This window comes from Pelistega europaea, from assembly GCF_013133775.1.
In the GTDB taxonomy this organism is placed as follows: Bacteria; Pseudomonadota; Gammaproteobacteria; order Burkholderiales; family Burkholderiaceae_B; genus Taylorella; species Taylorella europaea.
Map to the genome: position 1 here is coordinate 57,672 of NZ_JABGBO010000010.1, position 43,869 is coordinate 101,540.

A 43,869-nucleotide genomic window follows, 5' to 3' on the forward strand; every position below is an offset into this window, starting at 1 on the left:
AAGCAGCCGAGGGTCAAGACGTAGTTATTGTGCTAGACCAGACACCTTTCTATGCAGAGTCCGGTGGTCAAGTTGGTGATGCAGGCGCTTTGACTGGTTTTGGTAATGCTGTTCAAGTCTATGACACTCAAAAAATCACAGCGAATGTCTTTGGTCACTACGGCACAGTGAGTTTGGGGCATATCAAAGTAGGTGATGTTGTTCAAGCCCATGTCAATGTGGCTCGTCGCACTAGCATTACTCGTAACCACTCTGCTACTCACTTAATGCATAAAGCATTGCGTCAAGTCTTGGGTAGTCATGTTCAACAAAAAGGTTCGCTTGTTGATGCAGAGAAGACTCGCTTTGACTTCTCTCATGATGCACCAGTCACTCCAGCACAAATAGCTGAGGTAGAGGCGATTGTGAATGCTGAAATCTTAGCTAACACTGAGGTGCAAGCACAAATGATGGCGTTTGATGATGCTGTGGCTGGTGGTGCGATGGCCTTGTTTGGTGAGAAATACGGTGATGTCGTTCGCGTGCTTGATATTGGTTTCTCTCGTGAGCTTTGCGGTGGTGTTCATGTTAAACGCACCGGTGATATTGGTTTATTCAAAATCGTCTCAGAGGGGGGTATTGCATCAGGTATTCGTCGTGTAGAGGCAGTGACAGGTACGAATGCACTTAACTGGTTACGTAATCTTAACGAGAGTGTTGTACAAACAGCGGCTTTATTTAAAGCAGCACCTGCTGATTTATTTGAGCGTGCGAAGTTGGCACAAGAACAAACTCGTCAACTTGAAAAAGAGCTAGCACAAACTAAAGATAAGTTAGCAAGTGCTATGGCAGCTGAACTTGTTGCACAGGCACAAGTTGTGAAAGGAACGAAGTTATTGGTGACTAAGTTAGATGGTGTTGATACTAAGTTCTTGCGTGAAATTGTGCCACAACTGAAAGATAAATTACTATCTGGTGTTGTCGTAGTTGCTACTGTAGTGGATGGTAAGGTCAGTGTAGCAGTTGGCGTAAGTGCAGATAAAACCACTGCTGTAAAAGCGGGCGAGTTGGTTGGCTTTATCTCTGAAAAAGTAGGAGGTAAAGGCGGTGGTCGTCCAGATATGGCAATGGGTGGGGGCACTCAACCAGAAGCTTTGGATGCCGCTTTGGCTGCAGTTCCTGCTTGGGTGGAAGGAAAACTCTAAATGGGTAATCCTGATTTTGCTGTAGAAGTGGATGCTTGTGGCTTGGTTTGTCCTTTGCCTTTGCTTAGGACAAAGAAAGCCTTGCAAGCATTAGAGAGTGGGCAAGTGGTTAAGGTCATCACAACGGATAAAAATGCTGTTGGTGACTTTCAGGCATTTGCCAAGCAAACAGGGCATCTTATTCTGAGCCAAGATTCCGTTGATAATGAACATATTGTGCATTTTATCCAAAAACGTTAAGTATGGATTTGTGTACTAATATGAGTGGATGCACTTCCTACTCATTAAGGCCAGGTGCTTTTAAATTAAATTACTGTATATGTGAGTAGTAGTGCTATTGCCAGAGGGGCTTGTTGCTGGTGTATATACCAGTGATGGTTGGTAGTAGTGCTATTGCCAGAGGGGCTTGTTGCTGGTGTATATACCAGTGATGGTTGGTCGTAGTGCTATTGCCAGAGAGGCTTGTTGCAGGTGTATATACCAGTGATGGTTGGTCGTAGTGCTATTGCCAGAGAGGCTTGGTGAGGGTAGTGTTGTAAATAAGCGTGATTTTGTAAAAATCTCCTTCTCATGTATTGATTTATTCAGAAAAAACTTCTAAAATTACTCGTTTATTATTTTATTTGACTAACCTATTAACTAAAGAGGAATAACCCCCATGGTGGTGATTCGTTTAGCCCGTGGTGGCTCTAAAAAACGTCCATTTTACAATATCGTAGCAGCTGACTCACGTAATCGTCGTGACGGTCGCTTTATTGAGCGTGTTGGTTTTTATAACCCAGTAGGTAACCCTTCTGTTGAGAACTTGCGCATCGCTTTAGATCGCGTAAACTACTGGACATCTAACGGTGCACAGGTTTCTGATGCTGTTGCTCGTTTGTTAAAATCTTACCAACCAGCTTAATTTGAGTGGGCTGTTGTCTGATGAAGTGAAGCAATAGCTTGGTGAGTTTAGTGATTGTTGATGAGCTAATCTCAAGGGCTGTTTTTTGAAATACTAGTCAGACTAGGTAGATTGAGTAGAATATGACGACCGTTGGCGTAGGCTAACGGTCGTTTTCGTTTAGGTGTTTTGCTAAAGCTCGTGCGTGTTTTGCATATACCTAAAACATAGTCTGTATATTAAAGGGCATGAAACTGGTATGCCAAAGTTGGGTGTAATCTATACGGCTATGCTGTTGAATATAAGATGAGAATAGGGGTAGATTCGTGATAAATGCCATTCCAGAAGATTTAGTGGAGGTTGGGCGTATCGGTGATGCTTACGGTGTTCAGGGTATGATACGTGTTGTTCCATTTTCCGAACAAGAGACGATTCTATTGGATGTCAAACAATGGTGGTTGATGCGTACAGATTTACGTGGCAAGACGTTGGATGCTATGCGTGATGCACAATTAGTGCGTAGCCGTATGCAGGGTAGTGCCATTGTAGCTAAACTGAAAGGTATTGATGATCGCGATCAAGCACAAGCCCTTAAAGGGACAACTGTTTATGTATCACGGGCTGATTTTCCTCAGACAGAGGATGATGAGTTTTATTGGGTGGATTTAATTGGTTGTGCAGTTTATAGCAATCATACTTCTCCAGAATCGTTGATTGGTGTGGTGGCGGAGGTGTCTGATAATGGGGCACATGGTGTGCTGCACGTGCAACGTCAATGTTTAAATGCTGCTGGTGAACCAGAAAATATGCTGACTGCCAAGGGGCGTGCCTTGATGACCCTTATTCCTTTTGTGAGGCAAACTGTGCCGGTAGTGGATTTAGATAAACGTTATATCCAAGCGGATTGGCCTGTGGATTTTTGATTGTAAAAATTAGTCTGTGGATTTTTGATTGTAAAAATTAGTCTGTGGATTTTAATCGTAAAAATATGCGTGTCGATGTTATTACCTTATTTCCTGAGATGTTTTCTGTGGTATCTGAATTAGGTGTCACAGGTAGGGCACATCAGAAAGGGATTTGGTCTTTAAAGACGTGGAATCCGCGAGTGTTTACTGAAGACGTACATCATACGGTTGATGATAGGCCCTATGGTGGAGGTCCTGGTATGGTGATGTTAGCAGAGCCTTTAGTGAAAACTCTTAACGCAATTCGTGCCGAACATACCAGCTTGGGCTTACACCATCCGCTTTATCTTTTAAGCCCCGTCGGTCAGGTATTTAAGCAGGAGCAGGCACAGGCTTTAAGTCAAACCACAGGTTTTATCCTTTTATGCGGGCGTTATGAGGGTATTGATCAGCGCTTTATTAATCATTATGTGGATGGTCAGATTTCTTTGGGGGATTTTGTGCTGTCAGGTGGTGAGATTGCGGCACTGGCGGTGTTGGACAGCATGGTAAGGTTATTGCCGGGAGTGTTGAATACTTTAGATTCAGCACTGCAAGACTCCTTTCATGAGGCGCAGTCTGGCTTATTGGATAGCCCTCACTATACGCGTCCTGAGGTATTTGAAGGGGAGCCAGTGCCAGGGGTGTTGCTATCAGGTCATCATAAAAATATAGCCCAATGGCGGCGAGAGCAATCTTTACGATTGACTGCACAACATCGTCCTGATTTGATTAAATCAGCAAGAAATCAGGGATGGTTAAGTAAAAAAGATGAGCAGTTTCTAAGAGAGCTGTGTGTTGGCAATGAATAAGGCCTAAATATTATTTGGGTTGAGTAAAAAAGATGAGCAGTTTCTAAGAGAACTGTGTATTGGCAATGAATAAGGCCTAAATATTATTTGGGTTGAGTAAAAAAGATGAGCAGTTTTTGAAGAGGTCTTGGATAAGTCAAGGTGACGGGTGGTTTTAGGTGGTGCTGTCTTGTGCTATCTTGGACAAGGTGGTTTATTAAGATAAAAGTGTATAGGATTCGGCATTTATGCTTTTTGAAGAGGTTGTGCCATGTTTTTACAGGGAAGATATGCCATTAGTGTTTGGTACTATGCGTTTTAGAAGGATTAAATCATATCTTGGGTAGAGAAAACTTGAAAATAGCGAATTAATCACTATATAAGGTCTTGAAATTTTGTTAAAAATAAGTCAAACTATCGGGCACTATGGATACAAAAGTACTTTTCGTTTGCATGGGTAATATTTGCCGCTCCCCAAGTGCGGTAGGTGTGTTGCGTCACCTAGTCCGTGAAGCTGGGTTGCAAAATCATATCAAAATTGATTCTGCAGGCACACATGATTACCATATTGGTGAGGCACCTGACGGACGCGCTCAGTTTGTTTGCCGCAAGCACGGTTATGACATTAGTGATATTCGTGCACGCCAAATTACGCTCGAAGATATCAAAGAATATGATTTGATTCTTGCGATGGATTGGGAGTGTCTTTCTTATTTACAGCAGATAGCCCCCCGTTATGAACATCATAAATTGATGCTGTTGATGCGTTATGCTAATGATTACGAGGAAGCTACCGTAGCAGACCCCTACTATGGTGGTGTCGATAGTTTTTTCCGCATGTTAGATTGTCTTGAGGATGCTTGTCAGGGCGTTTTTGAAGTGCTTAGTAAGCGAGTGACTCAATATCAAGTTGCCTAAGGTGCTATTAAGTAGCACCATGAGACACGAGAGAATCTGCCCAATCCTCTTGCTTAAGCTTATAGCGGGGTCAATGTCCTGTTGGTGATTTCATTTGAATATTACCAAAAGCCCCTCCCACTGTACCGACAACACCATCAACAGAGGCATTGGGGTCAAGGTAATGCTGGCATGCCTGTAAGCATAAACAACAACAAGTTAAGAATAACAGTTTTTTCATAAAGTAACCTTTTATGGTGATAGAAACACTATTTTGATAATAGACTAAGCTACTATTGCATGCTTTATCATTAATTGAGTATATACATTACCATTCCAGTAGTTGGGTACAAACTCATAGACTAATTCTACTGTATCAGGCAATTCTTCTGGATGATTAAACCAAATTGCATCAAATACCATCCCTTCACGCATAACCTGTAGTTTTAAGTGCTTCTCTTTTAATAACCGTTGACTGCGAACTTGAAATATATCGCGAAATATAGGGCTAGGAAAACCTGCTCCCCACACGTATTGACTGAGAGTAATAGCTGTTTCTGCTGTGGCATACTCTATATTTAAAGAACCATCAGTCTCAATAACTGGGGCAAAAACTGTTTTTCCACTAATATCGACTACAGCTTGATCAAAGGCTTTAGAAAAACGCTCAAAATCTTTTGCTGATATAGTTAATCCAGCTGCCATAGCATGTCCGCCGAATTTATGAATTAAATCAGGGTGTTGTTTAGAAACTAAATCTAAGGCATCTCGTAGATGAACATCAGGTACGGAGCGACCAGAGCCACGGATTTCACCATCATCACCAGGGGCAAAAGCAAGCGTGGGTTTCCAGAATTTCTCTTTAAGACGTGAGGCTACAATTCCTACGACTCCTTGGTGCCACTCAGGATGAAATACACAAATGGAGTGCTTTAATGAGAAATTTTCACTTTCAATCTCAATCAGTGCCTGATTACTCATTTCTTGTTCAATACTGCGACGAGTATGATTCCACTCATCGAGTTGTTGGGCTAAGGACAATGCCTCATCATAATCATCACTGATTAAGCAGCGAATACCGATACTCATATCAGCTAAACGACCGGCAGCATTAATGCGTGGCCCGATTTTAAAACCTAAATCCATGCTGTTGGCTTGTCTAGGGTCGGTGCCTGCCACATCAAATAATGCTTGAATCCCGGAGTGCATCTGACCTGAACGAATACGTGCAAGACCTTGAGTAACAAGGATACGGTTATTGCTATCTAGTTTAACAACATCGGCAACAGTGCCAAGAGCAACCAAATCAGCTAGCTTATCTAATCGGGGTTCAGGGTGTTGTTGATAATGACCTCGAGCACGCAATTCTGCTCGTAATGCCATCAGTGTATAGAAAATGACTCCCACCCCAGCGAGATTTTTAGATGGAAAGTTGCAGTCTTTTTGATTGGGATTAATGATAGCAATAGCATCGGGTAGTTGATCGCCAGGTAAATGGTGATCAGTGACCAATACCTCAATACCCTGTTTTTTGGCTGCAGCGACGCCATCTACACTAGCAATGCCATTGTCCACAGTGATAATCATATCGGGTTTTACGGCATTGCGTGCCAACACGACATCAATCACAGCAGGAGATAATCCATAACCTGTCTCAAAACGATTTGGTACCATAAAGTCTACTTTGGCACCAAGCATACGCAGACCACGCATTCCTACAGCACAAGCTGTGGCTCCATCACAGTCGTAATCAGCGACAATCAACAGCTGTTTACCTTGCTCAATAGCATCGGCCAAAATACGTGCACCTTTTTCAACTTGTGTCAGTAAAGAAGGGGCAAGAAGATGCTTCCATGATACTTCTGTTTGGGTAATGTCAGTCACTCCACGAGATGCCCAAAGGCGAGCCATAAAAGGGTTGATGCCTTGGGAAACGAGTTGTTGTTCAATCTCGGGGTGGACAGGACGATTAGTAACTTGAATGGATGGCGTCATGGTGGGTTTTATATGGATGGAAAGTAGTATTATAGACTATCGTCTGCTACCCACCACTGTTTCCATGCGTTTTTAGAGGTCAAAAGATGTGATAAGAATGATTTTGGGGTTAGGGTGACAAGACGGTCAAAACCACATAATATAAAACGGTACCCTTGGTCTAAAAGGGGTATCAGCTGTTTATCTAGTTCAGGTAATTGTAATAACCATTTTTCCCAGTCTTGATGTAGGTGAGGGAAAAAAAGTGTGTCAATAAGTTGATAGCGGTCTGGTTGAGTAGAGGTATTATATCTACCAATTTGTGTAGTGGTATTCTGAGTCGCTTGTGTCAAGGTGTGATTGACAACTTTGGGGAGGGTAGAAGAAATATCGGTTAATGCTGCTCCACCATAAATCCACGCACTATTAATCGTTTTAAGACCTCGAGCTTCTCGTTCGATATTGACAGGATGGTGATGCCACACCATTTGTAGCTCACTGAGTACATTACGTAATGCGCGAGGCAGGTCACTCGGTGTTTGCCAATCATTAAGATGCCCAGTAGTAAGCAAAGCGGGACTCATAAGTGGCACGGATGTAAGGTCCTCACTCATAGTGACAAGGGCGGTAGTCCCTTGGTGTGCTGATAGTGACAAAGGTCCCCCTGCCAGTAGTGCATGGGCGCTTTCAAATAAAGCATCACTTTCTGCTTCACGAATATTTAATTCTTCTGCTAAATATAGCGAGGCTGCATTTAACCCCATTTCAACATGTGTCAACTCCATCAAATAAATGGGTTGAGAGGGGTGAGAAATGCTAAAATCATGAGGACAACGCAAAGGGGCTAGTCCTGATGCATAAAAGCCATTACTCGCTTGATAACCTGCTTGGGAAAGTTGGTAATATTCAAAAGGAGTACAGCCTAGTTTAGCGATGTCTAGCCATTGTGGGTTTGCTTGATGTGTTTGCAGAAGGCGAGCAAATACTGGGGCTTGTTTTTCAATATAAGCCTCACTTGCTTTTGCGGTGATACTATGGGGGATAGCCCCTAAAATGACAATATCCATAGATGGCATTGTACCTTTATTTACAGAGAATAGAAAAGCATTATCGTGAAATTACCTTATGAGTTTTGGATAGGAGCCCGTTATGCGGGACTCACACGCTCCAAAGGGCGTGCAAAGAAGAAAGATAGATTTGTCTCATTTGTGGCGGCTAGCTCCATGGCTGGGATTGCATTGGGGGTGGCAGCATTGATTGTGGTGCTATCTGTGATGACTGGGTTTCAGGTGCAAGTGCGTGATCGTATGTTGTCCGTTCTGCCTCATATTCAGGTCTACAATATGAATGAACCCGTGACTAGTATTGTGAATCAATGGCAAAAGCTCAAAGATGATGTCGTTCGCAATCCAAATGTCGAGGGGGTTTCTGCTTTTGTGGCAGCAAGTGCTATGTTGGCACGCCAAGATGTACTCAGAGGGGCAGAGATTCGTGGCATCTTGCCTGAGACGGAAGGGGCTGTCTCCGATTTACCCAAACAGATGATTCTTGGGGATTTATCTTCGCTAAAGCCAGGTAGCTTCAATATTGTCCTAGGTAATCGACTAGCTTCCATGCTAGGTGTGGGGGTTGGTGATACTGTGATTATTATGACACCACAGGGCTCATTGAATCCTTCAGGTTTTTCACCTCGCATGCGTCAGTTCACAGTGACAGGGATTTTCTCTGCTGGGCATTCTGAATATGATTCAGGTTTTGCCTTTGTTTCTCTTAAAGATGCCGCTGTTTTATTTAGAGATTCAGGAGTTGCGGGAGTACGTCTTAAAATTAAAGATATGCTCAAAGCACCAGAAGTGGCACAAGAGTTGGTTAATAGCTTACCTCCAGGGTATATAGCACGTGACTGGACATTTGATAATCGCACCTGGTTTGCTGCAGTCAAGACAGAAAAACGCATGATGTTTATGATTTTGACTCTTATTGTAGCGGTAGCTGCCTTTAATTTGTTGTCATCTTTGGTGATGTCAGTCAAGGATAAGCAATCCGATATTGCTATTCTACGTACCTTAGGAGCAACACCACGGTCTATTGCTGGTATTTTCTTGGTTCAAGGGGCATTGATAGGGGTGCTAGGTACGGTTCTTGGGGTTGGTCTAGGATGTTTGATTGCTTACAACATTGATGTCATTGTGCCCTTTATTGAAGGTATTTTTGGTGTGCATTTTATTGACCCTGGTGTATACATTATTAATCAATTACCTTCGCAAGTGGAATTAGACGAAGTGGCTACAATTGGAGTGACTTCATTAATTCTCTCCCTACTTGCGACACTTTATCCTAGCTGGCGTGCGTCACGTTTACAACCAGCGGAGGTGTTGCGTCATGATTAATACTTTGTTTATAACAATAGTAAATTTTGCTCAATTAGCAATGATGAACAATACAAGATTAGGCAAAGGTCTTATGATAATTAACGCAAGATTAGGCAAAGGTCTTACGATAATGTTGTCAAAAGGGGAAATGGCATGGTAAATCTCGCATTAGAAGTGCAGGGTGTGACAAAAACCTACTATGATGGTAATGAACCATTATCTATTCTTCGAGGAGTTGATTTAGTCGTGCCAAAGGGGGAAATGCTTGCTGTCATTGGGGCATCAGGTTCAGGTAAAAGTACGTTATTGCATATCCTTGGCTTGTTGGATGAGCCGACCTCTGGAACTATTCGAGTTGATGGGATGAATACTGATGGCCTCAACGAACGCCAACGAAGTCAGTTGCGTAATGAGAAACTTGGGTTTGTTTATCAATTTCACCATTTGCTTCCTGAGTTTACTGCCTTAGATAATGTGGCCATGCCGTTGATTATGCGCCGAGTTTCGTATGAAGAAGCTCGTGCTAGGGCTGAAGTTGTCCTAGGGCAAGTGGGCTTGGCAGAGCGTATTTTTCACCGTCCTGGTGAATTATCAGGAGGGGAGCGTCAGCGTGTGGCACTAGCTCGTGCTTTGGTGGCTAATCCTGTGCTGGTATTGGCTGATGAGCCGACAGGAAACTTAGATAGTGAGACTGCAGAAAGTATGTTTGCTTTATTACGTGAAGTAAATCAGACTTTTCATACGGCTTTTGTGATTGTGACCCATGACCCGAAATTAGCAGCTATGGCTGATAGAAGGTTGGTGATGGAAAAGGGGATACTCAGGTAGAGATATTTCCCCTTTCCTTACCAAACAATATTTAGTAAGGAGTAGAGTGAATTCTCTTTCCTTACTAAACAATAATTAATAAGGAGTGAAGCGGATTCTCTTTCCTTACTAAACAATAATTAATAAGAGGTAGAGCGAATTCTCCCTATGATAACTTTGTCAGTTGACGGGTGATAAGATACTTAATAGGGGGGAAGTTATTACTAAATCGCATCACTACTGATCGCAACAACTTTGCTGGAGCATGTTCAGTTGTAAATAACGTGACCACAAAGTTGGTGCCATGGTAAATAGGACGTGTATTGAGCATATGCTTGCGTTCATACTTGGACAACAAAGCTGGCGAAGCAATATCTTGACCCTGCGATGCTGCCTCAGCAATAAGCCCACCAAGAATAACTGCACTTTGTAAACCTAAATTGTAGCCTTGGGCTGTCACAGGATGCATACCAACGGCAGCATCACCAATCACAGCACAAGATAAACCATAAAAACGTTTAGCATGAACCCCTACAAGAGGATAGCTCACTATCTTGCCGTCTAATTTCATGTCGCCCAAGCGATCTTCTAGCTGATTCATGATACTTTGTTCAAGCTGCTCAGGCGATAAGTCCGTAATCTCATGGGAACGGTGGGTATCAATGGTCACTACGCAGCTACTGAGATTTTCCTCAAGAGGAAGAATGGCAAGGGTGCGTCCATAGTGGAAACACTCCAGCGCTGTATGTTCATTAGATGTTGTGTGACGCATACGGAAAACATGTACCGTACGACCAAAGTCATTCATCTCGGCGCCGATACCCATCTGGCGGCGTGTATTAGAAAAACGACTATCAGCCGCAATAACCATACGAGCGGTGATTTTTTCACCATTATCCAGTATTACCGTAGCTCCTTGAGCGGTTACATTTACATCCTTAACTCCCACTCCATAGCGAATGCGGAGATTGGATTGGTCTTTTACAGCATTGTAAGAGGCTTGACGAATAAGATAATTAGGAATCAAGAAACCTAAACCCTCACCAGGAATACGTGGATTTTTATCAAAAAAGTGAAGCGAGTAATCCGACTTGCCGTTGAGGACCTTGGCTTCTTTAAGTAGATAAATCTGATCTTCTGGGAGATGATTCCAAATGCCTAATTGCTGCATCGATTGGCGAGACGCATGTGTAATAGCAATCTCTCGCCCATCAAAAGCGGGGGTGGACACAAATTCTTCGGGTTGTTTTTCTAAGATGAGCACAGACACAGGGCTGTGCGCTAGCGTACGAGAGAAAGCTAAACCAGCAGGACCAGCACCGACCACAATAATATCTGCGTCAAAAGACATAACAACTCCCTAACGATATACAATAAGAGAGTATTTTAGCAAAATATACTGCTGGGCTTCTTAACAAAAAGCAATATTGACACAATGATTTTGTGTTTTTCCTGCTCTTTTGTATAAGATTGGACGTGTGTCGATATTGACCAGGATAGATTCCGTATATGATGTGGACACTTATCCCATGTGGGTGCCGAATCAATAGCGTAGTACTTGATTGGAAATGTAGCATGATGCGTGATGTGGACACTTATCCCATGTGGGGGCTTGGTGGCAGAGAGTTGAGAGCTAATGTTAACGTTAAAAGAGAGAAGTGAATAATGAATTATCCCATAACTATGATTGATACCCACTGCCATCTCGATGCTCCAGAATTTAACCTCGACAGAGAGCAGGTGATTGCCAAGAGTGTAGAAACAGGAGTAAATGAGATTGTTATTCCAGCAGTAGCGAAGTTTAATTTTCAGACAGTACAGCGACTTGCATGGCAGTTTGATGGAGGGTATTACGCCTTGGGTATTCATCCTATGTATGTGCATCAGTCGCAAGAAGAAGATTTGTCGCTATTGGAAGCCATGATAAAACAAGCATTAGCTTCAGAGGATCCTCGCCTAGTGGCGATAGGGGAGATAGGACTGGATTTCTTTGTGCCTGAGATAAAAGAAGGGGTGCCACGTCAGCGGCAGGAGTTTTTTTACCGAGAACAGCTTAAGTTGGCACAACGTTATGATTTACCCGTGTTGTTACATGTGCGACGTTCACAAGATATGGTGCTGAAATATTTACGCCAAGTGAATGTAGTGGGAGGGATTGCTCATGCATTTAATGGAAGTGAACAACAGGCTCAATATTTCATGGATTTGGGTTTCTGTCTTGGTTTTGGTGGGGCAATGACATTTAGCCGAGCTTTACAGATTAGGCGTTTGGCGGCACAGGTGCCTTTGCAGTATATCGTGCTGGAGACTGATGCACCCGATATTCCCCCAGCATGGCTGACAGGAAATGATAAGCGTAATAGCCCCTCTTATCTACCACGTATTGCTGAGGAGTTGGCAAAGATTCGAGGGGTATCACTAGAGGAAGTTGCACAAGTGACTAACCAAAATGCTCGACGGGTGATGCCTCGGTTGTTAACTTCCTCCTCTTGCTAAGGCAAAAGAGGATGCCTGCTGCGTCTGACGATACTACCTGTTAGCTCACTTTGGAGGGGGCATGCTGCTGACTTTAGGCAAATAGATGCAGTGGCTTTGCTGTTCGTGCCTTATGTTCTTGTCTTATGTTCTTGCCGTAAACGACGAGGTTTTACTGCACAATTTGATAAAGTCTTGGTCAAAAACAATTTACTATTATTGTGCAGTGACAGATGAAAATTTTCTTAATATCCAGAAATTTAGTAAAATTAACAACTATCGTTATCATTAGTAAAAACCAAGGTGTTATTTTTAGAAGAGAAGAATCAATCAAACTCAGTGCCCTTACTTATTCTCAGGGGGGAGTGGACGGTTCAGCATTTTACATCCATTAAAAAAGCATTGTGCTCTTACCGAGGTCGTGATGTGCAGTTGTCTTTACATGCTATTCAGGCACTTGATACTGTAGGGACACAGCTATTGCTAGATAACTTTGGCCAAGAAAAATTGCAACAGGCATTGCACGAGTTGTCTAGTGAGCGTGTAGCGATGGTGGATGCAGTGATTCAAGCCTTATCTCGTCAGGAAAAGACTACAGAAGTATCCCGCGGTTCAGCTATTCTTCATTTTCTGGAAAAAACAGGTGCCAATGTTGTTGCTGCTTGGCGAGATTTCCTGTGCTGGAATGGTTTTTTGGGAATGGTTATATTGGCTCTGATAAGGAGCGTGCCGCACTACCGTAAATGGCGAGTGACTTCTTTGGTGGCAAATTTGGACAATAGTGGTTTTCAAGCAGTACCTATTGTGATGTTGCTGTGCTTTATGGTGGGGGCAGTAGTTGCCTTTTTAGGGGCTACAGTACTAGAGAATTTCGGTGCTCAGGTATTTACCGTGCATTTAGTAACCTATTCTTTTTTACGTGAGTTTGCGACCTTATTAACAGCGATTCTGATTGCTGGGCGTACAGCCAGTGCCTACACGGCACAATTAGGCTCTATGAAAGTCAATGAAGAAATTGACGCGCTCAAGGCTTCTGGCGTTGATCCTTTATCAGTTTTGGTACTCCCTAGAGTGTTGGCTTTAGTTATTGCAATGCCCTTATTAACCTTTTTGGGGATGCTTGCTGGAATTATAGGCGGAATGCTGGTTGCCTCAATAGCTATGGATATTTCGATTCGATTATTTTTTGATATTATTAATAGCTCTGTAGGTGTCAAACATTTTTTAATTGGTATTGGCAAAGCTCCTTTTCTTGCTATCGTGATTGCAATTACTGGATGCATGGAAGGATTCAAGGTCTCAGGGAGCGCAGAATCAGTAGGTCAACACACCACCACTAGTGTGGTGAAGTGTATTTTCTTGGTAATTTTGCTTGATGCATTATTTGCTTTATTCTTTATGCAGATGGGTTGGTAATGGATAATACAGCAAAGAAAACCCACTCTCCTATAACCTCACAGCAATTTAGTGAGCAATTTCAAGGCACTGCAAAGCAGGGGAATCATGCCTCGCATACATCTGTTGATACAAAAGAGGGGGATTATCAGACTCCTCCTGCCGCCACTCGCAAATCAGAGGTGACTCAAGCAATAGCAGAGCCTGTCATTAAAGTCCGTGGTTTGGACAATGCTTTTAATGGTTTTTATGTACATAAAAATCTCAATTTGGATGTTTATGCTGGTGATATTCTTGGTGTAGTGGGGGGGTCAGGCACAGGGAAATCGGTATTGTTACGCAGTATTGTTGGGTTGCGTCGTCCTACAGCGGGTAGCGTACAAGTCCTAGGTAAATCTATGCTGGATTTAAGCAGTCGCGAAAGAGAAGTATTAGGACGCAATCTGGGGGTGCTATTTCAGGGCGGTGCATTATATTCTTCACTGACAGTACTAGAAAATGTGGCTTTCCCATTGATTGAGCAGTTGCATCTTTCTCGCAAAGACGCTGAACATATTGCCATGCTTAAAGTATTATTGGTGGGCTTACCTGAAAATGCTGCTTTCAAGTATCCAGCCGAGTTATCTGGCGGTATGATTAAACGTGCTGCATTGGCTCGTGCATTGGCACTAGATCCTAAAATTTTATTTTTGGATGAGCCTACTGCAGGTCTAGATCCTATTAGTGCAGCAGCTTTTGACCAACTCATGTTGACCCTACGTGATGCATTGGGGCTGACGATGTTCTTGGTGACACATGATTTGGACACTTTATATACCGCATGTAGTCGGGTTGCTGTGTTGTCTGATAAGCAGGTGTTGATTAATGATACGATTGATAAGGTAGAACAATTTAATCACCCGTGGATTCAGCAGTACTTTAATGGCCCCAGAGGGCGTGCTGCTTATCAGGCTCATGAGGCACAACAGGTTTTAGCACCACAGTTCGGAGAGGATGCAGCACATCATGCTAATGAGGCACAACAAGTGCCCCCTCATCAGGCACAGTCATAAGACGTACAGTTTAGGAGAACAAATAGATGGAACCTAAAGCTAGGCATATTTTAATTGGTTTGTTTACGGTGAGTGTGGTCGTTGGTGCCATGCTATTTGGCTTATGGTTGACGCATCTTAGTGTCTTCCAAGATAGCTACCGCTATAAAGTACATTTTAGAGAAAGTGTTAGTGGTTTGTCGCGTGGTAGTGCGGTCTTGTTTAATGGGATGAACGTAGGAGAAGTAGTTGATTTATGGCTTGATAAGCAAGATCCGCGTTATGTATTTGCAGAAATTGCTGTACAAAAAAAGGTCGCATTAAGAGAGGGGGTTGTTGCTAAACTACAATTGATGGGGATTACTGGACAGTCTGTTGTATCACTTAATGGTGGTAATCCCAATAAGCCTAAGCTAGTTCCCGAGGATACGATTTTTCAGAACATGGATGAAGAGGCTTTGCCGACGATTGAGGCAACGCCATCACCGCTAAGTGCCTTATTAGAAGATGGTCAAAACGTTATTTCTAATTTGACAGAAATCAGTGTTGGTATGAAAAATTTATTTTCGGATAAAAATATCCAGCGATTAGGAGATATTCTAGAACATATCAATGATGTTACGGCCTCTGTTGCCAATGAGAAGATGACAATTCAGTCTATCATTACACAGACTGATACCACTTTAAAAGAGACTCAACAAACATTAACTAGCTTTAGGAAACTAGCACAAGACACAAATTATCTACTCACTGCAGAGGGTAAACAAGCATTAAGTAGTTTGATAGATGCTACAAATAGTATGAAAGCCTCTAGTCAAAAGATTCAACAGTTACTTGCGAATAACGAGGGTAATATTAGCCAGGGTTTGCAAGGGTTTAAGGAGTTAACTCCTGCGATTATTGAATTTAAACGTGCTTTTAGTACATTACAGCATATCTTGCAGAATTTGGAAGATAAGCCTGCCGCTTATTTGCTAGATGGCAATGCCTTAAAGGATTTTAAACCATGAGAAAAGTGAATCAATTATTAGCGAGTGTAGTGTTAGGAACAGCATTGACTGCTTGTAGTGTATTGCCAAGTAATCCCCCAGTGAATACTTATCGTTTGGCACCTAGTACAGTAGATGTAGTATTACAGCCACTTAAGCTAAGTTTAGTAGTACCTGTACCTGAGGCTAATCGTACTGTGGCTCATCAACGAATCACAGTGGTGACCGCTGATAACGAGGTTCGTGCTTATCAGGGAGCACGTTGGGAGGACACAGCTCCTGTGGTATTTAGAAATCGTTTGGTGGAAGATTTACAGCGTGCCCATGCCTATAATACAGTGGTTAGTAATGATGAAAATGTTAATGTTGATAGATCATTACATCTGGACTTGCAATCGTACCAGCTACAGTATAAAGACACACAACCAGAGGTGGTAATATCAGTAAATGCAGCATTGGTCAATAGACGTACTAGTGAAATTATGGCATCACGACGATTTACTGTTGAGCAGGCGGTAGCTTCTGCACAGTTGAACGATATATTGCCAGTATTTGCACAACTGAATGACAAAATAAATGAAGAAGTCATTATTTGGTTAAGACAGCAGGAACATTAATGAAAGTAGTTATTTAAAAAGTTTCTTCGGTGCTATTTGTCCATACTGCTAAACAAGCAAGGGATTGTTAATGAAAGTAGTTATTCAAAAAGTTTCTCAGGCTTCAGTGACTGTTAATCGCGAAGTGGTCGGTGCCATTGGCGAAGGTTTGCTATTGTTGGTGGGTGTGGGGCCAGAAGATGGAAGTGAAGATATTGATTACCTTGTGCGAAAAATTAGTCAAATGCGTATTTTTGAAGATGACGCAGGAGTAATGAATTTATCGGTCTTGGATAAACAGGCTGAGGTATTATGTGTGAGTCAGTTTACCTTGTTGGCCTCGACCAAGAAAGGAAACCGCCCATCTTATAGTCAAGCCGCACGTCCAGAGGTGGCATTGCCATTATTTAATCAATTCGTTGCCCGTATGAGTGAGATAATTGCCAAACCTGTACCTACAGGAGTATTTGGCGCCCATATGGAAGTCGCGTTAATCAATGATGGTCCTGTGACAATTTTATTAGATAGCAAATTACCAACGTAAATACGATACGAACAGTGTCCTATACCGCAGATAGTTGTGATGGGTGTGTAGTGTAGCCTATACCGCAGATAGTTGTGATGGGTGAGTAGTGTAGCCTATACTGCAGATAGTTGGGGTTGATGGGTGAGTGGTGCAGCCTATACCGCAGATAGTTATGATGGATATATGAGAGGTGTAGTCTAATCAACCATGATGTGATCAGAGAAAAGATTATTCAGGTTAACTAGACGGTTGAGACAATACAGTGAAATATGAATGCATTAATCGAATTTAAGAATCTATCACGTCAAGATAAAGACACTGGACGGATATTTTTTCACCCCTGTTCCCACTACATTAATACTGGTGATCGTATCCTATTGAATGGGGTTTCTGGTGCAGGTAAGTCTGTGTTTATGCGTGCCTTGGCGTTGTTAGACCAGTCGCAGCAAGGTGAGATTTATTTTGAGTCCGAGCGGGTTACTGCAAAAAATGCCTCCTACTATCGTAGCCAGGTTGCTTATGTACGTCAACAAGCCGTGGTGGTGAGTGGCACGGTGGAGGATAATATTCGTTTACCATGGATACTCAAGCAGCATCAAGGTAAAGTCTTTGATAAGACCCTACTGGCACATTATCTTGATATATTGGCAAAACCAATGTCTTTTTTAGAGCAAGACAGTGCCGATTTGTCCGGAGGGGAACAGCAACTTTGTTGCTTATTGCGTGTGTTAATGCTCAAACCAAGAGTGCTTTTACTGGATGAACCGACTTCAGCACTAGATACACAAGCAGTACAACGGGTAGAGACATTACTGCAAGGTTGGTTTGATAATGACAAAGCCTGGGTGTGGATTAGCCATGATGAAGAACAAAAACAACGAGTGGCGCACAAGTACTGGAATATCCATGATGGAGAAGTCGAGTTTGCTGTAGACCTATGAAAAACAATGATGTCAGATTTGGTATAGATTATGAACAACAATGATGTCAGATTTGATGTAGGTATGTAAAAAATAACAGATAGAAATAAGGTAATTATGGATTATCACTCTCTCAGTTATGCCGATATTGCGATTGCGGCAAGTTTAATCTTGATTAACGGTATTATTTCCTTAATCATGCGATTGGGGCTGGTTAAATCTCTGTTGATTGGGGCTATTCGTACGGTCGTACAACTTAGCGTGATTGGTATCGTGCTGAAGTGGATTTTCACCATTAATCATGAAAGTGTGGTGTTACTGATTTTGTTAGTGATGACTAGCATTGCTGCTATTACAGCCAAGGGGCGTAACTCTTTTACTTACAGAGGATTATTACAAGATACGTTTGTGGCAGTATGGTTGCCTTCATGGACGGTATTGTTTATTAGCATGTTGTTAATTCTCCGTGTGGATCCTTGGTACTCGCCCCAGTTTCTTATCCCTATTGGAGGGATGATTATTGGTAATATTCTTACTGGGGTTGCATTAGTGACCGAGCGGTTGTTAAGTGAAATTAAAGAAAAACGGGCGTATATTGAAATGTTGATTTCGCTAGGGGCAACGCCTTGGGAATCGTATCAAAAAATCGCAAAAAATGCGGTAAGTGCAGGTATGATGCCAAGTATTAATAATATGATGGTTGTAGGATTGGTGAGTTTGCCCGGTATGATGACAGGGCAGATTTTAGCTGGACAAGACCCAGAGCAAGCAGTGCGTTACCAAATTATTATGTTGTTTTTCCAGACAGCGACGACAGGAATCGCGTGTATTTTAGTGGTCTATATGGTGTTTAAGCGTTTGTTTAATGCAGAAGGAATATTGCTGTTTGAACGCCTAAAAGCTTCTAATAAGAAACATAAGCGGTAGACTGAACAGGAGAGCTTATTAGTAGTAAAGCTAAATAAATCAATTTTGATAAAGGTTAGTCGTTATTTTGGTGATGAGCTTATTAGTTAGAAAGAAATCCTATTGAAAAATGAATAAGTGATTGGTCATGAATCAAGAAAGGTAGAAGAATGATAGGATTTAAATCAGGCGGATAGATGGATATATGGTGCAATATATAGAAATCATGGGAGAGCGGTTGACATGGCAGTCAGAAAATCAAGCCAAAGTCCCCAAGCAAATTGAGATAGTGGATGATACCTTATCAACAGAGCAAGCATTAAGATTGGTGCGGAATGGCACTGCCTTGTTGTGGCAGGGCGATTTTATCCAGGCAAAACAGTTACTTGCAGCGATGGGACGACGTATAGAACTGGGTAAAAATTCTCGTGCTAAAAAGTCTAAGTTGTCATCGGCATTGCCCAGCCCTACTCATTTTTTAAAGTCGGATAGCCAATCTAGTGCTAAATCGTTTCACCTTTATCGTCTTGCACAGTCACAAAAGGCACAGTTGCTAGGCATGTTATTAATTCGTGTAGAGGCGGATTTTACAATTCATTTACGCCGTGCTCCAGATATTCAAGAGGCTGCTGCTCAGGTGTGGTCATGGCAAGAACCGTTTGTTGTATCACTCAGAGAGCTGCTGGGGGTTATTGGGGCATACGAATGGCGCAAGAATGGCGTACTAATCCCATGTTTGGGTAAAGCAGCAAAAATTTATCCTTTTTATGGGGTATTTTCCCCTATTCGTGGAGAATACCTGGATTTAGTCGCTGAAGCTCCTTTACCTGATAAGCATCATACGGCTATTGAGGTAGGGTGTGGAACAGGAGTGCTATCAGCTATTTTGGCAAAACGAGGAGTATCTCAGGTGATTGCAACTGACATTTCTTCGCGAGCAGTTGAATGTGCTAAGTTTAATATGCAACAACTAGGTTTAGAGAAGCAGGTGACAGTGTTGGCACAACCGTTTTTCCCAAATACTCTCGCTGATGTGATTATCTGTAATCCACCGTGGTTACCTGCCAAAGCCACAACCTCTCTGGAGTCTGCTGTATATGATCCACAGAGTGGTATGTTGAAAGGATTTTTAAGTGGAGTAGCAAAGCATCTCAATGATGGGGGAGAAGCATGGTTAATTATTTCTAATTTAGCCGAAATATTGGGGTTGCGTTCACGAGAAGAGTTGCTCACATGGATTCAGCAGACAGGGTTGCAAGTTAAAGCTCGCTATGACACGACACCCAAACATAAAAAGGTACAGGACAAAACAGATCCATTAAGTCAGGCTCGTCAACAAGAGGTAACTAGTCTTTGGGTCTTAAGACACAAGCCATCTATAAGTGATAATTAGTCTTTGAGGGTTAAAGCACAAACATTTTATTTTTTTCTAATTCTTTATAGTTAAAACACAAACGTCTTGAGCAACATACAAAAGACCCGTCCCAAAGGAGTACGACGGGTCTTTAGCTTAGAACCAATTAAACGCTCTGTCACCACTATACGCCACCATAACGACAGCTAGGGCAAATACAAATAAGCATACAGTGATGATTTGCTTGTACCATCATAACGACAGCTAGGGCAAATACAAGTAAGCATACAGTGATGATTTGCTTATATCACCATAATGACAGCTAGGTGGTGATAGTAGTTTTAAAAGTTCAACTATTGGCAAGAGAAAGTCATAAAGTAGCTATCATCAGCGGCACCAGAACCAGTGGGAGACAGTTGTTGTACGTTGGCGACCTGAAGAGGAGAACACATTTGTTGTGCTGTCGCCATACATCCTTCCCAGTTAGGGGCACTAGACGCATTAGCAGAGCATTTTAACCCATAACTATTGCGGTTGCTCAAATCAATGCTACCTGACGATGCGCAGGCAGTTAGTAAAGCGGTGAAAGAAATAATGATGAGTTTTTTCATATCAACGAACTAAGGTGAAAAATAAAAACCAATACTCCAGCCGACGTTATCTATCAGATTAAACGGCAGCTTTAACTATAATAAGCATGAATACTGCGGTATCCCAGCATAAATCGCAAGAATGAAACATGCTCCTAGTGGAATGACAAGCATAAAACATATTCTTGGTGCAAATCACAAGGAAAAACAGTTCTTTAACTCAAAGATAAAAATGCATTGCCTCATGGAAAGCATCTGTTTTACTGAAAGTATCCACCTGCTAGGTGGTATTATAAAAAAGCTGTCGGTATAAGTCATTAAAAAAACAAGCATCTTCGTGTAACTGTTGTTTTATTAGTCGAGCTGATTGATTAGAGGTAGCTAAGTAACCAAAGGAAAACCAAGTTTTAAGGTAGGACTTGTCAAAGACAAATCAAATTTCATGGTAGGAATTGTCTGTGGTGCTTGTAAAGAAAACCGTGCGGCAAAGTAGTTAGCAGTGCGAACCAACTGAAGTGTACTAACAGGCATTGTTGGACGCTGTTGAAATCCTCTTGCACAAGCAAGGGGTAATTAAAGTAGTAAGAATCTGTTGACTATTGTTGTTTTAGTAATTAAATGTATTATTTAATGTCTTATCCACATTCACAAATGAAAATCCTTTTGTTAGCATAGTAGTGTTTATTGTTTTTCATAAAGGAGTATCAAAATGAAAAAAACATGGATACCAGTGTTGCTAGCTTTAGGTTTAAGTTCAGTAGCTGTAGCTCAGGATGATGTGGATAATCGTCCTGCTAGTAAAAAGGCACAAGACGTTTATGTTGAGCCTACTTTACGTATGACAACAGTGACAACAACATCATCTGTGGATCCCAAAACTTCACAATCTCAAGTAGTGAGTGAGCAAAAACAGGTAGAAGTATTTAATCATAAAGGTCAAGTAGTGAGTGATAAAGTAACTGATGCAGCCCAGGGTGGTGTAGCTCCTACTCAGCCAGCTACATCTCAAGTGGCACCGGTTCAGCAAACAGTTCCTGCACAACAGCCGGCACCAGTTTCTTCTTCTAAAATTACTGATATGAGTCGTCCTGCCCAATAGTGAGGTTGTGTGGTTGACCGTATAGCAGTTTTTATCAGACACAAAAAAGACCTTGGTATCTTTCAACACCAAGGTCTTTTTAATTACCAATGCATCAATTAAGCAGTCATTTGACGTTTATACTCTGCATCGGCTTCTTCAAAACGTTTTTCAACAGTTTCTGGCACCTTGGTCACAAGTGACACAAGTACTAAAACAATAGAGCATGCAAAGAAGCCTGGTACGATTTCATATAAAGAGCTGCCAGTGTATTTCCAGCATACAACTACTACAGCACCTATGACCATACCTGCTAAAGCACCCAATGCAGTGGTACGTTTCCAGAATACAGAGAAGATAACTACTGGACCAAATGCAGCACCAAAGCCAGCCCATGCATAAGATACTAGACCAAGTACTTTACTATCTGGGTCTTGTGCCAGTACGATAGCGATTACCGCGATAGCCAACACCATGATACGACCTAACCATACTAACTCAGCTTGGCTGGCAGTAGGACGGATAAAGCCTTTGTAAAAGTCTTCAGTTAATGCAGATGAGCATACCAATAATTGAGCGCTCAATGTACTCATAACAGCAGCTAGAATTGCAGAAAGAATAATGCCAGCAATCCAAGGATTAAATAGGGTCATAGCTAAGCCCATAAATACGCGTTCAGAGTCGCCACGTAGCACACCTATTTGATCAGGATTTTCTTGGAAGTAGGCAATACCGAAGTAGCCTGCATATACTGCGCCCACTAAGCAAAGAATCATCCAAACCATTGAGATGCGACGTGCACTCACGATAGTTTTAGCATTTTCTGCTGCCATAAAGCGAGCAAGAATATGTGGTTGACCGAAGTAACCAAAACCCCATGCTGCAGTAGAGAAAATTGCTAATGCACTAGTTCCCTCTGGTACAAGAGCTGAGTAAGTTTTGCCACTTGTGGCTACAGCGGCACTAAATGCAGCACTCATTTCTTCTGCACCACCTAAAGATAGGTAAACAGCAATAGGAGTGAAAATTAGAGCAAAGAACATTAATGATGCTTGTAGGCTATCACTCCAAGATACTGCTAAGAAACCACCAACAAAAGTATAGATAATCGTTGCACCAGCACCTAACCAGATGGCGGTACTGTAATCTACATCGAATAATTGTTGGAATAAACGAGCACCAGCCACAACACCAGAAGCACTATAAAGAGTAAAGAATAGGAGAATAATTGCTGCAGAAGCAATTTTTAACAATGTTCCATACTCACCAAAACGTGAAGCAAAATATTCAGGAAGTGTTAGAGAGTTATTGCAAAACTCGGTGTGAATACGTAGACGACCAGCAACAAATAACCAGTTTAAGTAAGCACCGATAGTAAGACCAATTGCAATCCATGCCTCGATAAGACCAGAAGCATATACTGCACCAGGTAGACCCATCAATAACCAACCTGACATATCAGAAGCACCTGCTGCCAAGCCAGTTACAAAACCACCAAGACGGCGGCCACCAAGAATATAGTCACCAAAATTGCGTGTTGCCATATAGGCCACAGCACCAATACCAAGTAGTGCCACGATATACAGCGCAAAGGTAATGTACATAGGATTTAAATTATCCATTTTCTCTCCTTGCTACAAATGTAGTCATGAAATTGAAATATTTTTCAGCTGGCGAATCTGCCAGCGCATGGGCATTATAAGCAATTTCTAAAAATTTGTACGTTTCTGAATTTAAAAACCTAGTTAAATTATCGGGTTATTAGGGTTTTCCCTGAATTATGTGTTGTTTTGGTGCGGATAAGTCAGATTTCTTGAGGTTTTATATTGTTTTGGTGTGGATTTTTGGTGTGGATTTTTGGTGTGGATTTTTGGTGTGGATTTTTGGTGTGGATTTTTGGTGTGGATTTTTGGTGTGGGTTTTTGGTGCCATATCAAAGAAAAAAGTAGTAATCAAATAGGACAAAAATGTCCTCCCTAGTAATGCCCCTCTAGGCAAGTCAGGAGGCTTTTTCTAATATGGCAGAAGATTAATAAAGGAGTATGTTTTCTATATATTATTAGATTGATATTATATATATATTAATTATATATATTTTATATGTTTTTAATGTGTTTTATGTATGTTTTATTATGATTTTGGTAAGGAGGGAGTAATGCTTTTTAATCATTTAGAAAAACATCCTTTAACTGAAAAGCAGTGTCAAGCCTGCCAGTCGGAAGCCTTAACAACACTGGTATTAGCTGGAGCAGGGACAGGTAAGACGAGTACGTTGATGGGGCGCATTGTTTACCTATGGGAGACAGGTCGAGCCTTAGCACATGAAGTGTTACCGTTAGCTTTTGCCGTAGATGCCGCTAATGAGGTACAACAACGTGTCACCCAGGTAGCAAAGAAGCATTTTTCTGGATTAGATATAAGTAGCTTTAATGCACGTACCTTTCATAGTTTAGGTTGGCATATTGTGCAAACAGTTGAAAGGAAAACCCCAAAATTAACCATTTATCAGGATGAGGAGCGACTACTGGATTTTTTGCAACAGCAGTTTTGGCATTTGGTTAATACCAATGAGAATTATCGATGGTGGTTATTTTTGTATTTTACGTTTTGCGAAGGAAAGCAAGACGAGGATGCCTCATTTGCAGCTACCAGAGAGGATAGCAAACAACCAGTGCCACAACCATGTCCTTTGCGTAGCTTGCATGATGATTATGTTAGCAACCGCACGGAGTTGGTAATTGCTAACTTATTGTATCTATTAGGCATTCCTTATATCTATGGTGCACATTATAAGCATAATCTTTATTTGAGCAAACCTTACCAGCCTTACCGTTGTAGTTTCTATTTGCCGCAAAGTGACCGATATATAGAGGTAGAACCGTGCAATACACAAGCAGAGTTACCTTTAAAAAAGGATGATTTATCCAAAAGAGACAAGAAAAAGAATAAAGGCTCTCAGTTAGGTAGTAGGAGTGGAAAAGTGGAAAGGGAAAAAAGAGAGGGATTAGATAACATGAGCCAGAGGGAAAAATGGGAAAAAAGAGAGGGACTCTTTAATATATTTAGTTTATTTCAGCAGAGGAGAGTAGATAATTTTTGTTTTAAGTTCAAAAGAAATAGGCATTGCAATAATCCAAGAAATATTCACCAACAGTATGGGACACAGTGTCTTTTCATTAAAGAACCATGGGGACAGTATTTGTTCTCTTTAGATAATGTGTTATTTCGTTTTGATTTATCCATCCCTTTTTCCCATAGCCAGGGAATTTTAGGCGATTTGTTAGAGATATTGCAAAAGCTATTCATTAAGCTCAAAGGGCAGGGCAGTATAGAAGAGATACTTAAACCATACAATATCTCTCTATGCGATTTGTCACTAGCGAATCTTGTGAGGGCGGAGGAGACCTTTGAATCAACAGAGAGTTCCACAAAATCAAAAGAAGCACCGCAGGCAATGAGGTGTCCAGTAGAGGCGGAGGAGATCTTTAGGCAAAAACAGCAACATCTTTTATATACATTGCTTGCTCCTTTATGGAATGCTTATGCCCAGGAGTTGCGTCAACGAGAGGAACTTGATTTTGATGACATGATTGTGAAAGCGACTAAGTATATTGAGCAAGGGTATTTTCAGGTGCCTTGGAAAGAAGTGCTTGTGGATGAATTTCAGGACATCTCTCAAGCACGTATGCATTTAATTCAGGCAATGCGACTTCAAAAACCGGATTTGCGTTTATTTTGTGTGGGTGATGATTGGCAAACTATTTACCAGTTTGCTGGTAGTGAACTGGTTTTTATCCGTTATATTGAACGCTATTTGGGGGAAACTTATAAATTAAGTTTAGATAAGACATTTCGTTTTCATCAGGGGTTATGTGATATTAGCAGCAAGTTTGTACAACAAAATCCTATGCAATATCGTAAGAGGTTAACAGCATTACGAGAGAAGAAAGAGAGCGTGGTGTTGGTTGCTTTGACAGGAGATGAGGCATCAAACCAAGCAAGGAGGATAGCTGAAATCCAGCAAATGACAGGTACAAAAAATATTTTCAATCACGATACAACATCTACAATTAATGCTGTTAGTTTACTTGATAGGGATACTCAACGGTCTTCTGGTGCGATGGATACAGCCAGGGCTGTGGGTGTGATGGATACAACAAGGGCTGTGGGTGCGATGGATACAACAAGGGCTGTGGGTGCGATGGATACAACAAGGGCTGTGGGTGCGATAGATTCAACAAGGGCTGCGGGTGCTTTAGAGGAGGTTGTACAACGGATTGTGGAAGATATTCAAGAGAAAAAGTCCTCTTCATTAGTCTCATGTCTTTTTCTCGCTCGTTTTCATCATGATTTGCCCAGTGAGGAGCAGTTGCATATTTGGCAGCAACGATACTCTTTTTTGTCCTTGAGAGCCGCTACGATTCATGCGTCTAAAGGAACAGAGGCGGATTTTGTGATTGTATTGAATGTCAATCAAGGTGAGCTTGGTTTACCAAGTGCCAAACAAGATAAACTTTCTTGGGTCGATACTGAGGTATTGGTAGAAACAGGTAATTTGGATAGCAAGAGACAGTTCTTAAAAGATGTCCACAATAATAAACCACTTCCCCAAAGTCTAAATAATAAGAGGGGAACTGTTGATAGCAATACCTCCTATGAGGAAACTTCCTATCATAATACCTCCCACGGTGATACTTTCTATGGCGATACTTCCTATGGCGATACCTCCTATGAGGAAACTTCCTATCACAATGCTTCCTATGATAGTCCCCCCTTGGGCAAGGTCTTTTATGATAATGCTTCCTTGGGTAATGCTTTCTGTGACAATATTATCCCTTTCATAGAAAATTTTCCCTACGCCGAGGAACGGAGGGTGTTTTATGTGGCTTTAACAAGAGCAAAAGAGTGTGTCTACCTTTGTTATCACCCTGATAAGCCCTCAATATTTTTAACTGAACTACAGCAGTATCAGGCTTTGCGGCAGCTGTCTTTAAGTACAAGGCTGCATATAACAAGTTATTGGATCAGAGTGAAAGAGATGACTCGTTTACAGTCTAGTTTGGATACAGTAAAAAAGTTCTTCAATGGATAAGCAGATAATGTCTAGGATGAATTGATGTTTGTGTGTGACCATTAAAGGGGGGCGTGTGACAATCAAAGGGGGAGTTTGTTAGTGTGACCATCAAAAGGAAAATTTTTGGTATGACAATCATTATGTTTGTGTGTGACCATCAAAAGGGAAAATTTTTGGTATGACAATCAAACGGGGGAGGGCAGCCAACATGAGCCGTGGGCAAGCTAGCCTGCCAGTATGGTTACTAGGCAGGCAGTACTGGCTAAAGTCAGCTTAGTCAGGATGGGATTAATCTTCGTCTACAGCAAAATTTAGAAAGTCTAAAGCAGACTTAATCTCTTGCTCACTGTTGCAGAAGAATACGGCAGTATCACCATTGTTCATATTGGAGAGGATGGACTCCAACTCTTCTTGCACATCCGTTGTTGTGTTTAGTTCGCCGATGTGAATATCAGCAGCACCCTCGTCAAAACGTTCAGAAGGCAAGATGCTAGGAATCAACTCAAAGTTCGTGTGGCCAATGTAAAAGCAGACAAACAACTGTAAATCATTTACCTGTGTCTGCACTTCAAAGCCTAGATAACCATCGTCAAGATGACGAGAGAAAGTCGTCTTAAAAGTTGGTTCTGTCATTACAAACCTATTGTTGGGCTGTTGGTTGAGCGGCTTGAGGGACTTGTTGAGGAGCTAACAAGTCTGTAGGAGGAGGAATGTCTTGAGGTTTAGCTGGAGCGTTGGAATAAGCTCCATTGGAGCAAGCAGCGAGTAATGAACAAGCAAAAAGAAAAGGAATAATTTTTTTCATAATTAGATAATGGAAATGGGATAGTTAAAAGGGTGAAAAATAATCTATGGAACAACTTGAAGTTGACAATAATCCAGAGTAGATGGGGCTATTTTAAACTTAAAAGAAGTTGTAGGCAAAGTAGATGGGGTGTTCGTAACCCTTAGTAACACTGGAGTTAATGAGGTTAGTAGTAATGACAACTATTGGTTGATATTCCCGTGATTTGTTATGGTTTTTTATCCAATGATCAGACTGTGCCGTAAAACATCGTCGTTTACACTGAGGGTTAAGGCACAAACAGCAAAGCCTTTCTTTGTTGGGATTATTATTACTGTGATTATATACAGTATTTTGTTATAATGAATTTAGGGAACAATAAGTATAGATACGATAAGTGTGTGAGTGTTTTCGTATTAAGAGATTAATGTGGATAACAATAAAATCGGCAATATAAACCGTGGTGATGCGGGTAATGGTGATACTGAGAAAATAACCCATGATATGAGCGATAGCCATTCTGATAATCATCAGGTGCGTAAAATTATCCATGTTGATATGGATGCGTTTTATGCTTCAGTGGAGTTGCGAGAGAATCCACATCTACGAGGTTTGCCTGTTGTGGTGGCTTGGGATAGTCCTCGTTCTGTGGTGTGTGCTGCTTCATATGAGGCTCGCAAGTTCGGGTTGCACTCTGCTATGTCTGTTGCAAGGGCTCGCCAGTTATGTCCACAAGCGATTTATATTCCTCCTCATTTTGAGCTTTACCGAGCTGTTTCCAAACAGATTCGAGCCATTTTTGAACGCTATACTTCGCTAATAGAGCCTTTGTCTTTAGATGAGGCATATTTGGATGTGACACAGAATTTACAGGGAATTGTCTCTGCTACCGAGATAGCGAATCGTATTCGTGCCGAGATTTTTGAACAGACTCAGTTGACTGCATCAGCAGGAGTTGCACCTAATAAATTTATTGCCAAGATTGCTTCTGACTGGAATAAGCCTAACGGTATTTGTGTAGTGCCTCCGCATCGTATGATGGAGTTTTTATTGCCACTTCCCCTTGAGAAAATTCCAGGTGTTGGTAAAGTTACCTTGGCCAAGTTGCATCAGTTGCAGATGTTTACTGTTGCTGATATGGCAAAACATAGTCTGGAGGAACTGGTTTATCATTTTGGCAAATATGGGGTGCGTTTATATGATTTGGCCCGTGGTATTGATAATCGTCCTGTACAAGTGCAACAAATAGCCAAACAGATTTCTACCGAAACAACTTTTGATAAGGATTTATTAATTAGCGAAATGGCAGTGGTTTTACATGAGGTCTGTGAAAAACTATGGCGACAACTCATGCGTAAAAAGCGTTTTGGACGTTCGCTAACAGTCAAACTTAAGACACAGCAGTTTAGAGTGATTACACGAAGCAAAACTTTTGATGTGGTGCTAGAGTCACAAGAAGATATAGAGGGTATTGCCAAACAGATTCTGCATACCGTATACAAAACTATGCCGGCACAACGTTTTCGTCTATTAGGGGTGGGAGTATCTATGTTTGAAGATGAAGAGGAGGTTCAGCAACTCAGTTTGCTATAACCTCCTTGGGGGGCTTTTAGGCCAATGCTGCTTTAAGCAGTTGAGACACTTTGCCCATATCCGCACGACCAGCAAGTTTAGGTTTTAGAATGGCCATCGCTTTACCCATGGCGGGGGCACCAGTCACACCTTGAGATGCTAACTCAGCAACAGCTTTGGCAACTTCAGCGGCAAGTTCCTCATCAGATGCTTGCTCTGGCAGAAATTCTGATAATACGGCTAATTCTGCTTTTTCAGCTTCTGCTGTCTCAGCACGTCCTGCTTGCTCAAATGCAGCAATAGATTCTTTGCGTTGTTTAATTTGTTTTTCAATAATGGCAAGTACTTGTGCATCGTCTAGTTCAATGCGTTCATCAACTTCTTTTTGCTTAATGGCTGCTTGTAAAAAACGTAAAGTTGCAAGACGTGCAGTTTGTTTTGCACGCATTGCTTCTTTGACTGAATTCATAATGGTTTCTTTGAGTGACATGATTTTCTCGATAGTTTATGAATAAATTAAAAGTATTCCCAAGAATAAAGGATAGAGTTTTCTTGGGATGGGGATGAGGCCTATTTTAGCAGATATCCAGTCAATCAATAGGCGGGGTAAACTAAACCTGTAGGGAAATTTAAAAAGTAGCCCCTCTGACCTGTTAAACCCCACTGCCTAAGCAATGAAATCCAGCTATTTGTCCGATAAGCAAAGTACAATTTAGCCACATTAGGCAATAGGGTATGAGGATATTTTTTGAAAAACGGGTAATCGGCTTTAAAAAATAAGTTTTGCCCTTATATGTAGATAGGTTAAAAATTAGGATTTTTTTATGTCTATATTTACGATAGAGCGTGCTTTACAGCCACAAGGCGGTAATATCGCACAGCTGTTTGTTATTTTTGTTGATGTTGTTGATGAGAATAAGATTAATCTATTTTGTCAACAGATTGCTAAGACTTTTCCTGCTGCGGCGATGGTAGTAGCAATCCCTAGTGATGCTTTAGCATTTTCTGAACATTTACGTGCAGAGCATAAGCTAAGCGATGAAGAGTTTAAGACTTTTGTGCAATCCCATCATAAGGATATTCAAGGATTTATCAAAGCCTTCCAGGCACATTTACATATTGATGCAGCTGCAACAGCACTCGTTGGTGTAGGGCAGATGGGGGCATTGGTGCTTGAATTGACAAAATTAGCCAATCCTTTAGCTGGACGGGTGATTAGTTTTGGTTCGCGTTTTGCTGAGCTGCCAACAGAGGCTTTGTCGTTAGAGCAGACGATTCATTTGTTGCATTCAAGACAGGATAGCCTGGTTGATTTTTCTCATACGGTACAAGCCCAAGAAAAAATTGCTCAGTTTGAGGGCGATGCCACTATAGATGTGGCTCATGTGGCGACTTCCTCTTTTGATGAAACCTTGATTCAGCAAATGATGCAGCGTTTACTTACTTGTGTACCATTGCGTTATTGGAAAGAGGCGCAAAGTGGTGCTCCCACACAGACACTAGATAGTCGTTTGCCTAATGATGAAGATGCTGTGCATTAAGGGTAGAAAAAGAGCCATTACTTCAATATTGAAATAATGGCTTTTTGCTTTCTAAAAGGAACTAGAATAAACTTTACTCTAAACAAAGCTCACTAACCTATGCCGACATAGGTTGCAAGATGTCTAGTACAAAGAGGGATAGTCGTTTTGTACAATATGGCGTACACGAATAGCATCAGAGAAGCGAGTTACACCACCTTCTGCATTTAATAATACGATGGCCATATTTTTACCCTCTACTTTAGAAATCATCACTAGGCAATTACCTGCTTCGCGGATATAACCAGTTTTAGAAATTTCAATTTTCCAGTCGTGGTTACGAATTAAGCGATTAGTGTTGCGGTATTTCTGGATACGACCATTGCTAGTGGCGATTTGAAAGTCATCAGAAGTCGTAAATTGATGGATAACAGGCTCTTTATATGCCGCACGCAACAAACGCACCAAATCTTGAGGAGAGGCAACATTAAGAGGAGATAAACCTGTTGGCTCTACAAAGCGGCTACGTGTCATGCCAATACTACGAGCCATCACGTTCATCTCACGCACAAATGCATCAAGTCCTCCTGGGAAAGTACGAGCAAGAGCATGTGCTGCACGGTTTTCAGATGACATCAACGCCAACCACAAAGCATCATGACGGGTCAATTTAGTACCAACAGAAAGGCGAGAGCTAGAGCGTTTTACACGATCTACATCATCATCTGTAATGGTGATAACTTCGTTAAGATTCACTTTGGAACGCACAATAACCAATGCTGTCATCAACTTAGAGATGGAGGCTATGGGACGAACAGTATTCATATTCTTGGCATAATGAACTTGGTTATCATCTAATGACATAACTAATGCCACTTCAGAATTAATCTGTCCGCCTTTTTCAGCAAAACCGACAACTTTAGCAGGGGTCAGCTCATCAGCACCGGCAAGGTTGTCTTCTTGGGCATGAGCGACTGTTTGCAAAAGCAACGCACATAACGCGCTGCTACAGAGGCGTTTGGTAAATTGGTACAACATAGCAATATCAATTATTATAGGTTCGAGTTTAGGGTGTTGCTATTATACTCGCATTTTTTATAAAAATATATATGTAAATTAGGTAGTTATGGGTTTTTCTTAAAATTTTTTTTAAATATATATGATTTTTTGGGAAAAAAGATAAAAATTCACCCAAAAAATACCCTAAAAACAAGTAAAATGATGGCTTAATTTCTTTTCAGCGACTTTCTAAGCGGAACGACAAAGTGACGACTTATCAATTTATCCCCGGCTCTATTGCCCTTTCAGCCTTTAAATCCGAAAAACTTATTGAAGACTTGCGCAAAATTGATGTGCCAGTGCACCAAGTTTATGCAAATTACGAACATTATGTCTTTACAGAAGGTGAGTTGAATGCAGATGCTCAGCAACAACTGGAGCAACTGCTCAACTATGGTAAGCCATTTGTGGCGCCAACCTCTACAGAGGGTGCTTTAGTATTGCGAGTGATTCCTCGATTGGGCACAGTCTCACCATGGGCGAGTAAAGCAACAGATATTGCTCACAATTGTGGGTTGGCACAGGTCAAGCGTATTGAACGAGGTATTGCTTATACAATAGTGCCAGAATCAGGTTGGTTAGGTACCAAGAAAATTACACCAGAGCAGACAAACCTGATTGCCGATTTATTGCATGACCGTATGACAGAGTCCGTGGTGGCAGAGGATTTTGATGCTTCAGAGTTGATGCATACATTAGAAGGCAAGCCTTTACAGCAAGTACCTGTATTGACAGAGGGTAGAGGTGCGTTAGAGCAAGCTAATGTGGCTTTGGGTCTAGCTTTATCTGATGATGAAATTGATTATTTGAATAAGTCGTTTACTGAGTTAGGTCGCAACCCTACAGATGTTGAATTGATGATGTTTGCACAGGCAAATAGTGAACATTGTCGTCATAAGATTTTTAATGCCTCATGGACAGTTGATGGTGTTGCACAAGACAAGACCTTGTTTGGTATGATTCGCGACACCCATAAGGCACAACCCCAAGGCACTATTGTTGCGTATTCTGATAATGCAGCGATTATGCAAGGTCGCAAAGTCGGTCGTTATTATCCAGAAGCAGGACTAGCTTCGACAGCACGTTATCAGATGCAAGAGCGTTTGACACATACTTTGATGAAAGTGGAAACGCATAATCATCCGACAGCAATAGCTCCTTTCCCTGGAGCGGCAACGGGTGCTGGTGGTGAAATTCGTGATGAGGGGGCAACAGGTCGTGGTTCTAAACCTAAAGCAGGTTTGACAGGTTTTACTGTGTCTAATCTCCATTTAGATGACATGACTGAAGACTGGGAAAAAGATTCTCACGGTATGCCTAGTCGTATTTCGACACCGTTGGACATTATGATTCAAGGGTCGATTGGTGGAGCTGCGTTTAACAATGAATTTGGTCGCCCTAATTTATTAGGTTATTTCCGTGTTTACGAGCAGACTGTGGCGGGTAAACAATGGGGTTATCACAAACCAATTATGATTGCGGGTGGTCTAGGTAGTATTGACGATAGTCTAACGCATAAAGATGAAATCCCTGCAGGTGCATTACTCATCCAACTTGGTGGTCCAGGTATGCGTATTGGTATGGGCGGTGGTGCCGCATCTAGTATGGGAGTAGGTTCCAATACTGAGAGCTTAGATTTTGATTCAGTACAGCGCGGTAATCCAGAATTAGAACGTCGAGCACAAGAAGTGATTGATGCTTGCTGGCAACGTTTGGATAAGAATCCTATTATTGCCATTCATGATGTAGGGGCTGGTGGTCTATCTAACGCATTTCCTGAACTTGTGAATGATGCTGGACGTGGTGCTATTTTTGATTTAAAACGTGTGCATCTCGAAGAATCGGGGATGTCTGCAGCCGAGATTTGGAGTAATGAATCTCAAGAGCGTTATGTTTTATCTGTATTACCCGAGAACTTAGCAACCTTTGATGAAATTTGTGCAAGAGAGCGTTGTCCTTATGCGGTAATTGGTATCGCTACAGAAGAGCGTGTGCTGCGTGTAGTGGATGGAGAGGGCTTGCCTGGTGAAGCAGGTGAGACAAGTACTCGTACAGCTACCGTTGTGCGTCCTGTTGATGTACCTATTGATGTGATTTTAGGTAAGCCGCCTCGTATGCATCGTGATGTCACTCGAGAAGTGTTTACTGACAAGGCTGTCGATGTGGTAGGGCTTGATTTTCATGAGATTGGGCGTAAAGTGATGCGTCATCCAACCGTGGCGAACAAGACTTTCTTAATCACTATTGGTGACCGTACAGTGGGGGGCTTAAATGCCCGCGATCAGATGGTCGGACCTTGGCAAGTGCCTGTTGCTGATTGTGCTGTGACCTTGGATTCATTTGAAGGATACACAGGTCAAGCAATGGCAATGGGTGAGCGTAGTCCATTGGCGATTGTAAATGCTCCTGCATCTGGTCGTATGGCAGTGGCAGAAGCATTGACTAACTTGGTTGCTGCTGATGTGGAACATATTGAAGATATTAAGTTGTCCGCAAACTGGATGGCAGCTACAGGCGTCACAGGACAAGATGCCGCCTTATTTGATACAGTAACCGCAGTAAGTGACTTTTGTCAAAAGGCAGGTTTATCTATCCCGGTAGGTAAAGACTCGCTGTCTATGCGTACCTCTTGGACCGAGGGCGAAACCAAGCAAGAGGTGGTTGCTCCAGTATCATTAATCGTAACGGCTTTTGCAAATGTCAACGATGCACGCAAGACTTTGACCCCTCAGCTACGTACTGATCAAGGCGATACTGTATTGATTTTAATTGATTTAGGTCAAGGTAAAAATCGTCTTGGAGGCTCTATTCTTTCGCATGTGACCAATCAGTTTGGTAATGAGGTTCCCGATTTAGAGGATGCAGAGTTACTGCGTAAATTCTTTGTTGCTATTCGTGCTTTAGCACAGAACGATGCGATTCTTGCTTATCATGACCGCTCTGATGGTGGTTTATTTGCGACGGTAGCCGAAATGGCATTTGCTGGTCATACAGGTGTATCAATTAATGTGGATATGCTGACCTTTGATGAAAATAGTGCTGATTGGGGGGATTACAAGATTCGTCCAGAACAGGTGTCTGTTCAACGAGACGAAAGTACTTTCAAAGCCTTGTTCAACGAAGAATTAGGTGCAGTGATTCAAGTGCGAGCTAGCGATCGTGATGCTGTTCTACAGGTATTGCGTGAGGCTGGGTTGTCATTATGCAGTAATGTTATTGGTAGTTTGAACGCCCACGATAAGATTGAGTTTTATCGTGACGGTAAGATGGTGTTTGATTTTGAACGTGCTGAGCTTGGTCAAGAATGGAGCAAAGTCAGCTATGAAATTATGAAACGCCGCGACAATCCTAAGACCGCATTGGCGGAGTTTAATCGTTGGCAAGACAAGGCTGATCCAGGTATGCAACCCAAAGTAGCGTTTAATCCTCAGGAAAATATCGCTGCCCCCTTTATTGCCAAGGGAGCCCGTCCAGCAGTAGCCATTTTACGTGAACAAGGTTGTAATAGCCATATTGAAATGGCATGGGCTTTTGATAAAGCTGGTTTTGCTGCGTTTGATGTGCATATGACAGACTTAATCAGTGGTCGCACAAAATTATCAGATTACCAAGGTCTAGTGGCAGTAGGTGGCTTTAGCTATGGTGATGTGCTTGGTGCGGGTGAGGGCTGGGGACGTACTATCCGCTTTAATGCACAGTTGGCCGAACAGTTTAATACTTTCTTTAACCGTCCAGATGTATTTGGTTTGGGGGTATGTAACGGTTGTCAAATGATGGCGACACTAGCAGATATGATTCCTGGTGCCAAGGCTTGGCCTAAATTTACTTACAATGTATCTGCGAAGTATGAGGCTCGTTTAAGTATGGTTGAGATTCCCGAGTCAGCGTCGATTTTCTTTAGTGGTATGGCAGGTAGTCATTTGCCGATTGCAGTGGCACATGGAGAAGGCTTTGCCAACTTCACTGCACAAGGTGATTTAGATAATGTGGCGACAGCTATGCGTTATGTTAATAACAACGGCATGATTACTGAAGCATACCCAGCGAATCCAAACGGTAGTATTAACGGGATTGCTGGTGTCACTACTGAGGATGGTCGCTTTACAATTATGATGCCGCACCCAGAGCGTGTTACACGTAATGTGATGATGTCCTGGGCTCCTGAACGTTGGGGTGAGGCAGATACTGGTGGAGATTACTCACCTTGGATGCGTATGTTTATGAATGCACGCGTATTCTTAAAATAATTGGAAAAGCAGGTGGTTGTACGACCGCCTGTTTTTTTATTGAATATTTTTATGTGTTAGTAATGCTTACTTGTTTTGGGTAGAAAGGCAATAATTTCAATACTTAGGCATTTAATGCATTAAAAGTAACTTTTATCCTAATTAGGCCGATGAATTAAATTTTTTCTGCTGTCTTAATGTATTTTATGCTCAATATATTGAGAGGGTAATAAGATTTTTAACTTGTTATACCCGTTTGTAAAGAGGGTAATCACTTGAAAATAAACGGTTTATAGCGTATAATTGATTTTTGTGCTTGGAGTTAATTCATGCGTTTACTTAAAAAAGCGCTCACCTTTGATGATGTGTTATTGGTGCCAGCGTATTCTAATGTGTTACCTCGTGACACGTCTTTAAAAACTCAACTTACTCGTAATATTTCCCTTAATATCCCCTTAGTATCTGCAGCGATGGATACAGTGACTGAATCGCGTCTTGCCATTGCGATGGCACAAGAGGGCGGTATTGGTATTATCCATAAAAACATGACTGCTGATCAGCAAGCTTTGGAAGTTTCTCGTGTGAAACGTCATGAGTTTGGTGTGGTCATTGATCCTGTGACAGTAACGCCCAGTACCACTGTCCGTGAAGCGATTGCTTTACAGAAAGAAAATGGCATTTCTGGTTTACCTGTTGTTGAAAATGGCAAAGTAGTGGGTATTGTGACAAACCGCGACCTACGCTTTGAAGACCGTCTTGATGAAAAAATTGCTAATGTCATGACACCCAAAGAGCGTCTTGTGACGATGAAAGAGCATAGCACATTAGAAGATGCACAGGCTCTGATGCACAAGCATCGTTTAGAGCGCGTGTTGATTGTTAATGATGCTTTTGAGTTGCGTGGCTTAGCGACAGTTAAAGATATTTACAAGAATAATGAACACCCAAATGCATGTAAAGATGCGATGGGGCAATTACGTGTTGGTGCAGCTGTTGGTGTAGGTGAAGGCACCGAGGAGCGTGTTGCTAAGTTAGTTGCTGCAGGTGTTGATGTTATTATCGTAGATACAGCACATGGTCATTCACAAGGTGTGATTGATCGTGTTCGTTGGGTGAAACAAAACTTCCCTAAAGTGGATGTTATTGGCGGTAATATTGCTACTGCTGCCGCTGCTCGTGCCTTAGTTGAGGCAGGTGCTGACGGTGTTAAAGTGGGTATTGGGCCAGGTTCTATTTGTACAACACGTATTGTTGCTGGTGTTGGAGTTCCTCAAATTACGGCTATTGCCGATGTGGCAGAGGCCCTCGCAGGTACGGGCGTACCTCTGATTGCTGATGGTGGTATTCGTTTCTCTGGTGATATTTCCAAAGCCTTGGCAGCAGGTGCTTATGCATGCATGATGGGTGGAATGTTTGCAGGTACCGAAGAAGCTCCTGGTGAAGTGATTTTATTCCAAGGCCGTTCTTATAAATCATACCGTGGCATGGGTAGCTTAGGTGCTATGGAAAAAGGCTCTGCTGACCGTTATTTCCAAGAGGCTGGCAGTAATGCCGAAAAACTCGTACCAGAGGGTATTGAAGGCCGTGTTCCTTACAAAGGTAGCGTATTGGCGATTATCTATCAACTGGTAGGTGGCGTTCGTGCTTCTATGGGTTATTGCGGTTGTGCTACGATTGAAGACTTACGTACCAAGGCGGAGTTTGTGGAAATTACCGCTGCAGGTGTTAAAGAGTCTCACGTGCATGACGTACAAATCACTAAAGAAGCACCTAATTATCGCGCGGGTTAATCTCATTTTTTTGGTTTTTTAAGCAGTTTGCTTTTTTCTTGGTAAGACTATGCACCAACGTATTCTCATTCTTGATTTTGGTTCTCAAGTAACCCAACTTATTGCTCGTCGTGTTCGTGAGGCGGGTGTTTATTGTGAAATCCATCCTGGTGATGTAGATGATAACTTTATCCGTGAGCAACTTGCTTTAGGTTTAAAAGGTATTATTCTTTCTGGTAGCCATTCGTCTGCTTATGACGAGGGTTCTCTTAAAGTCACTGATGCTGTCTTTTTATCAAATGTACCAGTGTTAGGTATTTGCTATGGTATGCAGGCAATGGCTAACCAGTTAGGTGGTACGGTTTCTTGGTCAGACCACCGAGAGTTTGGTTATGCTGAGGTGCAAGTACATGGTCAAACAGCATTATTGAATACGTTGGAAGATGGTCGTACCAAAGACGGTCATCCTTTATTAAAAGTATGGATGAGTCATGGTGATAAAGTGACTGAAATGCCACCGGGTTTTAAACTCATGGCATCGACTCCTTCATGTCCTATCGCCGGTATGGCAGACGAAGAACGTCGTTTCTATGCCGTGCAATTCCACCCTGAAGTGACACACACAGTTCAAGGTAAAGCATTATTGCATCGCTTTGTTTTGGATATTTGTGGTTGTGTCGGTGACTGGACAATGCCTAACTATGTCGAAGAAGCTGTTGAGCGTATTCGTGAACAAGTAGGTACCGATGAGGTTATCCTTGGTTTATCGGGTGGCGTGGATTCTTCTGTTGCTGCAGCACTGATTCACCGTGCGATTGGCGATCAGTTGACTTGTGTGTTTGTGGATCATGGTTTATTGCGTTTGAATGAGGGCGACCAAGTGATGGAAGTCCTTCATGAGAACCTCGGGGTGAAGATTATTCGTGTTAATGCAGTCGACCAATTTATGAAACACCTTGAGGGTGTGACCGATCCAGAGAAAAAACGCAAAATTATCGGACGTGAATTTGTAGAAGTTTTCCAAGAAGAAGCAGGTAAATTGGTCAATGCCAAATGGCTTGCACAAGGAACCATCTACCCAGACGTGATTGAATCAGCAGGAGCCAAAACAGGTAAAGCCGTTTCGATTAAATCACACCACAATGTTGGCGGATTGCCTGAAACATTGAATTTACAACTATTAGAACCACTACGCGAGTTGTTTAAAGACGAAGTCCGTGAATTAGGTATTGCATTAGGTTTACCTCATCATATGGTTTACCGTCACCCATTCCCAGGACCAGGGTTAGGTGTACGTATCCTTGGTGAAGTGAAGCAAGAGTACGCAGATTTACTTCGCCGTGCTGATGCTATCTTTATCGAAGAATTACGTAACTTTATTGACCCAGAGACCGGCAAATCGTGGTATGACCTTACCTCACAAGCCTTTGCAGTATTCTTACCCGTGAAATCAGTAGGAGTGATGGGAGATGGGCGCACATACGATTATGTAGTGGCATTGCGTGCCGTACAAACATCAGACTTCATGACGGCTGATTGGGCACACTTGCCTTATCCGTTATTGTCAAAAGTTTCATCACGTATTATTAACGAAGTGCGTGGCATCAACCGCGTAACTTACGACGTATCAAGCAAACCCCCCGCAACGATAGAGTGGGAATAATTAGGACTCAAAATCTTCCTTTAGGACGATTTTGAGCCTAATTATTCTGAGAGCCTCTGGCTCGAAGTGGACCTATTCGGCTTTCTCTGCAGAGAAAGCCGTGGATATTCTGAGAAGCTCTGGCTCGAAGTGGGGAAATGTGGACACGAAAAGGTACGAGTGTACCTTTTTGTGCCTGATTTCCCGGAGAAGCTCTGCGACGAAGTGGGGAAATGTGGACACGAAAAGGTACGAGTGTACCTTTTTGTGCCTGATTTCCCAGAGGAGCTCTGCGACGAAGTGGAGCATTGTAGACACAAAAGAGTCTATTGAGGACTCTTTTGTGCTTCAAGGTTCTGAGAGCCTCTGGCACGAAGTGGATCGGTGGTTACTTAATTGCAGTTCCACCTCAAAATACCAGCCGTTGCTGTCCTGCGTGTGGACATACAGCAAAGGATAATCGTCAAACACAAGAGTTATTTGAATGTATGGATTGCGGTTACACGGAAAATGCGGATGTGGTTGGTGCCATCAATGTATTAAAGCGCGGTCAGGCGATACTGGCGGAGTAAAAGTATTCAGGGCAGGACATGCCCGTAGCGCGTGTGAAGTGAACTGTGCTGTAAGGCAGTCAGCAACACGAACCCACCGAAGTGAGCTAACAGGCAGTATCGTTAGACGCAATAGGAATCCTCTTGCTTTAGCAAGAGGAGGAGGTCAAGAGGGAGTGACGGAGATGTTATGTAGTAATTTTGCATGATGGTGTATTTGTATGATATAATACATTGTATTAGTATTTTTTTATATGCCATGTACACAATCGTAGAAAGTGATAAATTTAAGAAAGCCGTTGCGGATATATGGACGGAAGAGGAGCGACTGGAGTTTTTTAGCTTTATTGCTGTGAACCCTTTAGCTGGTGATGTCATTCCAGGTCTAGGAGGACTTAGAAAAATCAGATGGAAAGTATCAGGTAAAGGTAAAAGAGGAGGGGCTAGGGTATTGTATTACAATGTCTTAGAAGAGGGCATTATTAATATGTACTATATCTATGTGAAGGCTGAAATTGAAAACATGACACCTAAAGAAATTTTGAAATTAGGTAAGGAGTAAAAGATGAAGTTTCTAGATATGAATGTTGATGATGTTATCAAAGCCTTGATTGCAGATGATCCAGAGCTTGCTAATCATGAGGAATCTCTACGTCAATCTTTTGATGATCTTAAAAAAGGGCGTGTTGTTCGTACTGTTATCTCTGAGGTAGCTCAGACACGTAGCAAATCAGGCTTGTCTCAAGCCAAGTTTGCAGAACGTTTGGGTATTTCGGTTAATACTTTGCGTTCATGGGAGCAAGGACATCGTAAGCCGAGTGGTGCTGCAGCCACACTATTGGGGCTTTTAAATAAGCACCCTGAATTAGTAGCAGAGTTACGCTAATGAGAATGTATAACCCACCGCATCCTGGATTGCTAGTTAAAGAATTCTTAGATGGTGCTGACGTTTCTCTAACAAAAGCTGCTAAGCATTTAGGTATTTCGCGGTACCTGTTGCTACGAATAATTAAATGCCAAACAGCTATTTCTGCTGAAATGGCGCTGCGGTTGGAGGAGGCTTTTGGCGCAACTAAAGCTGAAACGTGGTTAAAAATGCAGCTTGACTATGACTTATGGCAAGCAGAACAGAAGCACGAGAAGTCTATTGTACAGCCTTTTTACCACGCTTCTGTGTCCGCTATGGTGTAGTTGGAGGGAGAGTATTTTTAGGTGAAAGAGTGACAAAAATGCAATTACCAAAAGCCTTAGAGGAAAGGGGTGTAGATACTGATATTGGAGACACTTATGACAGTCGATATCCAATCGTTGATGGATGCCTTACCTATTTTTCGATTGACGCCTAGATGCATAGCGGGGATCTCTGGTTTTGTAGATCAGCAAGATGACTGGTCTAGACTGAATAAACCTATTTTTCTTTGGGAACCACCAGCAGGGAAAAGAGTGCCCTTCATTACTCCCGATGATGCCTTGCCAAAAATACTTTGTTATCAGGGAATGACTGTTGAACAAGCTTTAGCGCTGACACGCTCAATGGTTACTGAAATGAAAAAATCAATTTCAGAGGAACAATGGGTAATTTACTATGACACATGGGAACCAGATGCCCCTATTAATGTATCTGTGTTTGATTTTGTAAATTGGTTAAAGTCAGTAGAAATTGCACATTATTCTCCTTTTTTTAATAACAACACAACGTTATTTTCTATTGCCTCAGCTTTAGAGGAGGTGGGATATGAGGCGAGTACAGCTCCTATATTGACATCTACAGATTATGAAGGCATAGCTTTTTCTTTGAAAAATTTACCTACTACTCCAGCTCCACGAGCTATGATGGAGTTTGTTAGACCGACATGGTATGAGCCGAGTGCTGAAACAGACACACTATATTATTGGTGGAAGATGGAAATGCAAAATATCGCCGCTCAACTTGAAAAGGCATTGGGGGAGCCTGTTTTCTATTTTGCGGATCCCAATGATGATTGCGATGATGATACTGCACATCGATTTATTATTCTGCATTGGTGTTGCACTTTTAAACCTCATTCTACCTTTGTTCAATACTTATGTCGAAAGAGTGGTGCTAAGGATGTCGAAGAGTTAAAAAAAGCACTTCTTGACAGTGCTAATTATCTTCATCCATTTAAAATGCACAATGCACTTGATGATGATTTTAGGAATGAGACTCTCTTTTTTGCTTGTGTATTGGCTACTTATACAGAGAAGGGGTTAACTTTCGCTCCAAAACATTAATCCCTATTGTTTCCAAATTTCTATACGAAACAGATCGAACTGGTGGATAGATGTCTCTATCAATCCCTTCTCAATGCAGAGAATACGCCTTCTGGATGAGAGCCTTATTACTTTTCCTCATGAAAAAAATGCCTCATATTGACTTAATTTTGCTTCCCTCTTAAGATGACTTTTTTAGTGATAAAAAGGGAAGAGTATGTCTAAATTCACATTAGCTGCATTACAAATAGGTTCTTCACTCAAAGGAAAAGCAGACACACTTGCTAATATTCTCAAGTTTGAAGATGAAATCAAAAAAATAGGTGCCTCTTTGGTTGTGATGCCAGAAGCCTTATTGGGTGGATATCCTAAGGGAAGTACCTTTGGCACTTATTTGGGATACCGTTTACCTGAAGGACGAGAGGCATTTGCACAGTATCATGCTAACGCGATAGATGTTCCAGGGCCTGAAACAGATGAACTTGCGGCACTCTCACAAAGAACGGGAGCGAGTATTGTGATTGGGGTGATTGAGCGTTCAGGGGCGACCTTGTATTGCACAGCCTTGTACTTTACCCCAGAAGAGGGTTTGGTGGCTAAACACCGTAAATTAATGCCTACAGCAACAGAGCGTTTGATTTGGGGGCAAGGTGATGGATCAACATTAGCAACCGTAAAAACTCCGATGGGTGTAATCGGTGGGGCTATTTGCTGGGAAAACTACATGCCTTTATTACGGATGGCAATGTATGCTAAAGGATTAGATATCTGGTGTGCCCCAACCGTTGACACAAGAGAAATTTGGCAAGCATCTATGCGTCACATTGCTTATGAGGGGCGTTGCTTCCTGGTAAGTGCATGTCAGGTACAACCTTCGCCTAAAGCATTGGGTATTGAAGTACCGTCATGGGATGAAAACTTGCCTCTAATGCATGGCAACAGCATTATTGTTAATCCTTTAGGAGAAGTCATTGCGGGACCATTAAAAGATGAGACTGGTCTAGTTTATGCTCAAATAGATACTGAGGATATCGTGAAAGCACGTTATGACTTTGATGTAACTGGACATTATGCTCGTCCTGATGTATTCAGCCTTTCTGTGAATGAACAAGAACAGAAGAATGTTGCATTTAAATAAGGAAATCTATTCAGAAAAATATATTCGAGCAAAAGGGCAAGGAGAGTGAGGAGCTAAAGGTAGAAAAGCTAAAGGTGGGGGAGTCAATTTTCCCTTGTTGATGCAATAGGGGTATGTTGTAAATGCACACCTCTCTCTTTGTCAATGCGAGAGGGAATCTACAGAATGACTCGATAAAATGAACCAAAGATTTTAAGAAGAGGGAATTAAGAAAGGGGGGCTTATTAAAAACAGATTCGTTGTTTTTTGGCAACAAAAAAATAGTGTTCTTGGTCTAAAAAGAGTGTTTTTCTTATGAGGCAGAGAATTTTTTGCAAAAGAGACTTGCTTTTTTGTTTTGAATAAGTCTATAATTTAATTCTTCGCAGCGAAATTGATTTTCTAAGCGAAGTTTAAAACGAAATCTGAAACATTGTTTGAGAGAGTAGGTCAAGTAGTTGTTTGTGTTTAGTAAACAACAAATTTTTAAAAATAAAAAATATTTTTAAAAAGTGCTTGACAGGATGTAGTTAGATAGTTCATAATTACGTTCTTTGCTGCTAACGAGCAATATCGTTAGACGGATTAAGTGATGATTTAATTCGGGATGT

Annotated in this window: 42 protein-coding genes (1 of these 42 cut by a window edge); 31 read left to right on the top strand and 11 right to left on the bottom strand. The window is 41.9% G+C overall.

Annotated features, from left to right (window positions below):
- The 6 genes from alaS to HKX40_RS09210 all read left to right on the top strand — a co-directional run.
- On the top strand, window positions 1-1,184 hold the 3' portion of the coding sequence (alaS, locus tag HKX40_RS09185) for an alanine--tRNA ligase (RefSeq protein ID WP_171589280.1). 1,432 nt of this gene lie to the left of the window's left edge; 1,184 of the gene's 2,616 nt are visible here — the last part of the coding sequence; the start codon falls outside the window, past its left edge; its stop codon occupies window positions 1,182-1,184.
- Entirely contained in the window at window positions 1,185-1,424 is a 240-nt protein-coding gene (locus tag HKX40_RS09190; RefSeq protein WP_171589281.1) for a sulfurtransferase TusA family protein, read from the top strand.
- A gap of 418 nt (window positions 1,425-1,842) precedes the next feature.
- On the top strand, window positions 1,843-2,088 hold the full coding sequence (gene rpsP, locus HKX40_RS09195) for a 30S ribosomal protein S16 (protein WP_171589282.1): 246 nt from the start codon (window positions 1,843-1,845) through the stop codon (window positions 2,086-2,088).
- A gap of 305 nt (window positions 2,089-2,393) precedes the next feature.
- Window positions 2,394-2,990 (top strand): ribosome maturation factor RimM, encoded by a 597-nt coding sequence (gene rimM, locus HKX40_RS09200; protein WP_343043068.1) that lies wholly within the window; start codon window positions 2,394-2,396, stop codon window positions 2,988-2,990.
- A gap of 65 nt (window positions 2,991-3,055) precedes the next feature.
- Window positions 3,056-3,823, top strand: coding sequence for a tRNA (guanosine(37)-N1)-methyltransferase TrmD (gene trmD / locus HKX40_RS09205; protein ID WP_171589318.1), 768 nt, complete (start codon window positions 3,056-3,058; stop codon window positions 3,821-3,823).
- Window positions 3,824-4,228: 405 nt separating this feature from the next.
- On the top strand, window positions 4,229-4,720 hold the full coding sequence (locus tag HKX40_RS09210; protein WP_171589283.1) for a low molecular weight protein-tyrosine-phosphatase: 492 nt from the start codon (window positions 4,229-4,231) through the stop codon (window positions 4,718-4,720).
- Window positions 4,721-4,790: 70 nt separating this feature from the next.
- On the opposite strand, the gene HKX40_RS09215 is transcribed toward HKX40_RS09210, so the two are convergent.
- The 3 genes from HKX40_RS09215 to HKX40_RS09225 are packed head-to-tail and all read right to left on the bottom strand — an operon-like array spanning window position 4,791 to window position 7,740.
- Window positions 4,791-4,940: a hypothetical protein gene (locus tag HKX40_RS09215; RefSeq protein ID WP_171589284.1), complete on the bottom strand. Its 150-nt coding sequence runs from the start codon at window positions 4,938-4,940 to the stop codon at window positions 4,791-4,793.
- A 44-nt stretch (window positions 4,941-4,984) separates the two neighbouring features.
- Entirely contained in the window at window positions 4,985-6,694 is a 1,710-nt protein-coding gene (gene recJ, locus HKX40_RS09220; RefSeq protein WP_171589285.1) for a single-stranded-DNA-specific exonuclease RecJ, read from the bottom strand.
- Window positions 6,695-6,723: 29 nt separating this feature from the next.
- On the bottom strand, window positions 6,724-7,740 hold the full coding sequence (locus tag HKX40_RS09225) for a hypothetical protein (RefSeq protein ID WP_171589286.1): 1,017 nt from the start codon (window positions 7,738-7,740) through the stop codon (window positions 6,724-6,726).
- Window positions 7,741-7,782: 42 nt separating this feature from the next.
- Here HKX40_RS09225 and HKX40_RS09230 point away from each other — a divergent pair, with 42 nt between their 5' ends.
- Genes HKX40_RS09230 through HKX40_RS09240 form a run of 3 tightly spaced genes read left to right on the top strand, consistent with a single transcriptional unit; the run spans window position 7,783 to window position 9,873 of the window.
- Entirely contained in the window at window positions 7,783-9,063 is a 1,281-nt protein-coding gene (locus HKX40_RS09230) for a lipoprotein-releasing ABC transporter permease subunit (RefSeq protein ID WP_171589319.1), read from the top strand.
- Entirely contained in the window at window positions 9,056-9,205 is a 150-nt protein-coding gene (locus tag HKX40_RS09235) for a hypothetical protein (RefSeq protein ID WP_171589287.1), read from the top strand. Before HKX40_RS09230 ends, HKX40_RS09235 begins: the two co-directional genes overlap by 8 nt.
- Entirely contained in the window at window positions 9,199-9,873 is a 675-nt protein-coding gene (locus tag HKX40_RS09240) for an ABC transporter ATP-binding protein (RefSeq protein WP_171589288.1), read from the top strand. Before HKX40_RS09235 ends, HKX40_RS09240 begins: the two co-directional genes overlap by 7 nt.
- A gap of 145 nt (window positions 9,874-10,018) precedes the next feature.
- Here HKX40_RS09240 and ubiM read toward each other — a convergent pair whose 3' ends face one another.
- A complete protein-coding gene (gene ubiM / locus HKX40_RS09245) occupies window positions 10,019-11,203 on the bottom strand; it encodes a 5-demethoxyubiquinol-8 5-hydroxylase UbiM (protein WP_171589289.1) in 1,185 nt (394 codons plus the stop codon).
- 314 nt (window positions 11,204-11,517) lie between these two features.
- On the opposite strand from ubiM, the gene HKX40_RS09250 reads away from it, so the two are divergent.
- From HKX40_RS09250 to HKX40_RS09290, 9 genes are all read left to right on the top strand, one after another.
- Window positions 11,518-12,348, top strand: a complete 831-nt coding sequence (locus HKX40_RS09250; protein ID WP_246233663.1) for a TatD family hydrolase — start codon at window positions 11,518-11,520, stop codon at window positions 12,346-12,348.
- Between the two features lie 282 nt (window positions 12,349-12,630).
- Complete coding sequence (locus HKX40_RS10870; protein WP_171589290.1) at window positions 12,631-13,743, top strand: MlaE family lipid ABC transporter permease subunit; 1,113 nt, start codon at window positions 12,631-12,633, stop codon at window positions 13,741-13,743.
- Window positions 13,743-14,774 carry an ABC transporter ATP-binding protein gene (locus tag HKX40_RS09260; protein ID WP_171589291.1) on the top strand — a complete coding sequence of 344 codons (1,032 nt, stop codon included), beginning with the start codon at window positions 13,743-13,745 and terminating at the stop codon, window positions 14,772-14,774. Before HKX40_RS10870 ends, HKX40_RS09260 begins: the two co-directional genes overlap by 1 nt.
- Window positions 14,775-14,800: 26 nt before the next feature.
- On the top strand, window positions 14,801-15,763 hold the full coding sequence (locus HKX40_RS09265) for an MlaD family protein (protein ID WP_171589292.1): 963 nt from the start codon (window positions 14,801-14,803) through the stop codon (window positions 15,761-15,763).
- Window positions 15,760-16,359 (top strand): ABC-type transport auxiliary lipoprotein family protein, encoded by a 600-nt coding sequence (locus tag HKX40_RS09270; protein ID WP_171589293.1) that lies wholly within the window; start codon window positions 15,760-15,762, stop codon window positions 16,357-16,359. Before HKX40_RS09265 ends, HKX40_RS09270 begins: the two co-directional genes overlap by 4 nt.
- 70 nt (window positions 16,360-16,429) lie before the next feature.
- Window positions 16,430-16,882, top strand: a complete 453-nt coding sequence (gene dtd / locus HKX40_RS09275) for a D-aminoacyl-tRNA deacylase (protein WP_171589294.1) — start codon at window positions 16,430-16,432, stop codon at window positions 16,880-16,882.
- A gap of 251 nt (window positions 16,883-17,133) precedes the next feature.
- Entirely contained in the window at window positions 17,134-17,805 is a 672-nt protein-coding gene (locus HKX40_RS09280) for an ABC transporter ATP-binding protein (RefSeq protein WP_171589295.1), read from the top strand.
- 96 nt (window positions 17,806-17,901) lie between these two features.
- The gene (locus tag HKX40_RS09285) at window positions 17,902-18,711 is read left to right on the top strand and encodes an ABC transporter permease (protein ID WP_171589296.1); all 810 of its coding nucleotides are present in this window, start codon (window positions 17,902-17,904) and stop codon (window positions 18,709-18,711) included.
- A gap of 184 nt (window positions 18,712-18,895) precedes the next feature.
- Window positions 18,896-20,083: a methyltransferase gene (locus HKX40_RS09290; protein ID WP_171589297.1), complete on the top strand. Its 1,188-nt coding sequence runs from the start codon at window positions 18,896-18,898 to the stop codon at window positions 20,081-20,083.
- 314 nt (window positions 20,084-20,397) lie between these two features.
- On the opposite strand, the gene HKX40_RS09295 is transcribed toward HKX40_RS09290, so the two are convergent.
- Window positions 20,398-20,655, bottom strand: a complete 258-nt coding sequence (locus HKX40_RS09295) for a hypothetical protein (RefSeq protein ID WP_171589298.1) — start codon at window positions 20,653-20,655, stop codon at window positions 20,398-20,400.
- Window positions 20,656-21,015: 360 nt separating this feature from the next.
- On the bottom strand, window positions 21,016-21,165 hold the full coding sequence (locus HKX40_RS09300; protein WP_171589299.1) for a hypothetical protein: 150 nt from the start codon (window positions 21,163-21,165) through the stop codon (window positions 21,016-21,018).
- A gap of 178 nt (window positions 21,166-21,343) precedes the next feature.
- On the opposite strand from HKX40_RS09300, the gene HKX40_RS09305 reads away from it, so the two are divergent.
- The gene (locus HKX40_RS09305; protein ID WP_216605216.1) at window positions 21,344-21,733 is read left to right on the top strand and encodes a hypothetical protein; all 390 of its coding nucleotides are present in this window, start codon (window positions 21,344-21,346) and stop codon (window positions 21,731-21,733) included.
- Between the two features lie 98 nt (window positions 21,734-21,831).
- Here HKX40_RS09305 and putP read toward each other — a convergent pair whose 3' ends face one another.
- Window positions 21,832-23,334: a sodium/proline symporter PutP gene (gene putP / locus HKX40_RS09310; RefSeq protein ID WP_171589300.1), complete on the bottom strand. Its 1,503-nt coding sequence runs from the start codon at window positions 23,332-23,334 to the stop codon at window positions 21,832-21,834.
- Window positions 23,335-23,867: 533 nt separating this feature from the next.
- On the opposite strand from putP, the gene HKX40_RS09315 reads away from it, so the two are divergent.
- Window positions 23,868-26,804, top strand: a complete 2,937-nt coding sequence (locus HKX40_RS09315; protein WP_171589301.1) for a UvrD-helicase domain-containing protein — start codon at window positions 23,868-23,870, stop codon at window positions 26,802-26,804.
- Between the two features lie 270 nt (window positions 26,805-27,074).
- On the opposite strand, the gene HKX40_RS09320 is transcribed toward HKX40_RS09315, so the two are convergent.
- Both HKX40_RS09320 and HKX40_RS09325 read right to left on the bottom strand, forming a co-directional pair.
- Window positions 27,075-27,419, bottom strand: coding sequence for a hypothetical protein (locus tag HKX40_RS09320; RefSeq protein WP_171589302.1), 345 nt, complete (start codon window positions 27,417-27,419; stop codon window positions 27,075-27,077).
- Window positions 27,420-27,426: 7 nt separating this feature from the next.
- Window positions 27,427-27,591 (bottom strand): hypothetical protein, encoded by a 165-nt coding sequence (locus HKX40_RS09325; protein ID WP_171589303.1) that lies wholly within the window; start codon window positions 27,589-27,591, stop codon window positions 27,427-27,429.
- A 483-nt stretch (window positions 27,592-28,074) separates the two neighbouring features.
- Between HKX40_RS09325 and dinB the strand changes: the two genes are divergently transcribed.
- The gene (gene dinB, locus HKX40_RS09330; RefSeq protein ID WP_171589321.1) at window positions 28,075-29,163 is read left to right on the top strand and encodes a DNA polymerase IV; all 1,089 of its coding nucleotides are present in this window, start codon (window positions 28,075-28,077) and stop codon (window positions 29,161-29,163) included.
- Between the two features lie 16 nt (window positions 29,164-29,179).
- Here dinB and HKX40_RS09335 read toward each other — a convergent pair whose 3' ends face one another.
- Entirely contained in the window at window positions 29,180-29,632 is a 453-nt protein-coding gene (locus tag HKX40_RS09335) for a GatB/YqeY domain-containing protein (RefSeq protein ID WP_171589304.1), read from the bottom strand.
- A 334-nt stretch (window positions 29,633-29,966) separates the two neighbouring features.
- On the opposite strand from HKX40_RS09335, the gene HKX40_RS09340 reads away from it, so the two are divergent.
- Window positions 29,967-30,683, top strand: coding sequence for an alpha/beta hydrolase family protein (locus tag HKX40_RS09340; RefSeq protein WP_171589305.1), 717 nt, complete (start codon window positions 29,967-29,969; stop codon window positions 30,681-30,683).
- Between the two features lie 123 nt (window positions 30,684-30,806).
- Here the strand turns inward: HKX40_RS09340 and HKX40_RS09345 are convergent, their stop codons facing one another.
- The gene (locus HKX40_RS09345) at window positions 30,807-31,700 is read right to left on the bottom strand and encodes a serine hydrolase (protein WP_171589306.1); all 894 of its coding nucleotides are present in this window, start codon (window positions 31,698-31,700) and stop codon (window positions 30,807-30,809) included.
- 227 nt (window positions 31,701-31,927) lie between these two features.
- On the opposite strand from HKX40_RS09345, the gene purL reads away from it, so the two are divergent.
- The 9 genes from purL to HKX40_RS09390 all read left to right on the top strand — a co-directional run bounded on the left by purL (window position 31,928) and on the right by HKX40_RS09390 (window position 43,279).
- Window positions 31,928-35,968 carry a phosphoribosylformylglycinamidine synthase gene (purL, locus tag HKX40_RS09350; RefSeq protein WP_171589307.1) on the top strand — a complete coding sequence of 1,347 codons (4,041 nt, stop codon included), beginning with the start codon at window positions 31,928-31,930 and terminating at the stop codon, window positions 35,966-35,968.
- Window positions 35,969-36,276: 308 nt separating this feature from the next.
- Window positions 36,277-37,737: an IMP dehydrogenase gene (guaB, locus tag HKX40_RS09355; protein ID WP_171589308.1), complete on the top strand. Its 1,461-nt coding sequence runs from the start codon at window positions 36,277-36,279 to the stop codon at window positions 37,735-37,737.
- 49 nt (window positions 37,738-37,786) lie between these two features.
- Entirely contained in the window at window positions 37,787-39,379 is a 1,593-nt protein-coding gene (gene guaA / locus HKX40_RS09360; protein ID WP_171589309.1) for a glutamine-hydrolyzing GMP synthase, read from the top strand.
- A gap of 320 nt (window positions 39,380-39,699) precedes the next feature.
- Complete coding sequence (locus HKX40_RS09365; RefSeq protein WP_425500459.1) at window positions 39,700-39,930, top strand: zinc ribbon domain-containing protein; 231 nt, start codon at window positions 39,700-39,702, stop codon at window positions 39,928-39,930.
- 238 nt (window positions 39,931-40,168) lie between these two features.
- Window positions 40,169-40,471 (top strand): transcriptional regulator, encoded by a 303-nt coding sequence (locus HKX40_RS09370; RefSeq protein WP_171589310.1) that lies wholly within the window; start codon window positions 40,169-40,171, stop codon window positions 40,469-40,471.
- 3 nt (window positions 40,472-40,474) lie between these two features.
- Window positions 40,475-40,795, top strand: coding sequence for a helix-turn-helix domain-containing protein (locus tag HKX40_RS09375; RefSeq protein WP_171589311.1), 321 nt, complete (start codon window positions 40,475-40,477; stop codon window positions 40,793-40,795).
- Window positions 40,795-41,100, top strand: coding sequence for a HigA family addiction module antitoxin (locus HKX40_RS09380; protein ID WP_171589312.1), 306 nt, complete (start codon window positions 40,795-40,797; stop codon window positions 41,098-41,100). The genes HKX40_RS09375 and HKX40_RS09380 overlap by 1 nt, the downstream gene beginning before the upstream one ends.
- A 96-nt stretch (window positions 41,101-41,196) precedes the next feature.
- On the top strand, window positions 41,197-42,162 hold the full coding sequence (locus HKX40_RS09385; RefSeq protein ID WP_171589313.1) for a hypothetical protein: 966 nt from the start codon (window positions 41,197-41,199) through the stop codon (window positions 42,160-42,162).
- A gap of 196 nt (window positions 42,163-42,358) precedes the next feature.
- Complete coding sequence (locus HKX40_RS09390; RefSeq protein WP_171589314.1) at window positions 42,359-43,279, top strand: carbon-nitrogen hydrolase family protein; 921 nt, start codon at window positions 42,359-42,361, stop codon at window positions 43,277-43,279.
- The last annotated feature ends 590 nt before the right edge of the window (window positions 43,280-43,869 follow it).

Coding starts and splice junctions, on each gene's coding strand:
- HKX40_RS09190 (WP_171589281.1), top strand. CDS start 1,185: ATGGGTAATCCTGATTTTGCTGTAGAAGTGGATGCTTGTGGCTTGGTT.
- rpsP (WP_171589282.1), top strand. CDS start 1,843: ATGGTGGTGATTCGTTTAGCCCGTGGTGGCTCTAAAAAACGTCCATTT.
- trmD (WP_171589318.1), top strand. CDS start 3,056: ATGCGTGTCGATGTTATTACCTTATTTCCTGAGATGTTTTCTGTGGTA.
- HKX40_RS09210 (WP_171589283.1), top strand. CDS start 4,229: ATGGATACAAAAGTACTTTTCGTTTGCATGGGTAATATTTGCCGCTCC.
- HKX40_RS09215 (WP_171589284.1), bottom strand. CDS start 4,940: ATGAAAAAACTGTTATTCTTAACTTGTTGTTGTTTATGCTTACAGGCA.
- recJ (WP_171589285.1), bottom strand. CDS start 6,694: ATGACGCCATCCATTCAAGTTACTAATCGTCCTGTCCACCCCGAGATT.
- HKX40_RS09225 (WP_171589286.1), bottom strand. CDS start 7,740: ATGGATATTGTCATTTTAGGGGCTATCCCCCATAGTATCACCGCAAAA.
- HKX40_RS09235 (WP_171589287.1), top strand. CDS start 9,056: ATGATTAATACTTTGTTTATAACAATAGTAAATTTTGCTCAATTAGCA.
- HKX40_RS09240 (WP_171589288.1), top strand. CDS start 9,199: ATGGTAAATCTCGCATTAGAAGTGCAGGGTGTGACAAAAACCTACTAT.
- ubiM (WP_171589289.1), bottom strand. CDS start 11,203: ATGTCTTTTGACGCAGATATTATTGTGGTCGGTGCTGGTCCTGCTGGT.
- HKX40_RS09250 (WP_246233663.1), top strand. CDS start 11,518: ATGAATTATCCCATAACTATGATTGATACCCACTGCCATCTCGATGCT.
- HKX40_RS09260 (WP_171589291.1), top strand. CDS start 13,743: ATGGATAATACAGCAAAGAAAACCCACTCTCCTATAACCTCACAGCAA.
- HKX40_RS09265 (WP_171589292.1), top strand. CDS start 14,801: ATGGAACCTAAAGCTAGGCATATTTTAATTGGTTTGTTTACGGTGAGT.
- HKX40_RS09270 (WP_171589293.1), top strand. CDS start 15,760: ATGAGAAAAGTGAATCAATTATTAGCGAGTGTAGTGTTAGGAACAGCA.
- dtd (WP_171589294.1), top strand. CDS start 16,430: ATGAAAGTAGTTATTCAAAAAGTTTCTCAGGCTTCAGTGACTGTTAAT.
- HKX40_RS09280 (WP_171589295.1), top strand. CDS start 17,134: ATGAATGCATTAATCGAATTTAAGAATCTATCACGTCAAGATAAAGAC.
- HKX40_RS09285 (WP_171589296.1), top strand. CDS start 17,902: ATGGATTATCACTCTCTCAGTTATGCCGATATTGCGATTGCGGCAAGT.
- HKX40_RS09290 (WP_171589297.1), top strand. CDS start 18,896: ATGGTGCAATATATAGAAATCATGGGAGAGCGGTTGACATGGCAGTCA.
- HKX40_RS09295 (WP_171589298.1), bottom strand. CDS start 20,655: ATGAAAAAACTCATCATTATTTCTTTCACCGCTTTACTAACTGCCTGC.
- HKX40_RS09300 (WP_171589299.1), bottom strand. CDS start 21,165: ATGCCTGTTAGTACACTTCAGTTGGTTCGCACTGCTAACTACTTTGCC.
- HKX40_RS09305 (WP_216605216.1), top strand. CDS start 21,344: ATGAAAAAAACATGGATACCAGTGTTGCTAGCTTTAGGTTTAAGTTCA.
- putP (WP_171589300.1), bottom strand. CDS start 23,334: ATGGATAATTTAAATCCTATGTACATTACCTTTGCGCTGTATATCGTG.
- HKX40_RS09315 (WP_171589301.1), top strand. CDS start 23,868: ATGCTTTTTAATCATTTAGAAAAACATCCTTTAACTGAAAAGCAGTGT.
- HKX40_RS09320 (WP_171589302.1), bottom strand. CDS start 27,419: ATGACAGAACCAACTTTTAAGACGACTTTCTCTCGTCATCTTGACGAT.
- HKX40_RS09325 (WP_171589303.1), bottom strand. CDS start 27,591: ATGAAAAAAATTATTCCTTTTCTTTTTGCTTGTTCATTACTCGCTGCT.
- dinB (WP_171589321.1), top strand. CDS start 28,075: ATGAGCGATAGCCATTCTGATAATCATCAGGTGCGTAAAATTATCCAT.
- HKX40_RS09335 (WP_171589304.1), bottom strand. CDS start 29,632: ATGTCACTCAAAGAAACCATTATGAATTCAGTCAAAGAAGCAATGCGT.
- HKX40_RS09340 (WP_171589305.1), top strand. CDS start 29,967: ATGTCTATATTTACGATAGAGCGTGCTTTACAGCCACAAGGCGGTAAT.
- HKX40_RS09345 (WP_171589306.1), bottom strand. CDS start 31,700: ATGTTGTACCAATTTACCAAACGCCTCTGTAGCAGCGCGTTATGTGCG.
- guaB (WP_171589308.1), top strand. CDS start 36,277: ATGCGTTTACTTAAAAAAGCGCTCACCTTTGATGATGTGTTATTGGTG.
- guaA (WP_171589309.1), top strand. CDS start 37,787: ATGCACCAACGTATTCTCATTCTTGATTTTGGTTCTCAAGTAACCCAA.
- HKX40_RS09370 (WP_171589310.1), top strand. CDS start 40,169: ATGTACACAATCGTAGAAAGTGATAAATTTAAGAAAGCCGTTGCGGAT.
- HKX40_RS09375 (WP_171589311.1), top strand. CDS start 40,475: ATGAAGTTTCTAGATATGAATGTTGATGATGTTATCAAAGCCTTGATT.
- HKX40_RS09380 (WP_171589312.1), top strand. CDS start 40,795: ATGAGAATGTATAACCCACCGCATCCTGGATTGCTAGTTAAAGAATTC.
- HKX40_RS09385 (WP_171589313.1), top strand. CDS start 41,197: ATGACAGTCGATATCCAATCGTTGATGGATGCCTTACCTATTTTTCGA.
- HKX40_RS09390 (WP_171589314.1), top strand. CDS start 42,359: ATGTCTAAATTCACATTAGCTGCATTACAAATAGGTTCTTCACTCAAA.